At 59.9% G+C, this 57,671-nt stretch carries 48 protein-coding genes and 3 pseudogenes (2 of these 51 only partly in view); 25 read left to right on the top strand and 26 right to left on the bottom strand.

Going from position 1 to position 57,671, the window contains the following annotated elements; translation table 11 throughout:
- Together ACYZTX_RS18500 and ACYZTX_RS18495 are read right to left on the bottom strand one after the other, a co-directional pair.
- Window positions 1-375: the beginning of an IS110 family RNA-guided transposase gene (locus ACYZTX_RS18500; protein WP_462033164.1), read on the bottom strand. It extends 621 nt beyond the left edge of the window; 375 of the gene's 996 nt are visible here — the first part of the coding sequence; it begins with the start codon at window positions 373-375; its stop codon lies off the left edge, out of view.
- Between the two features lie 297 nt (window positions 376-672).
- Window positions 673-1,536, bottom strand: coding sequence for an MBL fold metallo-hydrolase (locus ACYZTX_RS18495; RefSeq protein WP_462035291.1), 864 nt, complete (start codon window positions 1,534-1,536; stop codon window positions 673-675).
- A gap of 162 nt (window positions 1,537-1,698) precedes the next feature.
- Here ACYZTX_RS18495 and ACYZTX_RS18490 point away from each other — a divergent pair, with 162 nt between their 5' ends.
- From ACYZTX_RS18490 to nahK, 4 genes are all read left to right on the top strand, one after another.
- Complete coding sequence (locus ACYZTX_RS18490; RefSeq protein ID WP_462035290.1) at window positions 1,699-2,505, top strand: sulfite exporter TauE/SafE family protein; 807 nt, start codon at window positions 1,699-1,701, stop codon at window positions 2,503-2,505.
- Window positions 2,506-2,713: 208 nt separating this feature from the next.
- A complete protein-coding gene (locus tag ACYZTX_RS18485; protein WP_462035289.1) occupies window positions 2,714-3,898 on the top strand; it encodes a porin in 1,185 nt (394 codons plus the stop codon).
- A gap of 353 nt (window positions 3,899-4,251) precedes the next feature.
- Window positions 4,252-5,415 carry a nitric oxide-sensing protein NosP gene (gene nosP / locus ACYZTX_RS18480; protein ID WP_462035288.1) on the top strand — a complete coding sequence of 388 codons (1,164 nt, stop codon included), beginning with the start codon at window positions 4,252-4,254 and terminating at the stop codon, window positions 5,413-5,415.
- Complete coding sequence (gene nahK, locus ACYZTX_RS18475) at window positions 5,384-7,978, top strand: hybrid sensor histidine kinase/response regulator NahK/ErcS' (protein ID WP_462037069.1); 2,595 nt, start codon at window positions 5,384-5,386, stop codon at window positions 7,976-7,978. Before nosP ends, nahK begins: the two co-directional genes overlap by 32 nt.
- A 113-nt stretch (window positions 7,979-8,091) precedes the next feature.
- Here the strand turns inward: nahK and ACYZTX_RS18470 are convergent, their stop codons facing one another.
- The 6 genes from ACYZTX_RS18470 to ACYZTX_RS18445 form a co-directional block, all read right to left on the bottom strand.
- Window positions 8,092-8,754, bottom strand: a complete 663-nt coding sequence (locus ACYZTX_RS18470; RefSeq protein WP_140894404.1) for a response regulator transcription factor — start codon at window positions 8,752-8,754, stop codon at window positions 8,092-8,094.
- 56 nt (window positions 8,755-8,810) lie between these two features.
- Window positions 8,811-9,368, bottom strand: a complete 558-nt coding sequence (locus tag ACYZTX_RS18465; RefSeq protein ID WP_462035287.1) for a PQQ-dependent catabolism-associated CXXCW motif protein — start codon at window positions 9,366-9,368, stop codon at window positions 8,811-8,813.
- Between the two features lie 223 nt (window positions 9,369-9,591).
- The gene (locus tag ACYZTX_RS18460) at window positions 9,592-10,383 is read right to left on the bottom strand and encodes an ABC transporter permease (protein WP_462035285.1); all 792 of its coding nucleotides are present in this window, start codon (window positions 10,381-10,383) and stop codon (window positions 9,592-9,594) included.
- Complete coding sequence (locus tag ACYZTX_RS18455; RefSeq protein WP_462035284.1) at window positions 10,380-11,111, bottom strand: ABC transporter ATP-binding protein; 732 nt, start codon at window positions 11,109-11,111, stop codon at window positions 10,380-10,382. Before ACYZTX_RS18455 ends, ACYZTX_RS18460 begins: the two co-directional genes overlap by 4 nt.
- Entirely contained in the window at window positions 11,108-12,082 is a 975-nt protein-coding gene (locus ACYZTX_RS18450; protein ID WP_462035283.1) for a YVTN family beta-propeller repeat protein, read from the bottom strand. The genes ACYZTX_RS18455 and ACYZTX_RS18450 overlap by 4 nt, the downstream gene beginning before the upstream one ends.
- Before the next feature lie 38 nt (window positions 12,083-12,120).
- Complete coding sequence (locus ACYZTX_RS18445; protein WP_462035282.1) at window positions 12,121-13,305, bottom strand: ABC transporter substrate-binding protein; 1,185 nt, start codon at window positions 13,303-13,305, stop codon at window positions 12,121-12,123.
- 276 nt (window positions 13,306-13,581) lie between these two features.
- On the opposite strand from ACYZTX_RS18445, the gene pedF reads away from it, so the two are divergent.
- The 12 genes from pedF (at window position 13,582) to ACYZTX_RS18385 (ending at window position 26,802) form a co-directional block, all read left to right on the top strand.
- Window positions 13,582-14,043: a cytochrome c-550 PedF gene (gene pedF / locus ACYZTX_RS18440; RefSeq protein ID WP_462035281.1), complete on the top strand. Its 462-nt coding sequence runs from the start codon at window positions 13,582-13,584 to the stop codon at window positions 14,041-14,043.
- Between the two features lie 3 nt (window positions 14,044-14,046).
- The gene (locus ACYZTX_RS18435) at window positions 14,047-14,922 is read left to right on the top strand and encodes a substrate-binding periplasmic protein (protein ID WP_462035280.1); all 876 of its coding nucleotides are present in this window, start codon (window positions 14,047-14,049) and stop codon (window positions 14,920-14,922) included.
- Window positions 14,922-15,683 (top strand): quinoprotein dehydrogenase-associated SoxYZ-like carrier, encoded by a 762-nt coding sequence (locus ACYZTX_RS18430; RefSeq protein ID WP_462035279.1) that lies wholly within the window; start codon window positions 14,922-14,924, stop codon window positions 15,681-15,683. Before ACYZTX_RS18435 ends, ACYZTX_RS18430 begins: the two co-directional genes overlap by 1 nt.
- 16 nt (window positions 15,684-15,699) lie before the next feature.
- Window positions 15,700-16,638 (top strand): quinoprotein relay system zinc metallohydrolase 1, encoded by a 939-nt coding sequence (locus ACYZTX_RS18425; RefSeq protein ID WP_462035278.1) that lies wholly within the window; start codon window positions 15,700-15,702, stop codon window positions 16,636-16,638.
- A gap of 273 nt (window positions 16,639-16,911) precedes the next feature.
- Complete coding sequence (locus ACYZTX_RS18420) at window positions 16,912-18,690, top strand: PQQ-dependent methanol/ethanol family dehydrogenase (RefSeq protein ID WP_462035277.1); 1,779 nt, start codon at window positions 16,912-16,914, stop codon at window positions 18,688-18,690.
- A 160-nt stretch (window positions 18,691-18,850) separates the two neighbouring features.
- Entirely contained in the window at window positions 18,851-20,371 is a 1,521-nt protein-coding gene (gene exaC / locus ACYZTX_RS18415; protein ID WP_462035276.1) for an acetaldehyde dehydrogenase ExaC, read from the top strand.
- Window positions 20,372-20,634: 263 nt separating this feature from the next.
- Entirely contained in the window at window positions 20,635-20,706 is a 72-nt protein-coding gene (pqqA, locus tag ACYZTX_RS18410) for a pyrroloquinoline quinone precursor peptide PqqA (RefSeq protein ID WP_003253598.1), read from the top strand.
- Window positions 20,707-20,761: 55 nt separating this feature from the next.
- Entirely contained in the window at window positions 20,762-21,676 is a 915-nt protein-coding gene (gene pqqB, locus ACYZTX_RS18405) for a pyrroloquinoline quinone biosynthesis protein PqqB (protein ID WP_462035275.1), read from the top strand.
- A gap of 126 nt (window positions 21,677-21,802) precedes the next feature.
- Window positions 21,803-22,555, top strand: coding sequence for a pyrroloquinoline-quinone synthase PqqC (pqqC, locus tag ACYZTX_RS18400; RefSeq protein ID WP_462035274.1), 753 nt, complete (start codon window positions 21,803-21,805; stop codon window positions 22,553-22,555).
- Window positions 22,552-23,685, top strand: coding sequence for a pyrroloquinoline quinone biosynthesis protein PqqE (gene pqqE, locus ACYZTX_RS18395; RefSeq protein WP_462035273.1), 1,134 nt, complete (start codon window positions 22,552-22,554; stop codon window positions 23,683-23,685). Before pqqC ends, pqqE begins: the two co-directional genes overlap by 4 nt.
- Window positions 23,686-23,927: 242 nt before the next feature.
- Complete coding sequence (gene ercA / locus ACYZTX_RS18390; RefSeq protein WP_008149766.1) at window positions 23,928-25,091, top strand: alcohol dehydrogenase-like regulatory protein ErcA; 1,164 nt, start codon at window positions 23,928-23,930, stop codon at window positions 25,089-25,091.
- Window positions 25,075-26,802: a PAS domain-containing hybrid sensor histidine kinase/response regulator gene (locus tag ACYZTX_RS18385; RefSeq protein WP_462035272.1), complete on the top strand. Its 1,728-nt coding sequence runs from the start codon at window positions 25,075-25,077 to the stop codon at window positions 26,800-26,802. Before ercA ends, ACYZTX_RS18385 begins: the two co-directional genes overlap by 17 nt.
- Here the strand turns inward: ACYZTX_RS18385 and ACYZTX_RS18380 are convergent.
- The 7 genes from ACYZTX_RS18380 to ACYZTX_RS18350 form a co-directional block, all read right to left on the bottom strand.
- Complete coding sequence (locus ACYZTX_RS18380; RefSeq protein WP_462035271.1) at window positions 26,787-27,662, bottom strand: aldose 1-epimerase; 876 nt, start codon at window positions 27,660-27,662, stop codon at window positions 26,787-26,789. The genes ACYZTX_RS18385 and ACYZTX_RS18380 overlap by 16 nt on opposite strands.
- 196 nt (window positions 27,663-27,858) lie before the next feature.
- Complete coding sequence (locus tag ACYZTX_RS18375; RefSeq protein ID WP_462035270.1) at window positions 27,859-29,139, bottom strand: TRAP transporter large permease; 1,281 nt, start codon at window positions 29,137-29,139, stop codon at window positions 27,859-27,861.
- The gene (locus ACYZTX_RS18370) at window positions 29,140-29,667 is read right to left on the bottom strand and encodes a TRAP transporter small permease (RefSeq protein ID WP_462035269.1); all 528 of its coding nucleotides are present in this window, start codon (window positions 29,665-29,667) and stop codon (window positions 29,140-29,142) included.
- Between the two features lie 78 nt (window positions 29,668-29,745).
- On the bottom strand, window positions 29,746-30,717 hold the full coding sequence (locus ACYZTX_RS18365; RefSeq protein WP_462035268.1) for a TRAP transporter substrate-binding protein: 972 nt from the start codon (window positions 30,715-30,717) through the stop codon (window positions 29,746-29,748).
- Between the two features lie 75 nt (window positions 30,718-30,792).
- Window positions 30,793-31,683 (bottom strand): SMP-30/gluconolactonase/LRE family protein, encoded by an 891-nt coding sequence (locus ACYZTX_RS18360; RefSeq protein ID WP_462035267.1) that lies wholly within the window; start codon window positions 31,681-31,683, stop codon window positions 30,793-30,795.
- 53 nt (window positions 31,684-31,736) lie between these two features.
- Complete coding sequence (locus ACYZTX_RS18355) at window positions 31,737-32,561, bottom strand: NAD-dependent epimerase/dehydratase family protein (protein ID WP_462035266.1); 825 nt, start codon at window positions 32,559-32,561, stop codon at window positions 31,737-31,739.
- A 200-nt stretch (window positions 32,562-32,761) separates the two neighbouring features.
- On the bottom strand, window positions 32,762-34,057 hold the full coding sequence (locus tag ACYZTX_RS18350) for an OprD family porin (RefSeq protein WP_462035265.1): 1,296 nt from the start codon (window positions 34,055-34,057) through the stop codon (window positions 32,762-32,764).
- A 251-nt stretch (window positions 34,058-34,308) separates the two neighbouring features.
- On the opposite strand from ACYZTX_RS18350, the gene ACYZTX_RS18345 reads away from it, so the two are divergent.
- The gene (locus ACYZTX_RS18345) at window positions 34,309-34,929 is read left to right on the top strand and encodes a TetR/AcrR family transcriptional regulator (protein ID WP_461972317.1); all 621 of its coding nucleotides are present in this window, start codon (window positions 34,309-34,311) and stop codon (window positions 34,927-34,929) included.
- Between the two features lie 107 nt (window positions 34,930-35,036).
- Here ACYZTX_RS18345 and preA read toward each other — a convergent pair whose 3' ends face one another.
- The 3 genes from preA to hydA all read right to left on the bottom strand — a co-directional run bounded on the left by preA (window position 35,037) and on the right by hydA (window position 39,273).
- Window positions 35,037-36,311, bottom strand: coding sequence for an NAD-dependent dihydropyrimidine dehydrogenase subunit PreA (gene preA, locus ACYZTX_RS18340; RefSeq protein ID WP_462035264.1), 1,275 nt, complete (start codon window positions 36,309-36,311; stop codon window positions 35,037-35,039).
- On the bottom strand, window positions 36,312-37,679 hold the full coding sequence (locus tag ACYZTX_RS18335) for an NAD(P)-dependent oxidoreductase (RefSeq protein WP_462035263.1): 1,368 nt from the start codon (window positions 37,677-37,679) through the stop codon (window positions 36,312-36,314).
- 154 nt (window positions 37,680-37,833) lie between these two features.
- Window positions 37,834-39,273 carry a dihydropyrimidinase gene (hydA, locus tag ACYZTX_RS18330; protein WP_462035262.1) on the bottom strand — a complete coding sequence of 480 codons (1,440 nt, stop codon included), beginning with the start codon at window positions 39,271-39,273 and terminating at the stop codon, window positions 37,834-37,836.
- A 551-nt stretch (window positions 39,274-39,824) separates the two neighbouring features.
- On the opposite strand from hydA, the gene ACYZTX_RS18325 reads away from it, so the two are divergent.
- The 4 genes and pseudogenes from ACYZTX_RS18325 to ACYZTX_RS18310 form a co-directional block, all read left to right on the top strand.
- The gene (locus ACYZTX_RS18325; protein ID WP_462035261.1) at window positions 39,825-41,309 is read left to right on the top strand and encodes an NCS1 family nucleobase:cation symporter-1; all 1,485 of its coding nucleotides are present in this window, start codon (window positions 39,825-39,827) and stop codon (window positions 41,307-41,309) included.
- A gap of 156 nt (window positions 41,310-41,465) precedes the next feature.
- The gene (locus ACYZTX_RS18320; protein ID WP_462035260.1) at window positions 41,466-42,749 is read left to right on the top strand and encodes a Zn-dependent hydrolase; all 1,284 of its coding nucleotides are present in this window, start codon (window positions 41,466-41,468) and stop codon (window positions 42,747-42,749) included.
- A gap of 108 nt (window positions 42,750-42,857) precedes the next feature.
- A pseudogene (locus ACYZTX_RS18315) lies at window positions 42,858-43,187 on the top strand (carboxymuconolactone decarboxylase family protein); the annotation flags it as partial.
- An 81-nt stretch (window positions 43,188-43,268) separates the two neighbouring features.
- A pseudogene (locus ACYZTX_RS18310) lies at window positions 43,269-43,897 on the top strand (sigma factor-like helix-turn-helix DNA-binding protein); the annotation flags it as partial.
- 117 nt (window positions 43,898-44,014) lie between these two features.
- Here the strand turns inward: ACYZTX_RS18310 and ACYZTX_RS18305 are convergent.
- Window positions 44,015-44,473: an REP-associated tyrosine transposase gene (locus ACYZTX_RS18305; RefSeq protein ID WP_462035259.1), complete on the bottom strand. Its 459-nt coding sequence runs from the start codon at window positions 44,471-44,473 to the stop codon at window positions 44,015-44,017.
- A 222-nt stretch (window positions 44,474-44,695) separates the two neighbouring features.
- Here ACYZTX_RS18305 and ACYZTX_RS18300 point away from each other — a divergent pair, with 222 nt between their 5' ends.
- Both ACYZTX_RS18300 and ACYZTX_RS18295 read left to right on the top strand, forming a co-directional pair.
- Window positions 44,696-46,192, top strand: a complete 1,497-nt coding sequence (locus ACYZTX_RS18300) for a helix-turn-helix transcriptional regulator (RefSeq protein WP_462035258.1) — start codon at window positions 44,696-44,698, stop codon at window positions 46,190-46,192.
- A 130-nt stretch (window positions 46,193-46,322) separates the two neighbouring features.
- Window positions 46,323-46,571 (top strand): DUF1652 domain-containing protein, encoded by a 249-nt coding sequence (locus tag ACYZTX_RS18295; RefSeq protein WP_462035257.1) that lies wholly within the window; start codon window positions 46,323-46,325, stop codon window positions 46,569-46,571.
- 416 nt (window positions 46,572-46,987) lie between these two features.
- Here the strand turns inward: ACYZTX_RS18295 and ACYZTX_RS18290 are convergent, their stop codons facing one another.
- The 6 genes and pseudogenes from ACYZTX_RS18290 to ACYZTX_RS18265 form a co-directional block, all read right to left on the bottom strand.
- Window positions 46,988-48,103, bottom strand: a complete 1,116-nt coding sequence (locus tag ACYZTX_RS18290) for a Gfo/Idh/MocA family protein (protein ID WP_462035256.1) — start codon at window positions 48,101-48,103, stop codon at window positions 46,988-46,990.
- Between the two features lie 148 nt (window positions 48,104-48,251).
- The gene (locus ACYZTX_RS18285; RefSeq protein WP_109630332.1) at window positions 48,252-49,019 is read right to left on the bottom strand and encodes an SDR family oxidoreductase; all 768 of its coding nucleotides are present in this window, start codon (window positions 49,017-49,019) and stop codon (window positions 48,252-48,254) included.
- Window positions 49,020-49,067: 48 nt separating this feature from the next.
- The gene (locus ACYZTX_RS18280; RefSeq protein WP_462035255.1) at window positions 49,068-50,135 is read right to left on the bottom strand and encodes a phosphotransferase family protein; all 1,068 of its coding nucleotides are present in this window, start codon (window positions 50,133-50,135) and stop codon (window positions 49,068-49,070) included.
- Between the two features lie 142 nt (window positions 50,136-50,277).
- Window positions 50,278-51,237 (bottom strand): 2-hydroxyacid dehydrogenase, encoded by a 960-nt coding sequence (locus ACYZTX_RS18275; RefSeq protein ID WP_462035254.1) that lies wholly within the window; start codon window positions 51,235-51,237, stop codon window positions 50,278-50,280.
- 170 nt (window positions 51,238-51,407) lie between these two features.
- Window positions 51,408-52,001, bottom strand: a complete 594-nt coding sequence (locus ACYZTX_RS18270; protein WP_462035253.1) for a TetR/AcrR family transcriptional regulator — start codon at window positions 51,999-52,001, stop codon at window positions 51,408-51,410.
- A gap of 42 nt (window positions 52,002-52,043) precedes the next feature.
- A pseudogene (locus tag ACYZTX_RS18265) lies at window positions 52,044-52,202 on the bottom strand (tautomerase family protein); the annotation flags it as partial.
- A 290-nt stretch (window positions 52,203-52,492) separates the two neighbouring features.
- Between ACYZTX_RS18265 and ACYZTX_RS18260 the strand changes: the two are divergent.
- Together ACYZTX_RS18260 and ACYZTX_RS18255 are read left to right on the top strand one after the other, a co-directional pair.
- A complete protein-coding gene (locus tag ACYZTX_RS18260) occupies window positions 52,493-53,773 on the top strand; it encodes an HAAAP family serine/threonine permease (RefSeq protein WP_462035252.1) in 1,281 nt (426 codons plus the stop codon).
- Between the two features lie 193 nt (window positions 53,774-53,966).
- The gene (locus ACYZTX_RS18255; protein WP_462035251.1) at window positions 53,967-55,628 is read left to right on the top strand and encodes a SulP family inorganic anion transporter; all 1,662 of its coding nucleotides are present in this window, start codon (window positions 53,967-53,969) and stop codon (window positions 55,626-55,628) included.
- A 171-nt stretch (window positions 55,629-55,799) separates the two neighbouring features.
- Here the strand turns inward: ACYZTX_RS18255 and acnB are convergent, their stop codons facing one another.
- Window positions 55,800-57,671, bottom strand: the 3' portion of a protein-coding gene (gene acnB, locus ACYZTX_RS18250) for a bifunctional aconitate hydratase 2/2-methylisocitrate dehydratase (RefSeq protein WP_462037068.1). It continues 738 nt past the right edge of the window; 1,872 of the gene's 2,610 nt are visible here — the last part of the coding sequence; its start codon lies beyond the right edge, outside the window; the stop codon is at window positions 55,800-55,802.

Below are 57,671 nucleotides of genomic sequence, written 5' to 3'. Positions count from 1 at the left end.
CATCAGTTGATCTGCAGTAGGTGGCACCCAAAGTCTAGGCGCCATGCGTTCACCATATTCGGCCAGCAGTTGAGCATCAATCTGGTCAGTTTTGCTGTTTTGCAGCATCAGCTTGGCAAAATTATGGAAGCTTTTGGGGTTGATCACCGAGACCGGTAGGCCGGCGGCGTGCAACTCCAGCGCAAGGTCCAGGTAGTAAATGCCGGTGGCCTCCATGACCACGCTCAGCGGTTTGAGGCCCAACATCTTGGTCACGGCAGCCTTACGCCCCTTGGGTGTGTGCTGAATGTCCCACTGGCCTGATGTTTTACCGTTCTGCCGCCATCCCATGGCAGACGTTTTGGCACCAATGTCTATGCCGACATGAGTATTCATGCTTTTCACTTCCCTGACTTTCGGTAAGATTGCTTCTGGTTCCCCCGACCTCGAACTTCATGCCACTGCAACCTTGTAATGCGAAGTCCGACTTGTCGGCTTCTCGATACTCTTCGTGGTGGGCAATGAGGCGGGGGGGCCTCTCTACAGACAAGGTCAGGAGCGAATCCTGCCTTCAGGAGCGATCGGCCTCCCCCAGAAACGTACTTGCTGCTGTATGAATCCTTGAGCGTAACCTCTCTCGTTGGAATCAGGGTCAACATACAAGGAGCTGGCGAAGCCTGCGATCTTTTGATCTTAAAGTTTATTGATCGGAATCTTCAGGTACACAACGCCATTGTCCTCGGCCGGCGGCAAATTCCCCGCCCGCACATTCACCTGAATCGCCGGCAGCAACAGCGTCGGCATACCCAACCCCGCGTCACGCTGGGTGCGCATGGCGACGAACGCGGCTTCGTCGACTCCGTCATGGATGTGAATGTTGCTTTTACGCTGCTCGCCAACTGTGCTCATGCACTGAGGTTCGCGGCCCTCGGGCGGGTAATCGTGGCAGACATAAAGTCGCACGCTGGCAGGAAAGGCCAGCAGTTTGCGGATCGAGGCGAACATCTGGTTGGCGTTGCCGCCGGGAAAATCACAACGAGCGGTACCCACGTCCGGCATGAACAATGTATCGCCCACCAGAATCACATCGCTGTCGATCAGATAGGCCATGTCCGCTGGCGTGTGCCCGGGAACGTGCAGGGCCGTGGCCTTGAGGTTGCCGATGCGAAATGACTCATCCGGGGCAAACAGATGGTCGAATTGCGAACCGTCACTGCGAAATTCCGGCTCAAGGTTGAACAGGGATTTGAACACGCCCTGAACCTTGCTGATCGACTGACCAATCGCAATCTCGCCCCCCAGTTCCCGACGCAGATACGGCGCAGCGGACAGGTGATCGGCATGAGCGTGGGTTTCCAGCAACCATTGCACTTGCAAGTGGTGTTCGCGCACGAAGGTGATCACCCGGTCAGCCTGGGTGGTCGCGGTCCGCCCGGCGGCGGCGTCGTAATCCAGCACCGGGTCGACGATCGCGCACTGACTCCCGTCGTGCTCGTAAATCACGTAACTGTAGGTCGACGAGGCAGGGTCAAGGAAGGCTTCAATCAAGGCAGGCATGGTGACCGTTTCATTCTGAACAAGTGTTGAGGGTAGATTCATTTTCCCTGCGCTGACCAGCCCCCAATCAATTCAAAGAAGGAAAAAAGCTGTGCGGGCTCTATCCTGTCTGTCATCGATACCGGGCGTTCCCGGCTTTTTTTCGCAGATCACGAGTGGTTTATGTTGCTGGCAAGTTTTTTTGGGGTGGTGATGGGGCTGGTCCTGGGATTGACCGGTGCTGGCGGCGGCATTCTTGCGGTGCCGGCCCTGGTGCTGGGGTTAGGTTTGACCATGACCCAGGCCGCGCCGGTCGCGCTTTTTGCGGTGGGCAGCGCCGCGGCGGTGGGGGCCATCGACGGTTTTCGCCATGGTCTGGTGCGCTATCGTGCCGCGATGCTGATCGCATTGCTGGGTGCGATTTTTTCGCCGGTCGGCATCTACTTCGCTCATCAGTTGCCGGAAAAAATCCTGATGATTCTGTTCAGTCTGCTGATGGTCATGGTGGCCTGGCGGATGCTGCGTCGTGAGCGCCCGGAAGAAGGTCCAAACGACCACGGCCACGCCAACTGGGGCCAGAAGAACTGCATGCTCGATCAGCAGACCGGGCGCTTTTCCTGGACCGCCAAGTGCACCGCGACCCTCGCAGCACTGGGCGCGGTGACCGGGGTCGTCTCCGGGCTGCTCGGGGTGGGCGGTGGCTTCCTGATCGTCCCGGCGTTCAAGCAGTTGACCGATGTGCAGATGCGCGGAATCGTCGCCACCTCCTTGATGGTGATCAGCCTTATTTCCGCCATCGGCGTGATCGGCGCGTTTCAGGCCGGGGTGCGAATCGACGGTATGGGCGTGGCGTTTATCGTCGCCAGCATCGTTGGCATGATCATTGGCCGCAGGCTTTGCGCACGAGTACCGGCCCGGGGATTGCAGATCGGCTTCGCCAGCATCTGTGTCGTGGTCGCCGCTTACATGCTGTTTAGAGCGGGCGTCTAGCCAGTACCGGTGCTTGTGGACGCCAGTCCGTTCCACAGGCGTACACCCTAAGTTTCGGGCCTGCCGACGCGCGGTCTTACACCGAACTTGCCGCGCAACACCGGCCACTCCAAAGCACTTCAAAACCGCCTCCAAGGCAGCGTATGACGCCGCCGGTCAGCTTTCGATAATCGCCTCCGACATCCAGTCCCCCGCTGCGGAGCGCGTCATGCACAACAATAAGAACATCCAGCATCGTTTCTTGCCTGCCTTCATCGCCAGCCTGTCGACCCTCGGTTTGAGCTCGATGGCCGAAGCCGAGATCATGCTGTACGACAAGGACCAGACCACGTTTTCCACCGACGGCTACATCAACGCCTTCTATGTGAACAGCGATGTGGACCGTGCCGGCGACCAGTTCGACCGCAAACAGGCGCGTGTGAAGATGGGCTTTTTGCCCAACTACTTGGGCTTCAACATGAGCAAGCAGATCGATGACCTCAAGCTCGGTGCCCGGACTTCGTTCTGGGTGACCATCAACGACAGCGAAACCAACGGCACCGACACCGCCATCGACGTGCGGCAGTTCTACGGCACCGTGGCCAATCCTGAGTGGGGTGAGGTGTTGATCGGCAAGGACTTTGGCCTGTTCGCCCGCTCCAACATCCTGCTGGATGAAATGCTCGCCGGTTACGGCCAGGTCAGTGATTCCCTGGGGCTGGTGGACGGTGGCGGGGTGTCGTTCGGCAACATCGGCACGGGTTATCCGTACCCGTTCCCGACGTCGCAGATTACCTATCGCACGCCAGTGATGGAGGGCTTGCGGGTGGCGGTGGGGATCATGGACCCGGTGGACACCAACGACAGCAGTCCATTGGGCAAGGCCTATCAGGAGAACCCGCGCGCCGAGAGCGAGATCACCTATCAGTTCGACGTGGCCGGGGCGAAGATCTACAGCTGGGTCAACGGCAGCTACCAGACTTCGGACAATACCGATTCCACTGTCCAGTCCGTCACCTCCAAAGGCGTCGGCTACGGTGTGCAAGCGAAGATGGGTGGGCTGTCGCTTACCGGCTCCGGCTTCCAGGCCAAGGGCATCAACCCGTTCTTCACCAACAACGCCGGCGAACCGACCCTGCGCAACGTCGACAGTGACGGTTATCTGCTGCAGGGCTCCTACAAACTGGGCAAGAACCGACTGGCCTTGTCTTATGGCAAGACCAACGACGACGGCAATGGCGTGGTCGGCAGCGGCGCGGACTACGAGACGCGCGGCGTTGCGCTGTTCCATGACGTCAACGACAACCTCAAGCTGGTGGCCGAGTACAACCAGTTCGCAATCAACGGCCACGACACCAGCGACCAGAACGAAGACACCGACACCTTTGCGGTGGGGGCGGTGCTGACCTGGTAATCCCTTGGCGAAGGAGATGGCCCTGATGCCTTTCGACTAGCCATTACCCGATCTGTAGCAGCTGTCGAGCACCGCGAGGCAGCGTTCGGCTCGGGCCGCGATCGGACGAAGCAGTCGTGAAATCAGACAATGCGATGTTTCAGGAAAACCTCGCACTCAGGTTTTGCGACTGCTGCGCAGCCGAACGCAGCCTCGCAAGCTCGACAGCTGCTACAGAGTTTGAGTCGTCCTTGAAACGGTCGCACAGACTCTCATCCCATCGAAGCGGCTACCCGCTACCCAAGTAGCATACGTCGCGACCCTCAGGCTTCGTACACTCGTGCCTCATACATGCGCACCTGCGGGAGGCGACGATGCAGCAGGTCCAGAACGAAGGCGTGGTCAGTGCAATGTCCCAGGCCACCGATGCCCAGGAGGTTGCCCAGGAATTGTCGCGGCAGCTGTTGCACCCGCATCTGGGGTTTGTGCTGTTCTTCTGTTCCGCCGAGTACGACTTGCAGGCGCTGGGTCAGGCCTTGCAACAAAGCTTCGGTGGCATTCGCCTGGTGGGTTGCACCAGCGCCGGGGAAATCACGCCGTTGGGCTACGGTCGCAACTGTGTGACCGCGGTCGGCTTCGACCATCGGCATTTTTCCATCGACGCCGAACTGATCTCCGAGATGGAGCGCTTCAGCCTGATCGACGCCCAGCAAATGGTCGAGCGACTGGTCAGTGGCTGTCGCAGCAACACCCAGGCACCGATCAAGGGCAACAGCTTTGCGCTGACCCTGCTCGATGGTTTGTCCAGCCGTGAAGAAATGGTCCTCGCGGCCCTGAGTGCGGCGTTGGGCGACATCCCGCATTTTGGCGGTTCGGCCGGCGACGACAATTACCTGACCCACACCCACGTCTATTTCAATGGCGAGTTCCACAGCGGCGCGGCGGTGGTGGTGCTGGTCAACACTTGGCTGGACTTCGAGGTGTTCACCACTCACCACATCTTGCCGAGGGCGGAAAAACTGGTCGTCACCGGCGCCGACAGCGCCTCGCGCCGGGTCTTTGAACTCAATGCCGAGCCGGCCGCCGAGGAGTACGCCCGGCACATCGGTGTGCCGGTAGCGGAGCTCGATCATCGGATCTTCGCTGCGCACCCATTGGCCGTACGGATCAACGATCAGTATTACGTGCGGGCGATCCAGCAGGTTCATCCGGACCTGAGCCTGAGTTTCTACTGCGCGGTGGAAAACGGCATCGTCCTCACGGTCATGACGCCAGGCCCGATGCTGCCGAATCTGCAAACGCTGTTCGAAGGGTTGCAGGAGCGCCTCGGCGATCTGCTGCTGACCATCGGCTGCGACTGCTTTCTCAGGCGCCTGGAACTTGAAGACGGTGGGAGTCTGGAGCAGATCGGGGCTTTTTTGCGTGACCAACGGGTGATGGGTTTCAACACCTACGGAGAACAGTTCAATGGCATGCATATCAACCAGACCTTCACCGGGGTTGCCATTGCCCGGGGCCGGTCCCCTGGACACCGCTGAGCTTCAGGCACAGATCGCCGGCCTGCAGCGCGACAACCACAAACTGCAACGCATCAATGGCGCGCTGATCGAGCGGATCGAGTCCGGCATCACCCGCGGCAACGACCCCTACGCGGCGTTCCAGCATTCGGTGGTGCTGGCCGAACAGGTGCGTGAGCGCACCGACGCCTTGAACCAGGCCATGGCTGAACTCAAGTCAGGCAACCACTTGCTCAGCGAAGCGCGCCTGCGCGCGGAAACCGCGCATCAGCATTTGATCGATGCCATCGAGAGCATTTCCGATGCGTTTGTGCTGTTCGATGCGGACCAGCGGATCGTGCTGTTCAACAGCCGCTTCAAGGCGTTCTGGGGCAACAGCCGGGTGCGGATCAACGCCGGCATGCGCCTGGCCGAGGTCAAGCGGCTGATGTCCGCCACGGGCCTGTTCACCGAAGAACCGCGCGGGCATGCCGACGAAAATCTGCTGTATCGCTTGCAGGACGGTCGCTGGTTGCAAGTCAGCGAACGACCGACCCAAGAGGGCGGACGGGTGATCCTGTTCACCGACATTACCGACGTCAAACTCAGCGAAACCGTGCGCCGTGAGCAAGCGGTGGCGCAGAAATCGCATCTGTTGCAACGGGCGGTCGACAACCTTTCCCAAGGGGTAGCCATGGTCAACGCCGAGGGTATTCTGGAACTGTGGAACCGACGTTTCCTCGAACTGAGCGGCCTGGCGCCGGTGGCGGCCCATCGTCAGTTCGCCGAGGTGATCGCCGACAGCGAATTGAACTTGCTGACGCCGGCCACTCGTGATCTGAACGGGCGGCACGTGCAGGAATGCGAGCAGCGCCTCTACGATGGCCGGGTGCTGGAAATCCGTACCCATCCATTGCCCACCGGCGGTTTCGTCAACACCTTCACCGACATCACCGAACGCTACCAACACGCCGAAGCGCTGAGCGAAAGCGAGCGCTGGATTCGCTTGATCACTGACCATGTGCCGGCGCTGATTGCCTACCTGAATGCCGACCTGGTCTACGAGTTCACCAACAAGGTGTATGAAGAATGGTACTGCTGGCCTCGGGGCGTGATGCTTGGGCAGAGCCTGCGCGAAGTCCACAGCGAACAGCATTACCAGCGTCTGGAAGCCTATGTGGCTCGGGCCCTGGCCGGTGAGAGCGTGACGTTCGAGTTCGCCGAAACCAACATCAACAACCAGGAGCGCTACATGCTGCGCTCATACGTACCCAATCGTCTGGCCACCGGGGAAGTGGTGGGGATTTTCGTGTTGATCCGCGACATCACCGAGCGCCGCCGCACCGCCGAAGCGCTGCACCAGGCTTATCAGAATCTTGAGTTGCGGGTGCGCGAGCGGACGGCGGAACTGACCACGCTCAACGACCAATTACTGCGCGAGATCGACGAGCGTCGGCGCGTGGAGTCTCGCCTGCGCGAAGCGAAACTCGAGGCCGAGCAGGCCAACCTGTCAAAGACCAAGTTTCTCGCCGCCGTCAGTCATGACCTGCTGCAACCGCTCAATGCCGCGCGGCTGTTTACCAGCGCTTTGCTGGAACGGCGCGAACCGGTGGCCAATGCAATTTTGGTGCGTAACGTCAGCAACTCGCTGGAAGACGTGGAGAACCTGCTGGGCACTTTGGTGGACATCTCCAAACTGGATGCCGGGGTGATCAAGGCCGACATTGCGCCGTTTGCCCTGAGCGAATTGCTGGAAAACCTCGCGGCCGAGTACACCCAGGTGGCCCGCAGTGAAGGACTTGAGCTGCATTTCATCCCCTGTTCGGCACTGGTGCGCAGCGACATTCAATTGTTGGCGCGGATCCTTCGAAATCTGTTGAGCAACGCCATTCGCTACACCTACAGCGGTCGCGTGGTGCTCGGTTGCCGGCGTCATCACCAGCGCCTGTCGATCGAGGTCTGGGACAGCGGCATGGGCATTGCCGAAAACCGTCTGGAAGAGATTTTTCAGGAGTTCAAGCGCGGTGACGTGCAGCGTCCGGATCAGGATCGCGGGTTAGGTCTGGGGCTGGCGATCGTGGAAAAGATTGCCGGGATTCTCGGTCACCGCATTCACGTGCGTTCGTGGCCGGGCAAGGGCTCGATGTTCTCGGTCGAAGTGCCTTTGAGTGCAACGGCCCCCAAGACGCTGCCGAGCCTGCTGATGAGTGAACCGATGCTCGAACGTCTGCGTGGGGCACGGGTGTGGGTGCTGGATAACGACGCAGCCATTTGCGCCGGCATGCGCACATTGCTCGAAGGGTGGGGGTGTCTGGTGGTCACGGCGCTGTCCGAGGAGGACCTGGCGCGGCAAGTGGACAACTATCACGAAGAAGCCGACTTGCTGATCGCCGACTACCACCTGGACGACGATCAGAACGGCGTCGATGCCGTGGCCCGGATCAACGCCCGTCGCGGCTCGGCCATTCCGGCGATGATGATCACCGCCAATTACAGCAATGAACTCAAATTGCAGATCCGTGAGTTGGGGCACACCTTGATGCATAAGCCGGTGCGGCCGATGAAGCTGAAGACCGCAATGAGTCACTTGCTCGGCAGGCCTTGATTCCTCCGGTGCTTTTGCTGGCCTCTTCGCGAGCAAGCCCGCTCCCACAATTGACCGAGTCGACTCGGATCTAGTGTGGGAGCGGGCTTGCTCGCGAAAGGGGCGACTCGGTCTCAACGCCGTAAGTAAGACCCGAAATCAATATCCCCGGCACTCAAAATCGCCTGCACCCGATTGTGCACGTTGAGTTTGCGCAGGATGGCCGAGACGTGGGCCTTGACCGTGGTTTCGGCGATTTCCAGGGTGTAGGCGATCTGTTTGTTCGACTCGCCCTTGGTCATGCGTTCGAGCACCAGCAATTGCTTGCGGGTCAAGGCCTGGAGCAGTTCCGGCGGGAAGCTCGGGGCATCGTTCATGCGCCTTGAGCCGCATTTTTGCGTGCGGATAATGTCCGGCGGCAAGTAGACATTGCCGTTGAGGATTTGCTGGATGGCTTCGGTCATCTGCACCCGTGGCGAGGATTTGGTGATGAAACCCACCGCGCCATAGGTAATGGCTTGCAGCACGACTTGTTTGTCCTGTTCGGCCGAGACGATCACCACCGGAATGGTCGGCGCCTCGTTGCGCAGGTTGATCAGGCCATTGAGGCCGTGCATGCCGGGCATGTTCAGGTCGAGCAGGATCAGGTCCAGGTCGTCGTGTTCCTGAGTCAGCGCCAGGGCGCTGTCCAGGTCAGCGGTTTCCATCACCTCGCTGCCTGGAAAACCATCGCTGATGACGTTGTGAATGGCTTCGCGAAACAGCGGGTGATCGTCGGCAATCAGAATTTTGTACATAGCCTTTCACCTCATTATTTTGATTAGGGTGTGGCAACAACACGCACACGTAAAGGTCAGGGAAAGGGCTCGGGCTGGGCCGGCGTCACGGGCAGGTTGGCGGCCTGCCAGGCGTCCAGGCCGTCGCGATACCAGTACAGCGTCTTATAGCCCAAGGCGGCGGCGCGTTTCACGGCGTTCCAGCTCAGCCAGCAATCGGAGCGGCAATAGAAGGCCAGCGGTTGCGCGAGATCGCCATCGGTCAATGTGATCAGCTTACGCGCAAAGTAGTCTTGCCAGTCGGGCGTCAGGTCACCGTCGCCGGTATTGGCCAGCCAATGGCTGCCGGGCAGGTTTTCGTGGGGCTGGTCCTCGATGAAGCGTCCTTGCAGCCATTGCCGGCGGTAGACGTCGATCAGCACCGGACGGGGCGTCTGGGTCAGCAGGGTTTGCAGGGCCGCGGTATCGATGATGCCGGCGCCCTGTACGTGATTCGGGGTCGGGCTGCGGTAGAGGCCGATGCGATAGCCGTCGGCGGAGAACAGCGGTGTTTCGGCCTGCGCGGCACCCAGCAACAGGCTCATCGATAGCGCAGCGAGGGAAGGGCGCAGAAGACGACGTCGGGCACGCGGCATGGGGTTCAATCCTTATAGTTATGAACCCATTACATGCCAGTCTCGGTGCGTTGGGAATGCGACGATAGGCAGGTAAAGCAGTACTAAAGTAGTAATTTCACCCTGTTCAACACAAATCCCCTGTGGGAGCGAGCCTGCTCGCGAAGAGGCCATCACATCCAGCATTGATGTCGACTGACACTCCGCTTCGCGAGCAGGCTCGCTCCCACAGTGAACTGTGTTGTTAGCTGGTTTTGCGCAGGGCGGCGTGTTGCGGGTTAAAGGTGAACACGGCGAGCAGCGCGAATACCAGCGTCAGCCCGATGCACACCGCCAGCGCCAACGGATTGAAGCGTTCATACAGGGCAAACCGCACCAGTTCCACCGCATGGGTGAACGGGTTCAGCGCGCACAACCAGTACAGCCACTCGCTGGACTCGCGCATCTTCCACAGCGGATACAGCGCCGAGGACAGGAAAAACAGCGGGAAGATCACGAAATTCATCACCCCGGCGAAGTTCTCCAGCTGACGGATGGCGTTGGACAGTAACAAACCCAGTGCGCTGAGCATCAATGCCACCAGCAACAATGCCGGCAAGGCGATCAACAGCCCCATGGCCGGTGGTTGCACACCGTACACCCAGGCAATCGCCAGGAAGGCATACACCTGCAGCAGCGAGATCAGCGAGGTGGCCAACAACTTGCTGCACAACAGGAAAGTGCGGGGCAGGGGGCTGGTCAGCAGCACGCGCATGCTGCCCATTTCCCGGTCGTAGACCATCGACAGCGAACCTTGCATGCCGTTGAACAGCAGGATCATGCAGGCCAGCCCGGGGATGATGTAGACCTCATAGGGAATGTAGGTGTCGTAGGGCTCGATGATCGCGATCCCGAGTGCCGCGCGAAAACCGGCGGCGAACACCAACAACCACAGCAACGGCCGCACCAGCGCGCTAAGAAACCGCGTGCGCTGCAACACAAAGCGCAGCCATTCGCGCAGCACGATACCGCTGAAACATTGCCAGTAGGCATTCATTGGGCCGCTCCCGATGTCGTCAGGCGGGTGAAGGCTGACCCGAGGTCGCCGCCATGTTCCTGGCTCAAAGTATCCGCCTGCCCGCTGGCCACCAGGCGTCCTTGATGAAGAATCAGCAAGTCATCGCTCGGCTGCACTTCATCCAGCAAATGGGTGGTCCAGAGCACGCTGAGGTGCTGCTCGCGGCACAAACTGCGAATGTGCTGATTGAGCGCCAGCCGACTGGCCGGGTCGAGGCCGACGCTGGCCTCGTCGAGCAGCAGCAGGCGCGGTTCATGCAGCAACGCGCGAGCGATTTCCACCCGGCGACGGTGGCCGCCATTGAGTTCGCGGACCCGCTCGCGACGGCGTTCAGTCAGGGACTGGCGGGCCAGTTCGGCGTCGACCCGGATTCCGGTCTGACGCCGGGACATCCCATGCAGCGCGGCGTGATAACGCAGGTTTTGTTCAACGCTGAGGTCCAGGTCCAGCGTGCTTTGCTGAAACACCACACCCAGTTGCTTGAGCGCCGGACGCGCCGCGTCACGCAGCGAACAACCGCCGACGCGGATGTCACCGCGCTGCACATCGTAGAGCCGAGTGAGCAGGGCGATCAGCGTCGATTTACCCGCGCCGTTCGGCCCAAGCAGCGCCGCGAAACGCCCGGGTGCCAGGCTGAAACTCACCTGACGCAACGCCTCGCGCGCGCCATAGGCGAAGCTCAGCTTACTGACTTCCAGTGCGTTCATGGCGTGACCACCACGCCCCACGGATAGCGCCCGACCTTCACCGATTTGGTGACCTTGAAGCTGTCGACATCAATCACCGACACGTCGCCGCTGACACCGTTGGTGGCCAGTAACTGCTTCTGATCCGGGGTAAATGACATCTGCCAGACGCGCCGGCCGACCAGCAGGTAATCAAGCACTTCAAAGGTTTTGGCATCGACCACTGCGACATGATTGGCCGGGCCGAGGGCGACGAAACCGTACTTGCCGTCGGCGCTGAGTTTGATGCCCACCGGTTGAACCTTGTCCGGGTGCACGCCCTTGATCTGGAAGGTCAGGGTCTTGAGGATCTTGCGGGTGGCGACGTCGAGAATCGTCACCGTGCCGCCGATTTCCGCCGAAGCCCAGAGCTTCGAGCCATCGGGCGTGAATTCGACGAAGCGCGGCCGCTGATCCACCAGGGTGCTGTCGGCCAGCGTCTGGGTGCTAGTGTCGATCCAGTGCAGCATGTTGCTGGTTTCGCTGGTGTTCACCGCCCACTTGCCGTCGGGGCTGACGGCCATGCCTTCAGGTTCGACGCCGACGTTGATCTGGCTCAGCACCTTGGAGGTTTCGGTGTCGATCACCGTCACCAGCGCATCGTCTTCGTTGGAAACGTACAGCCAGCGATTGTTGGGGTGCAGGGCGAACTGCTCAGGATCTTTGCCCGAGGGCAGCTCCTTGATGATCTTGCGCGTGGCGACGTCCATCACCTGGACCCGGTCCGAGTCACTGGCGCAGATGTACAGCAGCTTATTGTCGTGGGACAGCAGCAGACCGCGTGGGCGCTGGCCGACGGGCAGGGTATCGGTGACTTGCAAGGTCTGCAGGTCGATCAGGCTCAGGCTGTTGTCCTTTTCATTGGAAACCCAGGCGGTGCTGGCCGCGGCGTGCCCGGCGGCAAGCAGCAGGGCCCAGAAAAGCAGGGAGCGGCAGAGCAGGGTGCGGCGCATGGCGGATTCCTTTTATTGTCATTGTTGTGGAGGTGGGATCAGGGAAAGCTGCAGCTGACCTCGGGCTTGTCGTAGCCCAGGCTGTCCATCTCGTTAAAGGGATGCAGAAAACCGTCCTGCGGCGAAGTGCTGACCAGAGCCCGGGGCTGGACGATGGGAATGGGTTGGCGCAACTGGCCGTTCCACGGCCGATAACTGAGCTTGCGACCCTTGAAACCGTCCAGCGGCAATTGATCACTGGTTTCAAGCGTACGGATCGCCATCGGATCGGTCTGACGCAACTTGCTCACCGCACTGGCGATGCTGCGCACGGCGATCCACGCGGCGAAATCCCGGTCGTTTATCCAGCGCCCGGCGAGGGCTTCGAAGCGTTTCTGCAACTGGGCGGCGCCGTAGGTTTCCACGGTTTTGTGCCAGCCCACCGGGGTCAGGCCCTGAGTGCCGGCGACCGGCCGTGGGTACCAGGTCTGGTAGGGCACGTATTCGCCGAAATCACCGCGTTCATCCGCCACCAGCACCACGTCGTACTCGGCAGTCTGGGTGAACAGCGGCATGTCGGCCTGGGCGCTGCGACGCTGATCGTTGTCAAAGCTCCAGGCTTTTTCCGCCACCAGTTTCAAGCCGAAACGTTTGGCGGCGCGGCGCAGGGCGGCGGCATAGGCTTGATCGTCCGGAGTCGGGCCGACGATCAGCAGCGCCCGTTGCCATTTGCGCACCACCAGAAACTGCGCCAGCGCATCGGCGAGCATCGCCCGACTCGGCAGGCTGTGCAGCACATTCGGCAGGCAATCGGTGTTGCGCAGGCTGTCATCGGGACTGCCGGCATTGAACAGCAAGCTGTCGGGCAGCACGGCGCTGAGCCGGCGCAGGCTCTGCGCCGGTGCATTCACCACAAACAGGCGCAGACCTTGTTCATGCTGGGCCTTGGCCGCTTCGACCAGGGCATCTGGATTGTCGACGTTGGCGCTGACCAGGCTGTAGCTCTGGTTGAGGAAACGCCCGGTGCTGTTGCTGTCAGTGATCGCCAATTCGGCGCCACGCAGCCCGGCATCAACCGGTTCGGGAATGACATTCGACAGCAACGGGCCCGGGTCGGGGCGATAGCCCAGGTAGCCGATTTTCACCTGCAACGGCGCGTCGGCAGCCTGGCTCTGGGTCGCCAGCCCGGCGGCGCAGGCAATCGCCAACAGGTAGATCAGGGCGTAAGGGGCAAGCTGGCGCATAGGGCACTCCATTACAGGTAGCGCCAGCATAGGAAGCCTGCGAGGCAGAAGGAAATATGCAGAAAGTACCAGTGAGCCAGTACCAAGGTAGTAACTCGCCCGGGGCGGCGCGGTTTTTGCGATCCGCGGCTGTATTTGCGTGTGCGCCACAAGCCCTACTACCAAGGAACTAGACGGCGGACACCAAAGCAGCATGGGGCTTGCGCGAAGCCCTTCCTAAGATGGGTGCCATAGCCTCTTCAAAGAGGTTTTGCGTGCAATCAAGAGGGCATAACAATGACAACAAAACGCAACGCCTTACTCGTTGCCGGACTGCTGGCCGGTTTTATCAGCGCAGGTTCCGTCTGGGCTCACGGCGACGTGGTACCTCAGGCTGTCGCCACCCCGGGCCTGACCCCGATCAAGGACGCCGGCGTACAGGTTGATGGCGATGGGTGGGCGGCGGTGAACCCGTATCGCACCTCCCCGGAGCACGACAAGGCCGTGGAAATCGGCTCTTCGGCCTACAACCAGAACTGCGCAGCCTGTCATGGCCTGGAAGCCAAATCCGGCGGCATCGCCCCCGATCTGCGCATGCTGGATGTCGCCGAAGCGGGTGATGAATGGTTCGTCGAACGTGTGCGCAACGGTGCCGTGCGTGACGGTCGGGTCTACATGCCGAAGATGGCCGACTACCTGAGCCAGGAAGCGTTGTGGGCGGTGCGCACTTACCTGGACAGCGTTCACGTCGAGGAGTAATCCATGCGCCTGCTCGCTGTGTTGATCAGCGCTGTGTTGCTGTACTGCCAGGCAGTGCAGGCGCAGGTCCGAACCTATGACGAAATGATTGCCGCCGGGGAGCTGAAAGTGGCGGTCTACAAGGACTTCGCCCCCTACAGTTTTGAAGACGCCGGCCAGGCCCGTGGCGTTGATGTCGAACTCGCCGAGGCGTTGGCCACGGCCCTTGGCGTGCGCCTGACGTTGATGTGGGCGCCCGCCGGCGAGAAGCTCGATGACGACCTGCGCGATTACATCTGGCGTGCCAGTCAGTTGCACGATCTGCAACTGGCCGACCTGATGATGCGCGTGCCGTATGATCGCGATTACGCGCAGAAACGCAATGAACTGGGTGAGTTGGAAAATGGCCATGTGGTGATGTTCGGGCCGTACCAGAACGAACAATGGCAGGTCGCCTACGACCGTCGGCGGCTGGACAAGGTGGGCAGCGTCGCCGTGTTCGAACACCACCCGATCGGCGTCGAAGTCGACAGTGTGCCGTCGTTCTACCTGACCTCGGTATTCAGCGGCATGCTCGCCGGCAAAACCCATCACTACCCCGGCGTGGCACAGGCTTTCGCGGCCATGAAGGCCGGTGAAGTCGACGCGGTGATGGCCATGCGCGGCGAGATCGACTGGCAAGTGCATGAAGCGGCGGACCCGCAAGTGGCGCTGGCGGAAAACGCCTACCCGAACATGGGCAAGCAGCTCTGGGAGATCGGTATGGCGGTGCATGAAAGCAACCGTCAGTTGGCCTATGCAGTGGAAGAGGCGCTGGAAACCTTGATCCGCGAGGGCGCCGTCAAAACCATTTATGGCCACTACGGCCTGCGCTATGACGTGCCCGAGATGTATCAATAGTGAACTGGCGAGCGAGTTGTCTGTTGGCCTGCTGGTTACCCATCGCCGCGCACGCCGTGGACATCGACCCGGGCAAAGACCCGGTGCCCTCGGTGATGTGGGACTTCTATCACAAGCAGATGCTCGGCGATGCGCCGTTCGTGTTCGACGACCGGGTCAAGCTGTTGGCGCCGCCGTTCGCCGAAGACGCCCGGCAAGTGCCGCTGGAGATCGACGCCCGGGCGTTCAAGGGCGAGGTGGTGAAAATCCTCGCCTGGGCCGAACTCAACCCCTTACCGAAAATCGTCGATTTCCAGCCGCTCGATCGCGTACTGCCCTGGCTGTCGATCCGTATCCGCATTGAGCAAGCCACGCCGTTGCGTGCGGCGGTGCTGACCCGCGACGGCCTCTGGCATGTCGGCTCGACCCTGATCGATGCGGCGGGCGGCGGTTGCACGGCGCCGAGTGTGGTGCGCACCCAGCCAGGTTGGGAGGACCACATCGGCGAAGTGCTGGGCGGTCGTTATCCCCGTGGCGAGTTCAGTCGCGTGCGGCTGCAGGTGGCGCATCCGATGGACAACGGCATGGTCAGCGGCATCCCGGAATTCTTCATCAACCATGCGGAGTTGCGGGACCAAAACGATCATCTGTTGGCCCGTCTTGAGCTGTTTCCCGCCGTCAGCGAAAACCCCAACCTGGCCTTTGACATCGAAGGAGCAGGGCAGACGCGCCTGTTATTGCGCGACAACAGCGGCAATCAATTCGATGCGGCCATACCCTGACCCAAAGGAGCGCGTGATGCGCTGGATGCTGCTGTTGTTTGTAAGCCTGAGCCTGCCGGCCCTCGCCGATCTCGAGTACTCACTCAAGCCCCGGCAAATCGCCGAAGACACCTGGCTGCTGGAAGGCAGCACTGACAATTTCGCCAAGGCCAACGGCGGCAACATCGTCAATACCGCGTTCGTCGTCACCGAGCGCGGCGTGGTGGTGATCGATACCGGGCCGTCGAAACGCTACGGCGAAGCGATGCGCAAGGCGATTGCCGCGACCACCGATAAACCGGTGATAGAGGTGCTGCTGACCCATCATCATCCTGATCATGTGCTCGGCAACCAGGCCTTTAGTGACGTGCCGATCGGCGCGCTGGCCGGCACCGCCGAGCTGTTGCATCAGCAGGGCGATGCCATGGCCGAGAATATGTATCGACTGGTGGGTGACTGGATGCGCGGCACCGAAGTGGTGTTGCCGACCGAAACGCTGACGCCCGGCGTGCGAAGTTTTGGGGATCACGATTTTCGTCTGCTGGGCCTGGGTGGGCACACTGGCGCTGATCTGGCTATTCTCGACCAGAAAACCGGCGTGTTGTTTGCCGGGGATCTGGTGTTTTATAAACGGGCGCTGACCACACCCAACAGTCCGGGGCTGTCGGTGTGGCTGGCGGACATTGCCACCCTTCAAGGCCTGCCGTGGACGCTGATAGTGCCCGGCCATGGACCGGTGGCCAGCGATCCACAACCGTTCGAGCAAATGCGTGACTACCTGAGCTGGCTCGATCAGCTCATGCGCGATGGCGCCGCCAATGGCCGCGACATGGCCGAGATGATCCGCAGCCCCATTCCCGAGCGTTTCGCGGGCATCAGCCTCAGTCGTTACGAGCTGATCCGCAGCGTCAGCCATTTGTATCCGCGTTACGAACGCGCACAGATGACCCGTGTCGATTCCACCGCAAACAAGTGAACAACACAGGTCCTTGTGGGAGCGAGCCTGCTCGCGAAGAGGCCCTCACATCCACTATTGATGTCGCCTGGCACATCGCCTTCGCGAGCAGGCTCGCTCCCACAGGGGACCTAAGGCGATCAGGAAATCCGGTGTTCATCTTTTCCGACCCGGTACTAAGGAACTAGCAATCTCAGCACTGCGGGCAATTGTTCCAGGGGCGGCGGCGCCCAAGAATCTGCACCAGACCGGGAAAATTTCCCGGGTATAACAAAAACCGCAGAGGTAGCCGTCATGACCCAACCCGCACGTCGCCAACCCTTCGTCTTGAGTGTGCTGCTCAGTGCCATGCTGTTGTCTGGCTCGGCATTGGCCGGCGTCACTGATCAAGACATCCTCCAGGACCCCAAGAACCCGGAGCAGATCGTCACCAACGGTCTGGGCGTCCAGGGTCAACGCTACAGCCCGCTGGACACCCTCAACGTCAACAACGTGAAAGACTTGCGGCCGGTCTGGGCGTTCTCCTTCGGCGGTGAAAAACAACGCGGTCAGCAAGCACAGCCGATGATCAAGGACGGCGTCATGTACATGACCGGTTCCTACTCGCGGGTGTTTGCGGTGGATGCGCGCACCGGCAAAAAACTCTGGCAATACGATGCGCGCCTGCCCGATGACATCCGTCCCTGCTGCGACGTGATCAACCGTGGTGTCGCGCTGTACGGCGACCTGGTGTTCTTCGGCACCCTCGACGCCAAGCTCGTGGCCCTGAACAAGGACACCGGCAAAGTCGTCTGGAGCAAGAAAGTCGCCGACCACAAGGAAGGCTATTCGATCAGTGCCGCGCCATTGGTGATCAACGGCAAACTGATTACCGGCGTGGCCGGTGGCGAGTTCGGCGTGGTCGGCAAGATCGAAGCCTACGACCCGAAAAACGGCAACCTGCTGTGGAGCCGGCCCACTGTCGAAGGCCACATGGGCTACACCTACAAGGATGGCAAAGCGGTAGAGAACGGCATCTCCGGCGGCGAAGCCGGCAAGACCTGGCCCGGCGATCTGTGGAAAACCGGCGGCGCGGCCCCTTGGCTTGGCGGTTACTACGACCCGGAAACCAATCTGCTGCTGTTCGGCACCGGCAACCCGGCGCCGTGGAACTCGCACCTGCGCCCGGGCGACAACCTCTATTCGTCGTCGCGCCTGGCGCTCAACCCGGACGACGGCACCATCAAATGGCACTTCCAGAGCACGCCTCACGACGGCTGGGATTATGACGGCGTGAACGAGCTGGTCTCGTTCAACTACACCGAAGGCGGCAAAGAGATCAAAGCCGCCGCGACCGCTGACCGTAATGGCTTCTTCTACGTGCTGGACCGCACCAATGGCAAGTTCATTCGCGGCTTCCCGTTCGTGGACAAAATCACCTGGGCCACCGGCCTGGATAAAGAGGGCCGGCCGATTTACAACGAGGCCAGCCGTCCTGGCGCACCGGGCATCGAAGCCAAAGGCAGTTCTGTGTTCGTAGCCCCGGCATTCCTCGGCGCGAAAAACTGGATGCCGATGGCTTACAACAAGGACACCGGGCTGTTCTACGTGCCGTCCAACGAGTGGGGCATGGACATCTGGAACGAAGGCATCGCCTACAAAAAAGGCGCGGCGTTCCTCGGTGCCGGTTTCACCATCAAACCGTTGAATGAAGACTACATCGGCGTCCTGCGCGCCATCGACCCAAAGACCGGCAAGGAAGTCTGGCGCCACAAGAACTTCGCACCGCTGTGGGGCGGAGTGCTGACCACCAAAGGCAACCTGGTGTTCACCGGTACGCCGGAAGGTTTCCTGCAGGCATTCAACGCCAAGACCGGCGAGAAAGTCTGGGAATTCCAGACTGGCTCCGGCGTACTCGGCTCGCCTGTGACCTGGGAAATGGACGGCGAGCAGTACGTCTCGGTCCTCTCCGGCTGGGGTGGTGCTGTTCCGCTGTGGGGCGGCGAAGTGGCCAAGCGCGTCAAGGACTTCAACCAGGGCGGCATGCTCTGGACCTTCAAGCTGCCTAAAGACCTGGTGGTGGCCAAGCACTAACCCTGAGTCCACCGCATAACCCTGTGGGATTTGTGCAAAACCTACGACCAAATAACGAGAGTCCCCCTGCCAACGGCGCATTCGTCTGACGCGCGGGGCTCTCTACTATCGGTTCATCGCCTGTTTGCCCGACAGGTATCGACCCAGACAGAGGCCCACCATGATCTACGCACAACCTGGAACACCCGGCGCCATCGTTACGTTCAAAGCGCGCTACGGCAACTTCATTGGCGGCGAGTTCGTCGCCCCGGTCAATGGCGAATATTTCACCAACACCTCGCCGGTCACCGGTGAAGTGATCGCCGAGTTCCCTCGGTCCAGCGCCGCCGACATCGAAAAAGCCCTCGATGCCGCCCATGCCGCCGCCGATGCCTGGGGCAAAACCTCGGCGCAAGACCGCTCCCTGGTGCTGCTGAAAATTGCCGACCGCATCGAGCAGAATCTGGAAATCCTCGCCGTCACCGAAACCTGGGACAACGGCAAAGCCGTGCGCGAGACCCTGAACGCCGACGTGCCGCTGGCCGCCGACCATTTCCGTTACTTCGCCGGGTGCATCCGCGCTCAAGAGGGCGGGGCCGCCGAGATCAACGAGTTGACGACGGCCTATCACTTCCACGAGCCATTGGGCGTGGTCGGGCAGATCATTCCGTGGAACTTCCCGCTGCTGATGGCCGCGTGGAAACTCGCCCCGGCCCTGGCTGCCGGCAACTGCGTGGTACTCAAGCCCGCCGAGCAGACGCCGCTGTCGATCATGGTCTTCGCCGAACTGATCGCCGATTTGCTGCCAGCCGGTGTGCTAAACATCGTCCAGGGTTTCGGTCGCGAAGCGGGTGAGGCGCTGGCCACCAGCAAGCGCATCGCCAAGATCGCCTTCACCGGTTCGACTCCGATTGGCGCGCACATCATGAAATGCGCGGCCGAAAACATCATTCCGAGTACAGTCGAATTGGGCGGCAAGTCGCCGAACATTTTCTTCGAAGACATCATGCAAGCCGAACCGCAGTTCATCGAGAAGGCCGCCGAAGGTTTGGTGCTGGCGTTCTTCAACCAGGGCGAAGTCTGCACCTGTCCGTCCCGGGCCCTGGTTCAGGAATCGATCTACGACGACTTCATGAAAGTGGTGATGAAGAAAATCGTCAAGATCAAGCGCGGCGACCCGCTGGACACCGAAACCATGGTCGGCGCCCAGGCGTCCGAGCAGCAATACGACAAGATCCTCTCGTACCTGAAAATTGCCCAGGAGGAGGGCGCCGAGCTGCTCACCGGCGGCGCGGCCGAGCGCCTCGAAGGCGACCTGTCCAGCGGCTATTACATCCAGCCGACGCTGCTCAAGGGCCACAACAAGATGCGCGTATTCCAGGAAGAAATCTTCGGCCCGGTGGTGGGTATCACCACCTTCAAGGACGAAGCCGAAGCCCTGGCGATTGCCAACGACAGCGAGTTCGGCCTCGGTGCCGGCCTGTGGACCCGCGACATCAACCGCGCCTACCGCATGGGCCGGGCGATCAAGGCCGGGCGTGTCTGGACCAACTGCTACCACCTGTACCCGGCCCACGCCGCGTTCGGTGGCTACAAGAAATCCGGTGTCGGCCGTGAAAACCACAAGATGATGCTCGACCATTATCAGCAGACCAAAAACCTGCTGGTGAGCTACGACATCAATCCGATGGGGTTCTTCTGATTTAGCAAGCACAACACAACCCCCTGTGGGAGCGAGCCTGCTCGCGAAGGCGGCCTGACAATCAACATCAATGTTGAATGTGCTGGCCTCTTCGCGAGCAGGCTCGCTCCCACATTGGTTTCTGGATGGTCTTGAACATCGCGCAAACACCCCCTACCAATGCACGCCGCCACCTCGTTCGAAAGTAGCATTCGGGCACCTGGCACCCCGTGCATTAATGGCTTTACCGGAATCGTCCGGCACAACAAGAAGAGGATTGACCCATGTGGACTAAACCCGCGTTTACCGATCTGCGCATTGGCTTCGAAGTGACGATGTATTTCGCCAACCGCTGACTGTTCACCCGGCCAGCTGTTGCGTTGGCCGGGCCTGCCTTCTGGAGCATTGCTCATGCACATTCGCGTTCTCGGATCCGCCGCTGGCGGCGGTTTTCCGCAATGGAATTGCAACTGCCGCCAGTGCGCCGCGATGCGCAATGGCAGCCTGCGGGCGCAACGGCGCACACAGTCCTCGATTGCCCTGAGCGACAACGGTGTGGATTGGGTGCTGTGCAATGCTTCACCGGACATTCGCGCGCAACTCGAGAGTTTCGCGCCGCTGCAACCGGCGCGCCGGGTGCGTGATACCGCGATCGTCGGCGTCGTCCTGCTGGACAGCCAGATCGACCATTGCACCGGCCTGTTGAGCCTGCGCGAAGGCTGCCCGCATTCGGTCTGGTGCACCGAACGCGTTCATGAAGACCTGAGCAGCGGCTTCCCCTTGTTCACCATGCTCAAGCATTGGAATGGCGGGTTGCAGTGGCAACCGGTCGGGCTGGACTGCGAGCTGTTCGGCATCGCGGCCTGCGAACACCTGCAATTTCGTGCGATCCCCCTGGTGAGCAACGCACCGCCGTACTCGCCCAATCGCGGCAATCCGCAGCCGGGCGACACCATCGGGTTGTTTATCGAAGACCGACGCACCGGCGCCTCACTGTTCTATGCGCCAGGCCTGGGTCAAATCGACGACGAAGTCATGAGCTGGATGCAACGCGCCGATTGCCTGTTGCTGGACGGCACCTTGTGGCGCGACGACGAGATGCGAGTCTGCGAGGTCGGCCAGAACCTGGGCAGTGAAATGGGTCACCTGTCGCAAAGCGGCCCTGGTGGCATGCTCGAAATCCTTGAAGGCTTCACCCGCCAGCGCAAGGTGCTGATCCATATCAACAACACCAACCCGATCCTCGACGAAGACTCGGCCGAGCGGGCGCTGCTGGAGCGGCGCGGGATCGAAGTGGCCTATGACGGCATGAGTATTGTGCTGTAGCGGATGGCCCCTTCGCGAGCAGGCTCGCTCCCACAAGGGATCTGCTGTGTACACAAAACCCTGTGGGAGCGAGCCTGCTCGCGAAGGCGCCGGACCAGACACCGCAGAGCTAACAGGAGAACCGCAATGACTGACAACGCAATGTCCCTCAGCGAATTCGAAGCAGCCCTGCGCGCCAAAGGCGCCTATTACCACATCCACCATCCATTCCACCAAGCCATGTATGCCGGCCGATCAACCCGCGAGCAGATACAAGGCTGGGTCGCCAATCGCTTCTATTACCAGGTAAACATCCCCCTGAAGGACGCAGCGATTCTCGCCAACTGTCCAGACCGCGACGTGCGCCGGGAATGGCTGCAACGGATCCTCGATCACGACGGCGCACCTGGCAGCGAGGGCGGCATCGAAGCCTGGCTGCGGCTGGGCGAAGCGGTGGGGCTGGATCGCGAGCAAATCCTCTCACAGGAATTGGTGTTGCCCGGTGTACGTTTCGCCGTGGATGCCTACGTCAATTTCGCCCGCCGCGCCTGTTGGCAAGAAGCCGCCAGCAGTTCGCTGACCGAGCTGTTTGCGCCACAGATTCACCAATCCCGGCTCGATGCCTGGCCGACCCATTACCCGTGGATCGACGTCGGCGGCTACGACTATTTCCGTACTCGCCTGAGTCAGGCGCGACGCGACGTAGAGCATGGTTTGCGCATTACCTTGGCGCACTACGTCACGGTCGAAGGCCAGCAACGCATGCTGGAAATCCTGCAGTTCAAGCTTGACGTGCTGTGGAGCATGCTCGACGCCATGAGCATGGCCTACGAGCTGGAGCGCCCGCCGTATCACACCGTCACCACCGAGCCTGTCTGGCACCGGGGGATCGCCCTGTGAACCTGATTGAACAGCCACCGGGTCCGCCATTGTGGTTACTGGCAGAGTTGACTTATCGCTGCCCGCTGCAATGCCCGTATTGCTCCAACCCGCTGGACTTCGCTCAGCAGGGTGAGGAATTGAGCACCGAGGAATGGATTCGGGTGTTCCGTGAAGCCCGGGAGATGGGCGCCGCGCAACTGGGCTTTTCCGGCGGCGAGCCGTTGGTTCGCCAGGACTTGGCCGAGCTGATCAAAGCCGCCCGGGACATGGGTTACTACACCAACCTGATCACCTCGGGCATCGGCCTGACCGAGCAGAAAGTCCGCGATTTCAAGGTCGCGGGGCTGGACCACATTCAGATCAGCTTCCAGGCCGCCGACGAAGCGGTGAACAACATGCTCGCCGGTTCGCGCAAGGCCTTCGCCCAGAAACTCGCCATGGCCCGCGCGGTGAAGGCCCAGGGCTACCCGATGGTGCTGAACTTCGTCACCCATCGGCACAACATCGACCAGATCGCGCAGATCATCGACTTGTGCCTGGAACTGGAAGCGGATTTCGTCGAATTGGCGACGTGCCAGTTCTACGGCTGGGCCGAGCTCAACCGCGTTGGCCTGTTACCCACGCGCGAACAATTGCAGCGTGCCGAGCGCATCACTAATGAATACCGCGAGCGTCTTGAAGCGCAGGGCCACCCGTGCAAGCTGATCTTCGTCACCCCGGATTACTACGAAGAGCGCCCCAAGACTTGTATGAACGGCTGGGCCAATCTGTTCCTCGACATCACCCCGGACGGCACGGCGTTGCCTTGCCACAGCGCCCGACAGTTGCCGGTGCAGTTTCCCAACGTGCGCGAGCACAGTATCGAGCACATCTGGACTGATTCTTTCGGTTTCAATCGCTTTCGTGGCGATGACTGGATGAAAGAGCCGTGCCGCTCCTGCGATGAAAAGCACAAGGATCTGGGCGGCTGCCGCTGCCAGGCATTCATGCTGACCGGGGATGCCGAAAATGCTGACCCGGTGTGCAGCAAGTCGCCGCACCACGGCATGATTCTCAAGGCTCGCGAGGAAGCCGAGGCACCGGGGCTGGGCATGGAACACCTGACGTTGCGTAACGAGAAGGCTTCGCGACTGATCTACCGCGGATGAATCGAAAAGGTGCGACCGACACAGATCCCTGTGGGAGCGGGCTTGCTCGCGAAGGCGTCATTACATTCAATATTGATGTCGACTGACCCACCGCTTTCGCGAGCAAGCCCGCTCCCACAGGGGATTTTCGGTGGATGCGAGATTGGGTACACCGCGGCCTGCTACCCTTTGGTCTGATTGCATTCGCGACGGGATGGGTTAGTGTGGTTCTACCTTCCAAAACAATAAAAACAGGCTTTCCAATGAGCCAGAGTCTCAGCCAGCTGCGTAAATTCGTTTCGCCTGAAATCATCTTTGGTGCGGGCTGTCGGCACAACGTCGGCAATTGCGCGAAAACCTTTGGTGCCCGCAAGGTGCTGCTGGTCAGCGATCCCGGTGTGATTGCCGCCGGTTGGGTCGCCGATGTCGAGGCCAGTCTGCAAGCCCAGGGCATCGAGTATGTCCTGTACAGCGCGGTCTCGCCCAACCCACGGGTCGAAGAAGTGATGCTCGGCGCCGATCTGTATCGGGAAAATCATTGCGATGTGATCGTGGCCGTCGGTGGCGGCAGCCCGATGGATTGCGGCAAGGGCATTGGCATTGTCGTCGCCCATGGACGCAGCATCCTCGAATTCGAAGGCGTGGACACCATCCGCGTGCCCAGCCCTCCACTGATCCTGATTCCGACCACCGCCGGGACGTCGGCCGATGTCTCGCAATTCGTGATCATCTCCAATCAGCAAGAGCGCATGAAGTTCTCCATCGTCAGTAAGGCGGTGGTCCCGGACGTGTCGCTGATCGACCCGGAAACCACCCTGAGCATGGACCCGTTCCTGTCGGCCTGTACCGGCATCGATGCATTGGTGCATGCCATCGAAGCGTTTGTGTCCACCGGTCACGGGCCGTTGACCGATCCCCATGCGCTGGAGGCGATGCGCCTGATCAACGGCAACCTGGTGCAGATGATCGCCAACCCCAACGACATCGCCCTGCGCGAGAAGATCATGCTCGGCAGCATGCAGGCCGGGCTGGCGTTCTCTAACGCGATACTCGGCGCGGTACACGCCATGTCCCACAGCCTGGGCGGGTTTCTCGATCTGCCGCACGGTTTGTGCAACGCCGTGCTGGTAGAACACGTGGTGGCGTTCAACTACAGCTCGGCACCGGAGCGTTTCAAGGTGATCGCCGAGACCTTCGGCATTGATTGCCGTGGCTTGAATCACCGGCAGATCTGCGGGCGTCTGGTTGAACATCTGATCGCTCTGAAACATGCGATCGGCTTCCACGAAACCCTCGGACTGCACGGCGTCAGCACCGCGGACATTCCGTTCCTGTCGCAACACGCCATGCACGACCCGTGCATCCTGACCAACCCGCGCGAGTCCAGTCAGCGTGATGTCGAGGTCGTCTATGGCGAAGCCCTCTGACGAACAGCAACGGGCGCTGGCGGGGTTACTGGGATTAGGCAGGCACTCGGCGCGCAAGAGTCATTACCCGGAACTGGCCGCGCGCCTGGACGAGCTGGAAACCGAGCGCAATCGCTACAAATGGCTGTTCGAAAACGCCGTCCACGGGATCTTCCAGGCCAGCCTCTTGGAAGGCATGCGTGCCGCCAATCCGGCACTGGCACGGATGCTCGGCTATCAGGACCCGCAAGAAGTGCTGTTTTCACTGGCCGACCTGGCGAGCAACCTGTTTGTCGGCGGTGCTCAAGAGCTGGAAAACATCGGCGAAATGCTCAAGCGCGAGCGCAGTCTGCTCGGTTACGAAACCCAATTGCGGCGCAAGGATGGCAGCAGTCTCGACGTGCTGATGAACCTGTTGCTCAAGCCTGATCAGGAAGGGCTGGTGGAGGGTTTTGTCGCCGACATCACCGAACGCAAACTCGCCCAGCAGCGCCTGCAGCAACTCAATGACGAACTGGAGCAGCGAGTCACCGCGCGCACCGACGAGCTGCTGGAAGCCAACCGCAACCTGCAACAGCAGATCACCCAGCGTAAACAGATTGCCCAGGCATTGCGCGATGCCCGGGACGCCGCCGAGGCCGCCAATCGCAGCAAGGACAAATACCTCGCCGCCGCCAGCCATGACCTGCTGCAACCGCTCAACGCCGCACGTTTGCTGATCTCCACCCTGCGCGAGCGCAAGCTGCCCGACGTCGAACAAGTGCTGGTGGAGCGTACGCACCAGGCGCTGGAAGGGGCGGAAGATTTGCTCACCGATTTGCTGGATATTTCCCGGCTCGATCAGGCCGCCGTCAAACCGGACATTGCGCTGTATCGCCTCGATGAATTGCTCGGGCCGCTGGTTTCGGAATTCCGCTCAGTGGCCGAAGCAGCAGGTTTGAACCTGCGGGCGCACGTGGGCGATTACGCCATTAGCACTGACCTGCGCCTGATGACGCGGATCCTGCGCAACTTTCTCAGCAATGCCTGCCGCTACACCGACGAGGGCTGCATCCTGCTGGGTGCCAGACGCCGGGGTGAAATGCTGCGCCTGGAAGTCTGGGACACCGGGCGCGGGATCGCGGCGGACCGGCTGGATTCAATCTTCCTCGAGTTCAACCAACTGGACGTCGGACGCGCCGCCGACCGCAAGGGTGTGGGCCTGGGGCTGGCGATCGTTGAACGCATCGCCAAGATTCTAGGTTACAAAATCCAGGTTCATTCGTTGCCGGGGCGCGGGTCGATGTTCAGCATCGAGGTGCCGATTTCCCATGAGGTCCCGCTGCCGATCAGCCTGGCGGCGCCTCAACCGGGCACTGGCAATCCATTGCCGGGCCGACGTTTGCTGGTACTGGACAACGAAGTGAGCATTCTCGAAAGCATGAGCGCGCTGCTCGGGCAGTGGGGTTGCGAGGTGGTCACGGCCACTGATGAATTCTCCGCACTGGCGGCCTTGCAGGGGCGACCACCGGAACTGATTCTGGCGGACTACCACCTCGATCACGGGGTGGTGGGCTGTGATGTGGTCAGGCATTTGCGCGAGCATTACCACCAGGTTATTCCGGCGGTCATCATCACCGCCGACCGCACGGATCAATGTCGACGCTCATTGCAGAGACTCGAGGCACCGCTGCTGAACAAGCCAGTGAAACCCGGCAAGTTGCGCGCGGTGCTGAGTCAGTTGCTGGGGTAGCGATAGTGCAGGCTAAAACCGAGTTCGGCTGACTCGCCTTGCTCCAGCAAACGCAGCCCCGGTCGACCGGGCAGGTGATGAGCGTTGACCGGGTGGCTCACTGGTTCGATGCAGAAAAACCCCAGGCCCACCGGGCAGTAGAGCAGGTAGTAATCGCTGCCGGTGACCCGGCATTCCAGCTCATAACCCAAGTCGGGTTGCTGGATCAGGCAGTGGCCGTCCCATTCGCAGAAGCCGTTGTCGACCAAGGTGTCGGGCAGTGCTTTAGTTTGATGAAAGTCCCACTCGGCGGGCAGGTCCATCAGCTCGGTCGGCAGTTTTTCTCCATCGCATAACCACACTTTTTCAGCCTTGGCCTGTAGCCGGGTGTTCGCTGTGCGTGGAAAGTATGGATGCAAACCGAGCCCATGCCAGGCAGCGCGTTCGGCCAGATGGGTGACCTGCAGATCAATGCTCAGCTTGCCTTCGCTCAGATGGAATCGTTGCCGGGCGCGATAGGCGAACGGCGTTGAGCTGTCGAGTTGCAGAACGATTTCATCTCGCGTCTGCGAAACCACCTGCCACGCCTGTTGCCAGGCGCTGCCGTGAATTGGCAGGGGATCGGTGCGGCTGTTGGGGGTCAAGGCGAGCCAGCCATCAGGGCAGTCGAAACCACCTTCGGCGATGCGGTTCGACCATGGGGCCAAGGGATAGCAGCCGAGTTTGCCCGGCAGGCCGGTGTTCAGCGCATGGGCATCGTTGTGGCGCAACAGCGGCTGGCCGGTGCTGCGCACCGTCCAGTTGACGAGGCTGCCGCCGAGTTCCGGGGCGAGGGTGAGGTGGGTGAGTTCGTCTTCGAGTTCGAGAATTTTTGGAGTCATGCGTATTGAGCTCGGATAGGAGTACACCGATGTTCTCTGTAGCAGCTGGCGAAGCCTGCGTTCGGCTGCGAAGCAGTCGTCAATCCGGTATATACGGTTTTACTGATACACCGCGTATTACGGGTTTACGACTGCTTCGCAGCCGAACGCAGGCTTCGCCAGCTGCTACAGAGATTGCGTGATAGCTAAAGGCAGATCACAACACCAAATGCGGCAACCACAGCGACAATGCCGGAATGTAGGTCACGGCCAGCAGCACCAGGAACAGCACGCCATAGAACGGCAGCAGGGCTTTTACGGTGCTTTCGATACTGACCTTGCCCACTGCCGACCCCACGAACAGCACCGCACCCACCGGCGGCGTTATCAGACCAATCCCCAGGTTCACCAGCATGATCATGCCGAACTGCACCGGGTCCACGCCAATGCCCAGAATCACCGGCATCAGAATCGGCGTGAGGATCAGGATCAGCGGCGCCATGTCCATCACAGTGCCGAGCATCAACAGCATGACGTTGATGCACATCAGGATCACATAACGGTTGTCCGACAGGGTCAGGAACATCGTGGTGATCTTCGCCGGGATCTGCATCAGGGTCATGATGTAGCCGAAGCTGGCAGCGAAGCCGATCAGGATCATGACGATCGAAATGGTCCGCACCGTGCGGTGCATCAGTTTCGGCAACTCGCTCCACTTGTAGTCACGGTAGATAAACATGGTCACAAAGAACGACCACAGCACCGCGATCGCCGCCGATTCGGTGGCGGTGAAAATGCCCGAGAGAATACCGCCGAGGATGATGACCATGGCCATCAGGCCCCACATCGCTTCCCCACAAATTTTCAGCGCCTGGCGCATGGGGATGACTTCACCCTTGGGGTAGTTGCGCTTTCTCGCGAAAATCAGGCAGAGCACCATCAGGCACGCGCTCATCAACAGACCCGGTACTATGCCGGCCATGAACAGCGATGCGATCGACACCGTGCCACCAGCGGCCAATGAGTAAAGCACCGAGTTGTGGCTCGGCGGGGTCAGCAGCGCTTGAACCGAGCCGCTGACGGTGACCGCCGTGGCGAAGTCGCGCGGGTAGCCGCGGCGTTCCATTTCCGGGATCAGTACCGAACCGACCGATGCGGTGTCCGCGACTGAAGACCCGGAGATCGCGCCAAAGAAAGTCGAGGCCATGATATTGACCAGCGACAACCCGCCACGGACGAACCCGACCAGCACGCCGGCAAACGCCACCAGCCGCCGGGACATGCCACCCTCCGCCATGATCGCGCCGGCGAGGACGAAGAACGGAATGGCCAGCAATGAAAATTTATTCACGCCGCCAGCGACCTGAATCATCAGCGCCTGGAACGGAATATCAATCCACCACGCGCCGATCAGGGCAGAAAGGCCCAGCGCATAGGCGACCGGCATGCCGATCAGGATCAAAGCGATAAAACTGCCGAGCAGTATCAGAGCGTCCATTTAGGCGGTACCTTCGCTTTCTTCAACCAGGTCGAAACGCACGACCCGACGGTTGCTCTGGTCACCGAGCAAGAGTTTTTCCAACACAAAAATGAGCGTCAGCACGCCGCCAATCGGGATTGGCATGTACGTGATGCCGACGCGCAAAGTCGGCAGGGCGCTCATGAACTGGTTCCAGGTCGACAGGCAGAGCTTGGTGCCCCAGATCGTCATGAACAGGCAGATCGTTGCCATCAACAGTTGCGACACGATACTCATGGTCTGGCGCAGTTGGGGCGCCATGCGGTCGGTGAGCATCGCCACCGCCATGTGCGCACCGGCGCGGTAACTCGCCGCGGCACCGATGAAGGTGAAGACCACCATCAGCAAAATCGCGGTGGGCTCCGGCCAGCTGGAGCCGGTGCCGAGGACGTAACGGGCGAAGACACCCCAGGGAATGATCAGCGATATGGTCAGGACCGACAGACCGGCAATCCAGATGCAGGTCATGTAGATCTTGTCGTTGATGCGCAGCAGCAGATTCTTCATCGGGTTTCACCGTAACCGGGCGCGCGCTGACATACACCACCGTCAGCGGCGCCGGGCCTTTCATGAGTGCAGGTAGGTTTACTGAACGGCTTCGATACGCTTGATCAAGTCGGCGTAAGGTGCGCCGTATTTTTCGCGGACCGCGGCGGTGGCTTCATAGAAAGGTTTCTTGTCGACGGTGATGAACTCGACGCCGGCCGCCTTGAGTTTTTCTTCACTGCTGGCCGATTTTGCGTCCCAGAGGGTACGTTCTTGCGCCTGTGCGGCTTTGGCGGTTTTCTTCACCAGGACTTGCTGCTCGGGGGTGAGTTTTTCCCAGGTGATTTTCGACATCACGATCGGCTCGGGCAGGATCAAGTGGCCGGTCAGGCTGTAGAACTTGGCGTTCTGGTAGTGGTTGTGTTCGAGCAGGGTCGGCGGGTTGTTTTCCGCGCCGTCGATCACACCTGTCTGCAAGGCGCTGAAGATCTCGCCCGTATCCATCGCAATGCCGTTGCCGCCCATGGCGTTGATGGTTTCGATGAACATCGGGTTGCCTTGCACGCGGATTTTCATGCCCTTGAGGTCTTCAAGTTTGCGCACCGGTTTTTTGGTGTAGATGTTGCGTGTGCCACCGTCCATCCAGGCCAGAGCCACCAGGCCGAATTCGGAGTGGGTGATTTTGTCGAGGATCGCGTCGCCGACGTCGCCGTCGATGACTTTGCGCATGTGCGCCTGATCACGGAATACGAACGGCATGTTGAACACATTCACGTCTGGTACCACGGGGCCAACGATGCCGAGACTGACGCGAGCCATCTGGATGGCGCCAACCTGCATCTGTTCGATCACTTCTTTTTCCGAGCCGAGCACGCCACCGGCAAACATTTTGAAGGTCAGTGCGCCGTTACTGTCGGCCACCAGGGTCTTGCCCAGTTGTTCTTCTGCCACCACGGTCGGATAACCGGCCGGATGGATATCGGCGTATTTCACTTCCAGCGCTTGAGCGGCACTGCTGAGGGTGAAGACCAAGGGGAGTGCAGCGGCGAGCAAGGTGCGTTTGAAGTCCATGGGGTTGTCTCCAGTGTTGTTATTTTTTTTATTCAAGGCACAGCGGTGCAGCAGAAGCGTTTGAGGCGGGGGTGATCAAAAATCTTTGAACTGCGGTTCCGGCAACCCTTTCACCCCGGGATTGAGGGCGAACACTCCGCCGGCCAGTGACTGTTCATCCTGGTCGTCGCCGGGGCGGATCGAGGTCACGAACAGCGTGTCCAGTCGGCTGCCACCGAAGGCGCACATGGTCGGTTTTTTCACCGGTACGGCGAGGGAACGGTCCAGTCGGCCATCGGGGGTGAAGCGGTGAATCAGCCCGGCGTCATTGGCGCAAATCCAGTAGCCGCCTTCGGCATCGACCGCTGCGCCATCGGGACGACCTGGGAACTGATTCATGTCGACAAATAGTCGGCGATTGGACGGCGTGCCGCTGTCGATGTCGTAATCAAAGGCCCAGATTTGCTGGACCAGCGGATGGGAGTCAGACAGGTACATCGTCCGCCCGTCCGGGCTGAAACCCAGACCGTTGGGCACGATGAATCCGCTGAGTTGCGCATCGATCAGCCCGCGTTGACCGGCGCTGTAGCGGTAAAGCGTACCGTCGGCAGCATTGGCGCCCATGTTCAGCACCATGCTGCCGGACCAGAAGCGTCCCTGACGATCACAGCGCCCATCGTTCAGGCGCATATCTGTGCGGGCGTGTTTGACCGACGCCAGAAGGTTGCTGTCGAGGCTGCCGTCGTTATGCGGGTGCAAATGGAAGAACCCGCTTTCCATCCCGGCAACCCAACTGCCGTCGCTTTGGCGGGCAATGCAGGCGAGCATCTGCGGAGCGGTCCAAGAATGGACATGGCCGGTTTCGGCGCTCCAGCGCTGAAGTCCACCGGCAGGAATATCAACCCAGTACAGGGCGTTTTCCTCGGGGACCCAGACCGGGCTTTCACCGACCGCGTTACGGGCATCAACAATTAATTCAGCGTTCATGGCAACTCATTCCCTGGGGTTTTTGTTGTCGGGATCAAGTGGAGTAAGGGGCTTCAGTCGCCGAACGGGCCTGCCGCGACAAACGCGCCACCCTGGTAAACCATGGCCGGGTCATCAGCGGCCGGCATCGGTTGGGCTTCGACTTTTTCGCGGAACACTTCGGAGCTGTCCTGTGGTGCGTAACCCAAGCTTGTGGCGAAGCGGTTGTCCCACCAGACGTTCTTGTTGTCGGACGCGCCGTAGACCACGGTGTGGCCGACGTTCGGGGTGTACAACGCGCACTCGATCAATTGCGTCAGGTCACCAAAGCTCAACCAGGTACTCATCATTCGGCGGTTTTGCGGTTCCGGGAAAGAAGAGCCGATGCGGATACTGACGGTCTCGATACCGTAGCGATCGAAGTAGAAACTGGCCGTGTCTTCGCCGTAGCACTTGGACAAACCGTAATAGCTGTCCGGGCGGCGAGGGGAGTGGGCGTCGATGACTTCGTCCTGTTTGTAGAAGCCGATCACGTGGTTGGAGCTGGCGAAAATCACTCGCTTCACGCCCTGACGGCGAGCGGCTTCGTAAATGTGGAACACGCCGCAGATGTTGGCGCCGAGGATGTCTTCGAACGAGTGCTCCGTCGACACGCCGCCGAAGTGCAGGATCGCGTCCACGCCTTCGACCAGTTGATGAACGGCGTGTTTGTCGGCAAGATCGCAGGGCACGACTTCTTCGCGATCATCAAGTGCGGGGGTGATGTCGGCGATGTCCGACAGGCGAATCACATTGGCGTAAGGCCGCAGGCTTTCGCGCAAGACTTTGCCAAGGCCACCGGCGGCGCCGGTCAGGAGCAGGCGATTGAACGGGGCGCGGGCTGTAGGAGTGATTGTCATGGAAGTCCCTGCACAAGCAGTCATTGTTATTGAATTTGTTGTAAGTTGTCGTACGACTTGATCGAAGTATCGTTAGGCTTTCCCATTCTTGTCAACGCGTCATCGTTTGAAATTGACGGAGGGTCGTCCCGAGTTCAATTCGACCAACCGCTGAAATAGATCGCCGTGATAACGACCTATCAGCAGGGTGGATAAATGCCTTACAACAACGAGATCGGGTAGTTGATGATGATTCGATTTTCGTCGAATTCGTTAGTGCTGAAATCCTTGCGGATGCTCGCGTTGCGCCATTTGACGTTGAGGTTCTTCAGCACGCCGCTCTGCACGGTGTAAGCCAGTTCCGATTCGCGGCCCCATTCCTTACCGTCGGTGATGGTGCCCGTGTGCACGTTATCGCCGCTGATGTAGCGGTTCATCATCGTCAGGCCGGGAATGCCGAGCGCTACAAAGTTGTAGTCGTGGCGCAGTTGCCAGGATCTTTCCTTGGCGTTGTCATAGCTGGAGTTGTAGCTGTCGTTGGCCAAGGTGCCGCCGCTAGTGCCGTTGACCCGCATCCAGACATCGTCGCCGCTGAGTTTTTGCAGACCGACAAAGAAGGTGTTGCCGCCGTATTTGGCCGAGAGCATGGCGAACGCGGTTTTGTTGTCGAGGTCGCCGGCCAGGGCGCTGCCGTCTTCCTTGCCGATGAAATAGCCCAGGTTGGCGCCGAGGGTCCAGTCGCCGATAGGTTGGCTGTGGCTCAGGTTGAAATACTGCTGCTGATAAATGTCGCTGAGTTCCGAGTACCAGACCCCGACCTGGGTGCGCTTTTCATTGAACGCATACTCGCCGCCGCCGAAGTTGAAACGGTCGGAGGTGAAGGCGGTTTTGCCGTTCATGAACATGTCTTCCATGCTCCCATCGTTGCGCGGGCTGTTGCCCTGGAACTGACCGCCGTAGAGTGTCAGGCCGCTGATCTCGCTGGACGTTACCTGGCCACCGCGAAAGGTTTGCGGCAGGGAGCGGCCGTCGTCGGAGCGCAGGATCGGCAGCACCGGCATCCATTCACCGACCTTCAATTCGGTTTTCGAAATTTTGCCTTTCAGCGCCACACCCAGACGCCCGAAATTGTCAGCAGGGCGGCCGTCGTCGTGAATCGGCAGCAACGAAGTGCCAGCCGTGCCTTTGCCACCGTCGAGCTTTTGCGAGTACAGGCCCAGCACATCCACGCCGAAACCGACGAAGCCTTGGGTGAACCCGGATTTGGCGTCGAGAATGAAGCTTTGGGTCCACTCTTCAGCCTTGCCCTGCGGGTAGGCCGGGTTGGTGTAGTTGCGGTTGATGTAGAAGTTGCGCAGGTTCAGCGTGGCCTTGGCGTCATCGACAAAACCTTCGGCATTGCTGCTCATGGGCAGGGCGAAGGCCAGGCTGCTGCAACCGATCAGGCTCAGGGTGCGACGGCGTGCGAAGGTTGGGCGAGGGGTGCAGATGAGGGAATTACGGACGAGCTTGCTCACAGTGACGCTCCCTTGTTTCTTTTTGTTTTTATTTTTGTCATACGTCGTCGTACAACATTGGGGCGATTATTTACGGGGATTTCAGGGCTTGTCAATCAGAAGTTGTACGATGACCTGAATGCCACTGAGGCAAGTTCGAAAAGGCGCCAGTTTACCTGCGAGAAACTGGGTGTATGAAGTTTCGTTTTCGCTTGTCGCCGCGATGTAGAGCGGATGCTAGTCTTGGCCAACGCTGTAGTCAGGGAGCCCTTATGGGCAATCACAAGATCGAGATTCGTCGCAGTAACGTCGAGAAAATTCTGCTGGGGGCCGAAAAGGTTTTCGCCGAAAAAGGTTTCGGCGGCACCGCCATGGCCGACATCGCCGCCGAAGTGCAACTGCCGCGCTCCAACCTGCATTACTACTTCAGCACCAAGAGTGAGCTATACAGCGCCGTGCTGTTCGATTTGCTGGAAGTGTGGAAACAGGACGCTCTGTGCTTCGAGATGTTCGACGACCCGCGCGTGGTGCTCAGCAGCTACATCCGCGCCAAAATGAACCACTCCCGCAGCCGGCCTTACGGCTCCAAAGTCTGGGCCAACGAAATCATCCATGGTGCACCGACGCTGGGGGAGAAACTGGACGTCAGCCTGTACGACTGGGCGAAGATGAAAGAGGCGAAAATTCGGCAGTGGGTGGACGACAAACGCATCCTGCCGGTGGAGCCTTCAAGCCTGCTGTACATGATCTGGGCCTCGACCCAGCATTACGCCGACTTCGATCATCAGGTGAATATTCTTAATGATCATCAGCCGCTGTCGGACATGCAGTTTGAGCGGGCGGTGCAGACGGTGACGAGTGTGATTTTGCGGGGGATTGGGTTGGAGCCGTAAATCAAAAGATCGCAGCCTCGTTTCACTCGACAGCTCCTACAGGGGAACGCATTTCTCTGTAGGAGCTGTCGAGTGAAACGAGGCTGCGATCTCTTGAACTTCAACGATCAAACAGCGACGTGATAGGGATTACGCGGATCATGATTCCAATCCAGAAACGGCTTGCCCGTATCCATCGGCACCATCTCAATACAATCCTGCACCGGACACGTGATCTGACACAGATTGCACCCCACGCACTCATCATCAATCACTTCATATTTATGCGTCCCGTCCGCCTGCTTAAGGCTCGCAATCGCCTGGTGCGAAGTGTCTTCGCAAGCAATGTGGCAACGACCACAACCAATGCATGCTTCCTGGTCAATCTTGGCGATCACTTGATAGTTGATGTCCAGGTACTTCCAGTCCGTGGTGTTGCCCACCGCACGCCCGGTAAACTCCGACACGCTGGCATAGCCCTGACTGTCCATCCAGCGCGATAAACCATCCTTCATTTCCTCGACAATCCGGAAGCCATGCAGCATCGCCGCCGTGCACACCTGCACCGAGCCGCTGCCCAGCGCAATGAACTCCGCCGCGTCGCGCCAGCTGCCGATGCCGCCAATGCCGGAAATCGGCAGGCTTTGCGTCTGTGGGTCGCGGGCGATTTCGGCGACCATGTTCAGCGCAATCGGCTTGACCGCAGAGCCGCAATAACCGCCGTGGGTGCTTTGGCTGCCCACGGCGGGATTGGCGACCATGCGCTCAAGATTGACGCTGGTAATCGAATTGATCGTATTGATCAGCGACACCGCATCGGCACCGCCGCGATGGGCCGCGCGGGCAGCGACGCGAATGTCGGTGATGTTCGGTGTGAGCTTGACGATCACCGGCAGCGAGCAGTACGTCTTGCACCAACGGGTGACCTGCTCGACATATTCCGGCACTTGGCCGACTGCCGCGCCCATGCCGCGTTCCGGCATGCCGTGGGGGCAACCGAAGTTCAGTTCGATGCCGTCGGCGCCGGTGGCTTCCACCAGTGGCAGGATGAATTTCCATGATTCTTCCACGCAGGGCACCATCAGCGACACGATCAGCGCGCGGTCCGGCCAGTCCTTTTTGACCTGAGTGATTTCCCGCAGGTTGATTTCCAGCGAGCGATCGGTGATCAGCTCGATGTTGTTGAAACCCACCACTTCACGGTTGGCACCGAAGTGCGCTGAGTAACGCGACGACACGTTGACCGCCGCCGGGTCTTCACCCAGGGTTTTCCAGACCACGCCACCCCAGCCGGCTTCGAAGGCGCGGACCACGTTGTAGGCTTTGTCGGTGGGTGGCGCGGAGGCCAGCCAGAACGGATTGGGGGCTTTGATGCCGGCGAAGACAATCGAGAGATCGGCCATTTACGCAGCCTCCACGTTGAGCATGAGTTGGGCGTTGATCGCCTCGGCGGCCCGTTTGCCGTGCTGCACGGCCTGCACGGTGAGGTCCTGATCGAGACTGGTGCAGTCGCCGCCGGCGTACACGCCGGGGATGCTGGTGCGCAGGTTGTCGTCCACTTGAATCCGCTCGCCCTGACGCTTGAGTTCACAGGCCAGCGGGTCGGTGAGGGCGCTGGCGTCGAAGGCTTGACCGATGGCTTTGAAGATTGCATCGGCGGCCAGTTCGAAAGTTACACCGGTGGTTTGCAGGCGACCGTCTACCAGCTGCGTGCGGGCGAAGCGCATGCCGCGCACGTGGCCCTGGTCATCGAGCAGCACTTCTTCCGGTTGTGCCCAGGTCAACAGCCGCACCTGATTGGCCTTGGCGATGTCCTGTTCGTGACCGGTGGCGCCCATTTCCTCGACGCCACGGCGATACACCAGATTCACGTCACGCGCCCCGAGGCGAGCCATTTGCACGGCCATGTCGATGGCGGTGTTGCCGGCACCGAGGACGATGCAGTGGTCGGCCAGCGGCAGTTGCGTCAGGTCATCGGCCTGGCGCAATTCGCGGATGTAATCGGTGGCGGCGATCAGGCCGGGCGCCTCTTCGTGGGCCAGACCCAGTTGTTTACTGGCGTTCAAGCCGAGGCCGAGGAACACCGCGTCGAACTGCTGATGCAGTTCGCTGAGGGTGAGGTTTTCACCGAGTTTCTGGCCGTGACGGATCTCGATCCCACCGATTTCCAAGAGGAAATCCACTTCCTTCTGGGCGTAATCGTCCACCAGTTTGTACTTGGCGATCCCGTATTCGTTGAGGCCGCCAGCCTTTTCCCGTGCCTCGAAAATCACCACGTCATGACCGTGCATGGCACTGCGGTGAGCGCAGGACAAACCGGCCGGTCCAGCACCGACCACGGCGATGCGTTTGCCAGTCGATGCAGCACGTGGGAAGGGGTGTTCGCTGAAGTGTGCGTTGTCTACGGCGTAACGCTGCAACAGGCCGATCAACACCGGTGCACACTCATGGTCGTTGTTGCGCACGCAGGCTTGCTGGCAAAGAACTTCCGTCGGGCACACCCGGGCGCAACTGCCGCCGAGGATGTTCGCCGAGAGAATTTTCTGCGCGGCGCCCTGAACGTTTTCCTGATGGATATTGCGAATGAACGACGGAATATCGATCTCGCTCGGACAGGCATTCACGCACGGCGCGTCATAGCAGTACAGGCAACGCGAGGCTTCCAGATGGGCCTGACGGTCGTTGAGCGGTGGCGCCAGATCGGTGAAATGGCCGGCGAGGGCGGCCGCATTCTCATAGGGATGCGGGAGGTGGTTCAGGGTCTTGATCACGGTGTTGGCCTCACGGTTATTGAGGTACTGCCTCTGATGGGCATTGGTTTTTGTGTTGTCCGGGCCGGCCTCTTCGCGAGCAGGCTCGCTCCCACACTTGGAATGAATTCCCCTGTGGGAGCGAGCCTGCTCGCGAAGGCCGCAGGCCTCGATTTCAGCGTTTCACAGCTGTCGGCCTGTTCAACTCAGCCCGCTTACTCAACAAATCAAACACCGCCGGATACGCCGGCCGTTCGACATACCGTCCGGCGCCACGCTCGGCCCGCAAATCACCATCGGCCCACACCACCCGGCCCTGGCTCACGGTGTGGCTCGGTACACCACGCACGGTCTTGCCTTCGAAGATGTTGAAGTCGACCTGCTGGTGATGGGTCTTCGCTGAAATCGTCCGCGTACCTTCCGGATCCCACAGCACCAGGTCCGCATCTGCACCGACGCGAATCGCCCCTTTGCGCGGGTAGAGGTTGAAGATCTTCGCAGTGTTGGTGGAGGTCAGCGCCACGAAGTGCTGCATCGACAAACGCCCGGTGTTCACCCCTTCATCCCAAAGCACTGCCATGCGGTCTTCGATACCGGCCGTGCCATTCGGGATCTTGCTGAAATCGTCACGGCCGGCGGCTTTTTGTTCGGCGCAGAAGCAGCAGTGGTCGGTGGCGGTGGTGTGCAGGTTGCCCGATTGCAGGCCGTGCCAAAGCGCTTCTTGATGGCCGCGAGGACGGAAGGGCGGGCTCATCACGTAACCGGCGGCGGTCTGCCAGTCCGGGTGTTGATAGACGCTGTCATCCAGCAGCAAATGCCCGGCCAGGACTTCTCCGTAGACTTGTTGACCCTTGCTGCGGGCGTAGGTGATTTCGTCGAGGGCTTCCTTGGTCGAGACATGCACCAGGTACAGCGGCGTGCCGAGCGTTTCGGCGATGCGGATCGCCCGGCTGGCCGCTTCACCTTCAACCTGAGAAGGGCGGGACAACGGATGCGCTTCAGGGCCGGTCATGCCCTGGGCCATCAACTTGCGTTGCAGGTGATAGACCAGCTCACCGTTTTCCGCATGCACAGTCGGCACCGCGCCAAGTTCCAGACAACGTTCGAAACTCGCCACCAGAGTGTCGTCGGCGGCCATGATCGCGTTCTTGTAGGCCATGAAGTGCTTGAAGCTGTTGACCCCGTGATGATTGACCAGCTCGGCCATGTCCTCACGCACCTGTTCGCTCCACCAGGTGATCGCGACATGGAAACCGTAATCCGACGCTGACTTCTCGGCCCAGCCGCGCCACTGATGAAAAGCTTCCATCAAGGATTGCTGCGGATTGGGAATCACAAAGTCGATGATCGACGTGGTACCCCCAGCCAGACCTGCCGCCGTGCCACTGAAAAAGTCTTCACTGGCCACCGTGCCCATGAAGGGCAGCTGCATGTGTGTGTGCGGGTCGATGCCGCCGGGCATCAGGTATTGGCCGCTGCCGTCGAGCACTTCGGCACCCGCCGGAACATCGAGATTTTCGCCGATGGCTTTGATCACGCCGTCGGCGCAATAGACGTCGGCGCGATAACTTTCATCGTGGGTAACAACGGTGGCGCCACGGATCAACAGAGACATTCCGAGTTCCTCGCAGGCAATGACCGACTTGTGCCGGTTCTAAATGTTTTATATGAAGCCGACGCAAACAGGTGTATTCCTGTCAGCGCTGTCAGGAATAAAAGCTAGTCTGAGTTTACGGATAGAGCAAGAATATTTTTTATAAGCTTATATCTGTTTTAAAGTATTGATATTTAAGGTTTAAATCTACAAATCACCAAAATGGTGAGGCCTCTCACCATTTTGACGCACTTGACAGGTTCTAAAAATAGACGAGATTTCTTATGTGAAATCAGCCGGTTGAGGATGGTCTATGGTTGATGCGCGAGTTTGAAAAAAAATGGTATGCACCAGATTGAGTCCTGACTGTTCGGACAACTTGCCTGGCATTCGACCTGAGTGAACAAGCAAGTCACCGCTGACTCATCGGGTATATAAATTAAACTGATAAACATCCGTTGGTTACAAAGTTTTTATGGAACTGCCCGATGCGCAAACGGGGTAGCCGGCACGATTATTGATGCCACCAGCCCCTGATGAGCAAAAATAATCAAAAGAACAGTGGAGCGGCCATGCAACAGATCAGATCGCAAGTGACCGAGCGCGACGGCTTGTATGAACTCGACGCCGGCAGTGACGTCCTCGACAGTCCCCGTTACAACCACGACATGGCACCGACCAAGGTGCACGAACGAACCTGGAACAAATGGCACATCACCGCGTTATGGGTCGGCATGGCAATCTGCGTGCCGACCTACACACTCGGAGGCGTGCTCACCGCCTATTTCGGCCTGTCCGTCGGCGAAGCGCTGCTGGCGATACTGTTCGCCAACATCATCGTATTGATCCCTCTGACCCTGAACGCCTTTCCCGGTACCAAGTACGGCATTCCGTTTCCGGTGCTGCTGCGTTCGTCCTTCGGGATTCTCGGCTCCAACATTCCGTGTTTGATCCGTGCGCTGGTGGCGTGTGGCTGGTTCGGCGTTCAGACGATGTTCGGCGGGCTGGCCATTCACCTGTTTCTCGGCTCGGTGTTCGAGGGTTGGAAAGCCCTCGGCGGTACCGGTGAGGTGATCGGCTTCATGGTGTTCTGGGCCTTGAACCTGTGGGTGGTGATTCGCGGTGCGGACTCGATCAAATGGCTCGAAACCCTCTCGGCGCCGTTGTTGGTGCTGGTGGGCGTGGGGTTGCTGGTGTGGGCCATGCCGAACGTGTCGATGACCGAATTGATGGCGATCCCGCCCAAACGTCCGGAAGGCGCCAGCGTGGTCAGTTACTTTGCCGCCGGGCTGACCGCCATGGTCGGGTTCTGGGCCACCTTGTCCCTGAACATTCCGGATTTCAGCCGCTATGCGAAAAGCCAGAAGGATCAGATTGTCGGGCAGATTATCGGCTTGCCCCTGACCATGTTTCTGTTCGCCTCCCTTGGCGTAGTGATGACGGCCGCCTCGGTAAAACTGGTGGGTGTCACCGTCTCCGATCCGGTCACCCTGATCGGCCATATCCAAAGCCCGGTCTGGGTCGCGTTGGCCATGGCGCTGATCATCATCGCCACGCTGTCGACCAACACCGCGGCCAACATTGTGTCGCCGACCAACGATTTCCAGAACGTCGCACCCAAGTTCATCAACCGCACCAAAGCGGTGTTGCTCACCGGCCTGGTCGGCTTGGTGCTGATGGCCCATGAGCTGTTGAAGAAGCTCGGATTGATCGTCTCGGATTTGAGCCTGGAGACGGTGTATTCCAACTGGTTGTTGGGCTACTCCAGCCTGTTGGGCCCGATCGCCGGGATCATGGTGGTGGACTATTTCCTGATCAAGAAACAGCAACTGGACCTGGCCGGGCTCTATCGCGATGACGTTTACCCGGCGTGGAACTGGTTCGGGTTTATCGCCTTCGGAGTTCCGGTGGCGCTGACGTTGCTGTCGCTTGGCAGTGACGCATTCAGCTGGTTCTACAGCTATGGCTGGTTCACCGGCTCGGCGCTGGGTGGGCTGATTTATTACGGGTTGTGCTCGATGCGACCCAACCCGTCTGTCGCGAAATCTCCGGTGTGAGGGATGGCCTCTTCGCGAGCAGGCTCGCTCCCACATTTGGAATGCATTACCCCTGTGGGAGCGAGCCGGCTCCGGGCGGCGTTCCGACGAAGACGGCCGCCAAGACACCAAAGAAATGCCTGAAGAAACCCATAAGAATTGCCTGAGGAGATCATCATGAACGCTGCCGTAGACGTTCTGCAATCCACCCATCAGCACATCAACCGCGACCGCTTGTGGCAGTCGCTCATGGACCTGGCCAAGCTCGGCGCCACGGTCAAGGGTGGCGTCTGTCGCCTGGCCCTGACCGACCTCGACCGCCAGGCCCGGGACATTTTCGTCAATTGGTGTGAGGAGGCCGGTTGCACCGTCAGCATCGACGCCGTCGGCAACATCTTCGCCCGTCGTCCGGGCCGCAACCCGAACCTGCCACCGGTGATGACCGGCAGCCACATCGACACCCAACCCACCGGCGGCAAGTTCGACGGCTGCTTCGGTGTGCTGGCCGGCGTCGAAGTGCTGCGCACCCTCAATGACCTGGGCGTGGAAACCGAAGCGCCGCTGGAAGTGGTGGTCTGGACCAACGAGGAAGGTTCACGCTTCGCCCCCTGCATGATGGGCTCCGGTGTGTTCGCGGAAAAATTCACCCTCGAAGAAACCCTGGCCAAGGTCGATGCCGAGGGCGTCACCGTCGGTGAAGCCTTGAACGCCATTGGCTATGCCGGCGAACGCAACGTCAGTGGCCATGCCGTCGGTGCCTATTTCGAGGCGCATATCGAACAAGGCCCGATCCTCGAAGACGAACACAAAACCATCGGCGTGGTGATGGGCGCCCTCGGCCAGAAATGGTTCGACCTGAAACTGCGCGGCGTTGAAGCCCACGCCGGCCCGACGCCGATGCACCTGCGCAAGGACGCCCTGGTCGGCGCCTCGGTGATCGTCGGTGCGGTCAACCGCGCGGCCCTCGGTCATCAACCGCACGCCTGCGGCACCGTCGGCTGCCTGCAAGCCTATCCCGGCTCACGCAACGTCATCCCCGGCGAAGTGCGCATGACCCTGGACTTCCGTCATCTGGAACCGGCGCGCCTGGACTCGATGATTGCCGAAGTCCGCGAAGTCATCGAAACCACCTGCGAGGAACACGGCCTGACCTTCGAACTCACACCCACCGCCGACTTTCCGCCGCTGTACTTCGACAAAGGCTGTGTCGAAGCGGTACGCGGCGCCGCCCAAGGACTGGGCCTGTCGCACATGGACATCGTCAGCGGAGCAGGGCACGACGCAATCTTCCTCGCCGAACTCGGCCCGGCCGGGATGATCTTCGTGCCGTGCGAAGGCGGCATCAGCCACAACGAAATCGAAAACGCCGCGCCGGATGATCTGGCGGCCGGGTGCGCGGTGTTGTTGCGGGCAATGCTGGCGGCGTCGGCGGCGATTGCCAGCGGTCAATTGGCGGCATGAAGATCAAAGGATCGCAGGCTGCGTCAGCTCCTACATGGGAATGCGTGCCTCTGTAGGAGCTGGCGCAGCCTGCGATCTTTTGATGTTGCTCTTCATGTGTCACAAACCATGGTGCTGGATCGTCATTCTGTTGAATCCCCCAAACAGTGGAGCAACACGATGTCGTCCAACACCCAACCGGTCAACCTGCTGCAATCGATTCCTCAGGTGTTCGAAAGCCTGACCCAGGTCCACGTCACCCTCGACAGCCACGACCTGGCCCCGACCCTCAAACACTTGCTGCACCTGCGTGCCTCGCAGATCAACCAATGCGGCTTCTGCGTGAAGATGCACACCCGCGAGGCCCTTGACGCCAATGAGACCAACGAACGCCTGGACCGCTTGATCGTCTGGCGTCACGTCAGTGATTTCAGCGCCTCCGAACGCGCCGCCCTGGCCTGGACCGAAGCCCTCACCGTTCTTGATGAAAAGACCGATTACGCCAGCCTGCGCGGTGACTTGCGCGAGCACTTCAACGACGAGCGAATCGGTGCCTTGACGGCCGAGATAGGCATGATCAACCTGTGGAACCGTTTGCAGGTGTCGAGGCTGCGCTCGGCCCACAAGTCGCGGGTTGATTACGTCGGCACCTGGCTGCCGGAACCGATTCACACCACTCATCAGGATTCACCCGAACACAGGCATGAGCTGGCCTCGTCGCTGTCCACCGCGTTCCTGTTGTTGCTGGAGCGGCTGACACCCAAGGAGCGCGCCGCGTATCTGCTCTATGAAATTTTCGACATGGAATACGCGCAAGTCGCGGACGCGGTCGGGGTTCAAGAGTCTGCGTGCCGCAAACTGGTGTCCCGGGCGAAGACGAGCCTGGGCAACGGACAAACTCGCTTTCAGCCGGAACCGGCGCGTCAGGATCAATTGCTCAGTGCTTTCCATAGCGCCATTGCCAGCGGCTCGACCTCGTCTATTGGCAGACTTGCGAATGGCTGCCCTGCGAAATCAATGGCGCCCAAGGCGTAATCATCAAGGCGGACGGGATCATCACTGCATCAATGACCTTTGGGTTCGACAAAGCGGGGCGGGTGAGCAGGATTTTTATCATGCGTAACCCCGAGAAGTTGGCGGGGTTGGATGCATCGTTGCAAGTGCAATAGTCAAAGATCGCAGCCTGCGGCAGCTCCTACATTGATCGCCTACATCCGTTGGAATTTGCAGGTGTACGCAACCTCTGTAGGAGCTGCCGCAGGCTGCGATCTTTTGATCTTGACTTTTCAAAGCCAAATGGCATCCCACAACGGATAATCCCCCACCCGTTTCACCAACCCCGCACGCAACGGATTCATGACGATGTAACGTGCGGCATCCTTCAAGTCTTCATCACGACGTAATGCCCGGTCGAAATACCCCCGTTGCCATAATCGGCCCTGCTTCTGCCGCGCAATATTGATCGAACGGCTGCTTCTGGATTTGATACGGCACATCAGCTCGGCCAAAGTACCGTTGTGCAGTTCCAGCAACCAATGCAGATGGTCTGGCATCACCACCCAGGCCAATGACGTGACGGCCGAGGTTTCATCGGCACAACGCAACTTATCAACCACCAGCCTCCCCAATCGCCAATCTGCGAACACTGGCTCTCGCTGATGAGCGACAGCAGTCAGCAGATAGATACGACCAGATTCCGAAAAGCGGGCTTTGCGAAGACGACATCCATTTGCTGCGACAGGCATTCCTTGCCCTCCTTGAAACTTGTTGGCTAACGAACGTTAGCTGATGGTGTTTCTATTGTTGGCCAAAGCATTTTCGTAATATTTCGAGTACGCCGAAAAGATCGCAGCCTTCGGCAGCTCCTACACCCGTGTTCCCTGGCATATCTGCACGATCATGAATGCACGCGGTCGTAATCTTCACAGGGCGGCGCATGAGTGCGCCGCCGCACGCGTGGAGATCCAATGAGCCAGGACGTCCTGATTACTGAAACCAATCGTCGTCAGTTGCAGCAGATTATCGCCGGCCTGTCCGATGGGGTGATGCTGGTGGAGCTCGACCAGACCCTCCTCTGGGCCAATGACGCCGCGCTGGCCATGCACGGCGTCGGGCAGCTCAGCGAGCTGGGGGCGAATGCCAAGGAGTACGCCAAGCGTTTCGCCTTGCGTTATCGCAACAATCATCCGGTTCAGATCGACAACTATCCAATCAGTCGCGTCGCCCGAGGCGAGACCTTCAGTGATGTGTTGGTTGAGGTGACGCCCGCGGACGACGAAGAGCGCACCTGGGTCCATAGCGTGCGCAGCATGGTACTGGCCGACAGCGCTGGCGAACCGGAGTCGCTGGTGCTGATCATGAACGATGTCACGGAGTGGGCCAGCGCCGAGCAGCGTTTCGAAAAAACCTTCAATGCCAACCCAGCGCCGGCGGTGATCTGTCGCCTCAGCGATTTGCGCTACATCAAAGTCAACCCGGGCTTCCTGGAGATGACCGGCTATGCCCGTGATCAGGTGATCGGCAGTTCGACCTATGAACTGGACATACTGGAAGGGGCCGAAAATAAAGACCTGGCCAAGCAGCGTTTGCGCGAAGGGGCGACTATTCCGCAAATGCAGGCCCAGTTGCAATTGCCAGGAGGTGGCAGCAAACAGGTGATCGTCGCCGGTCAGCCCCTTGAGCTGAATGACGAAGCCTGCATGCTGTTTTCCTTTGTGGACATCGAGCCCCGGCATAAGGCCGAAGTCGCCCTGCGCCAGAGCGAGGAACGGTTCGCCAAGGCTTTTCGTCTGACCCCGGTGCCGATCCTGGTGTGTAACGCCAGCGATCAGGTGGTGATGGACGTCAATGAAGCCTTCCTCGATACGCTCGCGTATCCCTGTGAAGAAGTGCTCGGCAAGCCTGTGGCGCAGATCGATTTTATCGAAGACACAGGCGCGTGCACGCGACTTTTTGCGGCCCTGGAAAAAAAAGGAAGTGTGGATCGTGTCGATGTTCGGGTACGCAAGAAAGGCGCCCAGATGATTGATTGCGCGGTCTCGGCCGACACCGTGAACATTCAGGACAACCCCTGCTACTTGCTGGTGTTTATGGACATCACCGAGCGTAAGCGTACGGAGCTGGAGCTGGTGTCGGCGATCGAAGAGGTGATGAAAGACGCCTCCTGGTTCAGCCGCACGCTCATCGAGAAGCTCGCTAACGTGAAGAACGTCAACTCGCCGCAGTTGCCTAGCGTGTCTTTCACCGACCTGACTGCCCGTGAACGCGATGTGCTGGGGCTGATCTGCGAAGGCCTGGCCGACAAGGAAATCGCCGCGAGGTTGAAGCTCGCACCCAACACGGTGCGCAACCATGTGTCGACGGTGTATTCCAAGCTCGATGTTCACAGTCGTAGCGAGGCGATTGTCTGGGCTCGCGAGCGTGGTTTGTTCTCCAGCGAGTGGCGGCCCAAGGCCCAACGATAGGTGCAAATGCACTATTCGATGGGGTGCAAATTGATGTTCTGGACGAGGGCGTCAGTTCTTAGGCTGTAAGGGTGCGATATAGGTCTTCGGGTATCGCGTCCCTATCGACAACAGCTACAGGAACCGCAGGATGATTTACGTGGCGCAATTGCGTATGCAACTGGAGCGGAGTTTTTCGCCGTTAGCCTGTGACTGCAGTGTTACGGGTGATAATTCGCTGACAGTGAAGCTCTATCATCCGGTGTCGGGGCAGGTGGACCTGGTAGTCAGTGGGTTGAGCGTTGGCAACCTTAGAACGCCGGAAGCGGTGGCGGCATTGATCGAAGAGCTGCGGTATGAGCTTGAGAGCAATACGATGTGTAGTCCCGAGATTTCCTAGGAACTGTCGGGTTTTGCTGGCGGTCGTACAAGGAATACGAAAGTATTTTTTCTGTGGCCGGTCCGCGTGTTCGCGGTGAGGGTGTTGGGTCGCGGAAATATGTCGATCACTTACCGCGGGTCAACCTATGAACAGTCTTGGGAAACGCGTTTTTGCTCCACTGTCGTTTGCACTCTGCGTCGCGATTCTGGGGGGGTGTGCCAGTCCTCCGCCGCCACCTTCCGCCGCGCCGCCGCCACCTCCTGTACGCACGTGTCAGACCACTGAAAACACCGATGTGCAAGGCGATATGAGGGCTGAGGGGCAGGTGACCCGGGAAACGACGCTCACTCGTTGCGTCACTCAGTAAGCCTCCATCTGCTCATGTTTTACCGCCAGCGGCGCTGTGCTGCTGGCGGGTTTCACCCGCGTTTCGATCAGACTTCCTCGATCCTGACCCATCGCGACTCCCGCGCTGCCAACCGGATCGCCGTCGCCAGGCGTTCGACTTCCCACGCCTGCTCGAAGTCCGTTCCGCCTTGGCCGACTCCGGCCAACGCCATCACCAGATCATGGACTTCCAGTGTCTTGAGTTCGTTGTAGCCGAGTTGATGCCCTGCCGCCGGGCTGAACGCTGCATAACCCGGCAGATTCGGCCCTGCCAGCAAGCGTTGGAAGCCGCCCTGACCCGCACGAAACAGACGCAGTTCATTCAAGCGTTCTTGATCGAACGTCAACGTCCCCCGGGTGCCGCTGATTTCAAAGCTCAGGTGATTCTTGTAGCCGTGCTTGAGCCAACTGCTGCTGAACGTCCCCCGGACGCCGTTAGCAAACCGCAGCAAGGCGTGAACCTGATCGTCGACAGCAATACTGCGTTGTTCCGGACTGCCAGCCGTGACGGGACGTTGCCGGTGCACGGTCTGGGTGTCAGCGCTCACTGCCTCGACATCGCCCACCAGATAACGGGCCATGGCCAACAAATGACTGCCCAGATCGGCCAGCGCGCCGCCGGCATGATCGGCATCGCAACGCCAGGACCAGGGTGATGCAGGATCGGCCATGAAGTCTTCGCTGAATTCACCCTGGAAACTGATGATCTGGCCCAAGTCGCCGTTTTCAATCAGCTCCCGGGCAAGCCCGATCATCGGGTTGTGCTGATAGTTGTAACCCACCCGCGTCACTACACCCGCCGCTTTGGCCGCCAGGCGCATGGCATCGGCCTGTTCCAGATTCACCGCCAACGGCTTTTCGCAATACACCGGTTTTCCGGCGGCGAGGGCGGCCATGGCCATGGGGTAGTGCAGGTGATTGGGTGTGGTGATAGCGATCAGATTGACCTTGGGGTCGTCAATCAGTTGCTGCCAGTCGCTATGAGCAGCGTCGAAACCCCAGGCATCGGCGCAGTGGCGGGCACGCTGTGGATCGGCGTCGGCCAGGGCGGCCAGTCTAAGCTTGAGGGGCAGTTCGAAAACCGCGCTGACGTTGCGAAACGCCAAGGCATGGGCGCGGCCCATAAAACCTGTGCCGATGAGTCCGATACCGAGTTCGCGCATAGCCGGGGTCCTTTTGGGATTTTGCTTTCAGGATGGCTATTTATGGAATAAATATTCACTTATTGCAAATAACAGAAAATAAGTTCTCGTGCGATAACAAACAAAAAGGCAGCCCCAAGGCTGCCTTTTGTTCATCCGGCAAATCGGATCAGGACAGGAACCCCCCATCCACATTCAATGAAACGCCAGTGGTGTAGCTCGATGCATCACTTGCCAGGTACAACACCGCTCCCGCCATCTCACTCGGATCCGCCACGCGCTTGAGCGGAATCTGCTGCAATGCGGTGTTCAAAATGGCCTCGTTCTTCACCAGTGCAGAAGCAAACTTGGTGTCGGTCAGACCCGGTAGCAAAGCGTTGCAGCGAATGCCGAACTGCGCGCATTCCTTGGCGAACACCTTGGTCATGTTAATCACGGCAGCCTTGGTCACCGAGTAGATGCCCTGGAAAATCCCCGGCGAGATGCCGTTGATCGAAGCCACGTTAATGATGCTGCCGCCGCCGTTTTCGCGCATCAGCTTGCCGGCTTCGACCGACATGAAGAAGTAGCCGCGGATGTTCACGTCGACGGTTTTCTGGAAAGCGCTGAGGTCAGTGTCCAGCACGTTGCAGAACTGCGGGTTGGTCGCGGCGTTATTGACCAGGATGTCCAGGCGTCCGAACTGTTCTTTGATGCCGGCGAAGACCTGGCTGATCTGTTCCATTTCACCGATGTGGCAGGCGACGGCAGTGGCTTTGCCGCCGGCGGCGATGATCGCGTCGGCCACGTGCTGGCAGCCATCGAGTTTGCGGCTCGAGACGATGACGTGAGCGCCTTGCTGGGCCAACAGTTTGGCGATGGCTTCACCGATGCCGCGGCTGGCGCCGGAGACGAAAGCGATCTTGCCGTCGAGGTCGAACAACTGAGTCTTGGACATGGGTTTTCCTTGTTGTTAGGGCCAGGGAATCTAATCAGTGCCGTGCGATCAGAGGCTGGATTTCGAGATGACCTGCAAGCTCATCTGCTCCAGCAGTTTGTTCATGTGAATGAACTGCGCGAAGCGTTTGTCCTGGGTCTGACCATGGAAGAAGCGGTAGTAGATCTGCTGCACGATGCCGGCCAGGCGGAACAGGCCGTAGGTGTAGTAGAAGTCGAAGTTGTCGATCTGGATGCCTGAGCGCTCGGCGTAGTAATCGACGAATTCACGGCGAGTCAGCATCCCTGGCGCGTGGCTCGGCTGGCGACGCATCAGTTGCACCGGCGCCGGGTCATCGGCTTCGATCCAGTAGGCGAGGGTGTTTCCCAGGTCCATCAGCGGGTCGCCGAGGGTGGTCAGTTCCCAGTCGAGCACGCCGATGATCTGCATCGGGTTGTTCGGGTCGAGGATCACGTTGTCGAAGCGGTAGTCGTTGTGAACGATGCTCGACGTCGGGTGATCGGCCGGCATCTTGTCGTTGAGCCAGGCTTTGACCGCCTCCCACTTCGGCGCGTCCGGGGTCAGGGCTTTCTCGTAGCGATCGCTCCAGCCTTTAATCTGCCGCGCGACATAACCTTCGGGTTTGCCGAGGTCGCCCAGGCCATAAGCCTTGTAGTCGACCCGGTGCAGTTCAACGAACTTGTCGATGAAACTTTTGCACAGCGTTTCGGTTTGCGCCGAATCAAGACCCAGTTCCGGTGGCAGTTCGGAGCGCAGGATGATCCCGTTGACCCGTTCCATCACATAGAACTCGGCGCCGATCACCGATTCGTCGGTGCAGTGCACGTAGGCTTTGGGGCAGTACGGAAAACCGTCGCGGAGCTGATTGAGGATGCGAAATTCGCGGCCCATGTCATGCGCGGACTTGGCCTTGTGCCCGAACGGCGGCCGACGCAGGACGAACTCCTGTTCGGGGTATTCCAGCAAGTAGGTGAGGTTCGACGCACCGCCGGGGAACTGGCTGATTTGCGGCAAACCACTCAGGCCCGGAATGTGGGCCTTGAGGTACGGATCGATCAGGCTGGCATCGAGTTCTTCGCCGGTGCGGATACGGGTGGACTGGTCAGTAAGCGCCATGCTTATCCCTTCTGCTTATTCTGGAGGCCTGAAACTATTGGCTAATCTAATGCGCACACCTGACACCCACAACCATGAACAGCCCTTATAGGTGAGCGTGTTGCCGGGCAATCATTGTTTTTGATACACCCGTTTGAATGGATCAGGTCGCGCTCATCGCCGCTGGCAGGGCAATCGGGGTCAATACCGGACTCCCGGAGAAGAACGCCACCAGGTTGCGGCCTACCAGTTCCACAGTGCCTTGAGTGGCTTCCGGGGATAGACCGGCGACATGCGGGGTGAGGATCACATTGGCCAACGCCTTGAGGGCATTCGGAACTTGAGGTTCTGCGTCGAAGACATCCAGCGCAGCGCCGGCAATTCTGCGCTGCTCAAGCGCGCTGATCAGGTCTGTGGTGACGATCACGCTGGCTCTGGCGATGTTGACGATGAACCCGTTGGGCCCCAGGGCGTCGAGTACCTGTCGGTTGATCAGGTGTTTGGTGCCCAGGCCACCGGGAGTGGCGACGATCAAAAAGTCCGAGACCCGTGCCAGTTCGGTGGGCGTCGAGCAGAAGCTGTACGGCACGTCGCTGCGATGCTGGCGGTTGTGGTAACTGACCGTCATGTCGAAGCCGTGACCGGCGCGTTTGGCGATGGCCATGCCGACCGCCCCGAGCCCCAGGATGCCCAGGCGCTTGCCGGTCAGGGAAGGGCGTATGATTTTTGGCCACTCATCTCGGCGCACGGCGGCGTCGCAACGTGGAATGTCACGCACCAGCGACAACAGCATTGCCATGGCATGGTCGGCAACCGAAGAGGCATTGACTCCGGCGCCATTGGTGACAGTAATTCCCCGGTCGGCGGCGGCTTGCAGGTCGACGTGTTCGTAGCCGGCGCCGATCACGCAGATGATCTTCAGATTCGGCAGGGCGGCGATTTCATCGCCATACAAGCCCAACGGGCCGCGGGTCAGCACTGCATCGATCTGGGCGCCATGCCGTGTGATGGCCTCGGCGCGCTCGGCAGGCGTGGGCGCCAGAATCAGGTGAAAGCCCTGATGTTCGAGAATCGGCAGGTAATCATTAATGGTTTCAACCAGTACCAGAACGGTTGCAGGCATGCTGGACTCCTGTGGGCATGGGAAAGTCGGGACTCGAACGTCGCTTCAGATTGCTGATTGCACAACGGTTTGGCAATCATCAAAGGTCACAGACTCTTGGCCTGCGACCTCAGTGTAGGAGCGTTCGGCAACTCTTACCTCTCCACGTTCAACACCTTTGCGATTGACTTTCAAGCGGGCGTGTCCGAGGTGAGAAAGGTCCGAGCCGCGTCAAGAATTTCATCGGACAAGGCGTCACCACGGGTAGCGCGGGCCAGGGTCAGGGCGCCGACCATCAGCGAATAGTCCACCAACGCTCTTTGCCGATTGACGTCGGGCTGACCCGCGCCCATCAGCGGAGCCAGCATCTGCAACAATGCCTCCAGACCTTGGGTATAGGTCTGGTGCAAACCGCTTTCAGCGGTTTCATGACACATGTCGCCGGCAAACGCGGTCACCGGGCAGCTTTCGCCCGGATTGTCGCGATTGGCCGCGGACAGGTAGGGCGCGATGATGCGCTCCCGGGCCGAGAGGCGGTCGTCGTTAGCCTCTACTTTCTGCTTCCAGCGCTCCATGGATTGAGTGAACGCCCGGCTGCACGCCTCTTGCGCCAGCGCTTCCTTGGATTCGAAGTGACCATAGAACCCGCCATGGGTGAGGCCGGCCGCGCCCATCACATCGACGACACTGATCCCGTGCAGGCCGCGTTCGCGAAACAGACGCGTGGCGGCCTCGACGATGATCTCGCGGTTGAGTTCGGCTTGTTTGCGGGAGACTCGGGGCATTGGCGGCTCTCAGGTTTTGCAACGTTGCGAAGTTCAGACTGCTCAAACGGCGTATTGAGCGATGCCGTTGCCAAACGACCAGTTCTCTTTCTTCACTTCCACCAGATTAATGAACACATCTTCCACCCGCACCGCCAGTTCCGCGTTAAGGCTCTCGGCGATGGTTTTGTAGAGGCGTTTTTTCTGCGCGATGGTCCGGCCATGTCGACGCGAACGAGTGGCATGAGTGTCTCCGCAAGTGAGGGTTGCCGATCAGCAGACAGAATTGAAAATACATGACGGTAATCCTTTATCAAATAGATTTTTTAAAACATCTATTTGATAACAGGTCAGTGGGTCTGATCCGCATAACCACTCCTCAGCTAAGTCTTTGCTTCTGCTCGTTAATCCCGGACAATCGCGCCCCTGTTTCGGTCTGGGCGCTGCCTGTCGGATTTTTCCGACTCGTCCTGACCGGGTAGCAACTGACCGGAATGCGGAGATCCCACCGGATGAATGATCAGGCCAATAGCGTCGACGAACGCTATGTATCGGCGGCACCAGCGACGCTTGAGAGCTGGAATCGCCATGACACCACCTGGATGCTGGGCCTGTTTGGCACGGCCATCGGGGCAGGCACGCTGTTTTTGCCGATCAACGCGGGTCTGGGCGGCTTCTGGCCGTTGCTGGTCCTGGCGGTGTTGGCGTTCCCCATGACTTATTACGCCCACCGTGGCCTGACACGCTTTGTGTTGTCCGGACGCGAAGGCGCGGACATCACTGAAGTGGTGGAAGAGCACTTCGGGATCAAGGCCGGCGCGCTGATCACCTTGCTGTACTTTTTCGCGATCTTCCCGATCCTGCTGATCTACAGCGTGGCCTTGACCAACACCGTGGGCAGTTTCCTCGAGCATCAACTGCACATCATGCCGCCACCGCGCGCCGTGCTGTCGTTCGTGCTGATCCTCGGCCTGTTGGCGGTGGTACGTTGCGGCGAGCAAGCGATCGTCAAGGCCATGAGCCTGATGGTGTATCCGTTCATTGTTGCGCTGCTGTTCCTCGCGGTGTTCCTGATTCCTCACTGGAACGGCGGCATCCTCGCCACCGCTTCGACGCTGCCAGAACCCTCGGCACTGCTGCACACGCTGTGGCTGGCGATTCCGGTAATGGTGTTCTCGTTCAACCATTCGCCGATCATCTCGGCGTTCGCGGTGGACCAGAAGCGCCGTTACGGCGATCACGCCGAAGAACGCAGCTCGCAGATTTTGTCCCGCGCCCACGCCTTGATGGTGGTGATGGTGCTGTTCTTCGTCTTCAGCTGCGTGCTGACCCTGTCGCCGGCGCAATTGGCGCAAGCCAAGGCGCAGAACCTGTCGATCCTGTCGTACCTGGCCAACCACTTCAGCAACCCGACCATCGCTTTCGCGGCGCCGTTGATTGCGTTCGTGGCCATTTCCAAGTCGTTCCTGGGTCACTACATCGGAGCCAGCGAAGGTCTTAAAGGTCTGATCGTGAAGACAGGCAAGCGCCCGGCGCCGAAGACCCTGGACCGCATGACTGCCGCTTTCATGCTCGTGGTCTGCTGGATCGTCGCCACGCTGAACCCGAGCATTCTCGGGATGATCGAAACCCTCGGTGGCCCGATCATCGCTGCGATCCTGTTCCTGATGCCGATGTACGCGATCCGCAAGGTGCCGGCCATGGCGCGTTATCGCGGTCAGGCTTCCAACGTCTTCGTGACGGCGGTGGGCCTGGTGGCGATCTCGGCGTTGATCTATTCGCTGACTGCCTGATTGGGCAAAACAACGGCCGCACTGTGCATACCGCACAGTGCGGCCGTTTTTTTTGCCTGGCGTAAAGCTCACCACCTGACCCAGAACACATATCCCGTGGGGATTAGCGACTAAGCTTGAGGCTGCATTAGCGCGTCGTAGAGCGTTTGCCGGGGAATTCCCCGGCCTGTCAATCTTTCTCTGGAGACGCTTCATGGCTCGTGCCCACGGCGCATCGGCGCAACCCCTTGCCGATAGGCCAAACCGCTGGCCGGATGTGTTGGCCGGGCTGTCGATTGCCGGTTTGTTGTTACCTGAGGCGGTTGCCTATTCAAGCATTGCTGCGTTGCCGCCCCAAGCGGGTGTGATTGCGTTATTTGCCGGTCTACTGTGCTACGGGCTGTTCGGCACCAGTCGTTTTGCCATCGTTTCTGCGACGTCGTCTTCGGCGGCGGTGCTGGCTGCCGCCACAGCAACGTTGGCCAATGGTGACTCGGGCCTGCGCATGACTCTGGCGATCGGCCTGGTGCTGGTGACGGGTGGGTTTTTCCTGCTGGCCGGCTTGTTCAAACTCGGCAGCGTGACGTCGTTTATTGCCAAACCGGTGCTGCGAGGCTTTGCCTTCGGCCTGGCAGTGACGATCATCCTCAAGCAAGTAGCGAGCATCGTTGATGTGCACGTAAGCAACGGCAACCTGATCCGTTTCGTGCCGCAACTGCTCGAGCAGTTACCGCAGTGGAACCGCGTCGGCGCGCTGGTGGCGGCCGTGTCCTTGCTGGTGCTGTGGCTGTGCGCGCGGGTCAGGCGTTTGCCGGGTGGCTTGCTGGTGGTGGCGCTCGGCATCGCGGCCGGCCAATGGCTGAACCTGCCAGCCTATGGGGTGAAACTGATCGGCGTGATCGACCTGAGCCTGGAAGTGCCTCGTCTTCCCGTGTTGCCGTTTACCGACTGGCTGCGCCTGGGCGAGTTGGCGTTTGCCATGGTGATGATTCTGTACGCCGAGTCTTACGGATCGATCACCTCGTTTGCGCTCAAGCACGGCGACCGTGTGTCCTCAAACCGCGATCTGCTGGCGCTCGGTGCGGCCAATGTGCTGTCGGGCCTGTTCCATGGCATGCCGGCGGGCGCCGGTTACTCTGCGACGTCGGCCAATGAGGCCGCGGGTGCAGGATCGCGTCTGGCCGGTGCGGTAGCGGCGGGGGTGGTGTTGCTCATCGTCTTGACGGTGCTGCCCTGGATTGCCCTGACCCCCGAGCCGGTGCTGGCGGCCATCGTCATACACGCATTGGCACGCGGCTTGAGCCTGCAACCCTTGGGCCGGTATTTCATCTGGCGCCGCGACCGTCTGCTGGTGATCTGTGCGGTGGCGGCGGTGCTGGTACTGGGTGTGTTGGACGGCTTGTTGGTGGCGGTGGTGATCAGCGTGGTGCTGATGTTGAAACAGATGTCGTCGGCGGATATTCAGGTGCTGGGGCAAATGGGCGGTGGCCATGATTTTGTCGACGTGCAACGCCATCCCCAGGCCATCGAGATTCCCGGTGTGCTGATCGTCAGACCGAGCGAGGCGCTGTTTTTTGCCAACGTGGAGCGCATTCTGGGCGGTGCACTGCGTCTGGCCCGACAGGCAGAGCCACCGATTCATACAATAATTCTCAGTCTGGAGGAGTCTCCCAACCTGGATGGCACCAGCATTGAGGCGCTGGAGGGCTTCTTTATGCACGTGCGAGCCGAGGACAAACTGCTGATTCTGGCGCGGCTCAAGCACGAAGCAAAAGCCGTTCTCGCGCTGTTACCGACGCAGGAACTGGAGCAGGTCATTCTCAGTGGCCTAAGTGTCGACGGTGCAGTGCAACAAGCCCTCAAGCCATCCACATAACCTGTGGGAGCGGGCTTGCTCGCGAATGCGGAGTGTCAGTCACTATAACCGCCGAATGACACACCGCATTCGCGAGCAAGCCCGCTCCCACAATGGTTTGTGCAGACCTTGCAGGCATAAAAAAACGCCGCTCATCTCACGATGGGCGGCGTTTTTCATGGCGTTGTAACGTTAGGCTTGAACGACCGGGATGTTGGCGTTCGCAGCAGCTTCACGGAACTCGGCGATCTGGTCGAAGGACAGGTAGCGGTAAACATCGGCCGCCATGCTGTCGATCTTGCCAGCGTATTCCATGTACTCCTCGACGGTCGGCAGGCGACCCAGGATAGAAGCCACCGACGCCAACTCGGCCGAAGCCAGGTAGACGTTCGCGCCGTCACCCAGACGGTTCGGGAAGTTACGGGTCGAAGTCGACACAACAGTCGAGTTCGGCTCTACACGTGCCTGGTTACCCATGCACAGCGAGCAGCCCGGCATTTCCATGCGCGCGCCGGCCTTGCCGTAGATGCCGTAGTAGCCTTCTTCGGTCAGCTGGTGAGCGTCCATCTTGGTCGGCGGCGACAGCCACAGACGGGTTGGAAGCTGACCTTTGACCTGTTCCAGCAACTTGCCGGCAGCGCGGAAGTGACCGATGTTGGTCATGCACGAACCGATGAACACTTCGTCGATCTTCTCGCCAGCAACGCTGGACAGCAGACGGGCGTCGTCCGGGTCGTTTGGCGCGCAGAGCACAGGCTCTTTGATGTCGGCCAGGTCGATTTCGATGACTTCAGCGTATTCGGCGTCAGCATCGGCAACCATCAACTCAGGGTTGGCAACCCAGGCTTCCATCGCTTGAGCACGACGTTCCAGAGTGCGCGCATCGCCGTAGCCTTCGCCGATCATCCAGCGCAGCAGGGTGATGTTGGAGTTCAGGTATTCGGTGATCGACTCTTTCGACAGCTTGATGGTGCAACCGGCAGCCGAACGTTCGGCCGAAGCGTCGGACAGCTCGAAAGCTTGCTCGATGCTCAGGTCGTCCAGGCCTTCGATTTCCAGGATGCGGCCGGAGAAGGCGTTCTTCTTGCCTTTCTTCTCGACGGTCAGCAGGCCAGCCTGAATCGCGAAGTAAGGAATGGCGTGAACCAGGTCACGCAGGGTGACGCCCGGTTGCATTTTGCCTTTGAAGCGCACCAGGATCGATTCCGGCATGTCCAGCGGCATAACGCCGGTGGCTGCGGCGAACGCTACCAGACCGGAACCGGCCGGGAACGAAATGCCCATCGGGAAACGGGTGTGCGAGTCACCACCGGTACCGACGGTGTCCGGCAGCAGCATACGGTTCAGCCAGCTGTGGATGATGCCGTCGCCCGGACGCAGGGAAACGCCGCCGCGGGTCATGATGAAGTCTGGCAGGGTGTGGTGGGTGGTCACGTCGATCGGCTTAGGGTAAGCCGCGGTGTGGCAGAAGGACTGCATCACCAGATCGGTCGAGAAGCCCAGGCACGCCAGGTCTTTCAGTTCGTCACGGGTCATCGGACCGGTGGTGTCCTGGGAGCCGACGGTGGTCATTTTCGGTTCGCAGTACGTGCCTGGACGAACGCCTTTGCCTTCTGGCAGACCGCAAGCCTTGCCGACCATTTTCTGTGCCAGGGTGAAACCCTTGCCGGTGTCGACAGGTGCTTCAGGCAGCTTGAACAGATCGGTAGGGCCCAGGCCCAGTTCGGCACGGGCCTTGTCGGTCAGGCCACGGCCGATGATCAGCGGAATACGACCGCCGGCACGGACTTCGTCCAACAGCACCGGAGTCTTCATTTCGAAGGTGGTCAGGACTTCGTCGGTACCGTGTTTGCAGACTTTGCCAGCATGCGGATACAGGTCGATCACGTCGCCCATGTTCATGTTGGTGACGTCGAATTCGATCGGCAGTGCGCCAGCATCTTCCATGGTGTTGTAGAAGATCGGAGCGATTTTGCTGCCGAAGCAGAAACCGCCGGCACGCTTGTTCGGCACGTAAGGAACGTCGTCGCCGAAGAACCACAGCACCGAGTTGGTCGCCGATTT

The sequence above is a fragment of the Pseudomonas sp. MDT1-17 genome (assembly GCF_054898105.1).
Note: the sequence above shows the minus strand (reverse complement) of the source record. Positions and strands in the feature narration are given on the sequence as shown.

Excerpts from the sequence above, each read along its gene's own strand:
- hydA (WP_462035262.1), bottom strand. The coding sequence starts at position 39,273 with ATGTCTCTGTTGATCCGTGGCGCCACCGTTGTTACCCACGATGAAAGT.
- ACYZTX_RS18380 (WP_462035271.1), bottom strand. The coding sequence starts at position 27,662 with ATGACTCCAAAAATTCTCGAACTCGAAGACGAACTCACCCACCTCACC.
- ACYZTX_RS18270 (WP_462035253.1), bottom strand. The coding sequence starts at position 52,001 with ATGCCCCGAGTCTCCCGCAAACAAGCCGAACTCAACCGCGAGATCATC.
- ACYZTX_RS18325 (WP_462035261.1), top strand. The coding sequence starts at position 39,825 with ATGCAACAGATCAGATCGCAAGTGACCGAGCGCGACGGCTTGTATGAA.
- ACYZTX_RS18320 (WP_462035260.1), top strand. The coding sequence starts at position 41,466 with ATGAACGCTGCCGTAGACGTTCTGCAATCCACCCATCAGCACATCAAC.
- nosP (WP_462035288.1), top strand. The coding sequence starts at position 4,252 with ATGCAGCAGGTCCAGAACGAAGGCGTGGTCAGTGCAATGTCCCAGGCC.
- ACYZTX_RS18460 (WP_462035285.1), bottom strand. The coding sequence starts at position 10,383 with ATGAATGCCTACTGGCAATGTTTCAGCGGTATCGTGCTGCGCGAATGG.
- ACYZTX_RS18305 (WP_462035259.1), bottom strand. The coding sequence starts at position 44,473 with ATGCCTGTCGCAGCAAATGGATGTCGTCTTCGCAAAGCCCGCTTTTCG.
- ACYZTX_RS18290 (WP_462035256.1), bottom strand. The coding sequence starts at position 48,103 with ATGCGCGAACTCGGTATCGGACTCATCGGCACAGGTTTTATGGGCCGC.
- ACYZTX_RS18345 (WP_461972317.1), top strand. The coding sequence starts at position 34,309 with ATGGGCAATCACAAGATCGAGATTCGTCGCAGTAACGTCGAGAAAATT.
- exaC (WP_462035276.1), top strand. The coding sequence starts at position 18,851 with ATGATCTACGCACAACCTGGAACACCCGGCGCCATCGTTACGTTCAAA.
- ACYZTX_RS18360 (WP_462035267.1), bottom strand. The coding sequence starts at position 31,683 with ATGAACGCTGAATTAATTGTTGATGCCCGTAACGCGGTCGGTGAAAGC.
- ACYZTX_RS18370 (WP_462035269.1), bottom strand. The coding sequence starts at position 29,667 with ATGAAGAATCTGCTGCTGCGCATCAACGACAAGATCTACATGACCTGC.
- ACYZTX_RS18485 (WP_462035289.1), top strand. The coding sequence starts at position 2,714 with ATGCACAACAATAAGAACATCCAGCATCGTTTCTTGCCTGCCTTCATC.
- ACYZTX_RS18385 (WP_462035272.1), top strand. The coding sequence starts at position 25,075 with ATGGCGAAGCCCTCTGACGAACAGCAACGGGCGCTGGCGGGGTTACTG.
- ACYZTX_RS18445 (WP_462035282.1), bottom strand. The coding sequence starts at position 13,305 with ATGCGCCAGCTTGCCCCTTACGCCCTGATCTACCTGTTGGCGATTGCC.
- ACYZTX_RS18365 (WP_462035268.1), bottom strand. The coding sequence starts at position 30,717 with ATGGACTTCAAACGCACCTTGCTCGCCGCTGCACTCCCCTTGGTCTTC.
- ACYZTX_RS18495 (WP_462035291.1), bottom strand. The coding sequence starts at position 1,536 with ATGCCTGCCTTGATTGAAGCCTTCCTTGACCCTGCCTCGTCGACCTAC.
- ACYZTX_RS18255 (WP_462035251.1), top strand. The coding sequence starts at position 53,967 with ATGGCTCGTGCCCACGGCGCATCGGCGCAACCCCTTGCCGATAGGCCA.
- ACYZTX_RS18260 (WP_462035252.1), top strand. The coding sequence starts at position 52,493 with ATGAATGATCAGGCCAATAGCGTCGACGAACGCTATGTATCGGCGGCA.
- ACYZTX_RS18275 (WP_462035254.1), bottom strand. The coding sequence starts at position 51,237 with ATGCCTGCAACCGTTCTGGTACTGGTTGAAACCATTAATGATTACCTG.
- preA (WP_462035264.1), bottom strand. The coding sequence starts at position 36,311 with ATGGCCGATCTCTCGATTGTCTTCGCCGGCATCAAAGCCCCCAATCCG.
- ACYZTX_RS18470 (WP_140894404.1), bottom strand. The coding sequence starts at position 8,754 with ATGTACAAAATTCTGATTGCCGACGATCACCCGCTGTTTCGCGAAGCC.
- ACYZTX_RS18465 (WP_462035287.1), bottom strand. The coding sequence starts at position 9,368 with ATGCCGCGTGCCCGACGTCGTCTTCTGCGCCCTTCCCTCGCTGCGCTA.
- ACYZTX_RS18490 (WP_462035290.1), top strand. The coding sequence starts at position 1,699 with ATGTTGCTGGCAAGTTTTTTTGGGGTGGTGATGGGGCTGGTCCTGGGA.
- ACYZTX_RS18295 (WP_462035257.1), top strand. The coding sequence starts at position 46,323 with ATGATTTACGTGGCGCAATTGCGTATGCAACTGGAGCGGAGTTTTTCG.
- ACYZTX_RS18455 (WP_462035284.1), bottom strand. The coding sequence starts at position 11,111 with ATGAACGCACTGGAAGTCAGTAAGCTGAGCTTCGCCTATGGCGCGCGC.
- ACYZTX_RS18450 (WP_462035283.1), bottom strand. The coding sequence starts at position 12,082 with ATGCGCCGCACCCTGCTCTGCCGCTCCCTGCTTTTCTGGGCCCTGCTG.
- pqqB (WP_462035275.1), top strand. The coding sequence starts at position 20,762 with ATGCACATTCGCGTTCTCGGATCCGCCGCTGGCGGCGGTTTTCCGCAA.
- ACYZTX_RS18375 (WP_462035270.1), bottom strand. The coding sequence starts at position 29,139 with ATGGACGCTCTGATACTGCTCGGCAGTTTTATCGCTTTGATCCTGATC.
- ercA (WP_008149766.1), top strand. The coding sequence starts at position 23,928 with ATGAGCCAGAGTCTCAGCCAGCTGCGTAAATTCGTTTCGCCTGAAATC.
- ACYZTX_RS18425 (WP_462035278.1), top strand. The coding sequence starts at position 15,700 with ATGCGCTGGATGCTGCTGTTGTTTGTAAGCCTGAGCCTGCCGGCCCTC.
- ACYZTX_RS18280 (WP_462035255.1), bottom strand. The coding sequence starts at position 50,135 with ATGGCGCTTACTGACCAGTCCACCCGTATCCGCACCGGCGAAGAACTC.
- ACYZTX_RS18285 (WP_109630332.1), bottom strand. The coding sequence starts at position 49,019 with ATGTCCAAGACTCAGTTGTTCGACCTCGACGGCAAGATCGCTTTCGTC.
- pedF (WP_462035281.1), top strand. The coding sequence starts at position 13,582 with ATGACAACAAAACGCAACGCCTTACTCGTTGCCGGACTGCTGGCCGGT.
- ACYZTX_RS18355 (WP_462035266.1), bottom strand. The coding sequence starts at position 32,561 with ATGACAATCACTCCTACAGCCCGCGCCCCGTTCAATCGCCTGCTCCTG.
- ACYZTX_RS18435 (WP_462035280.1), top strand. The coding sequence starts at position 14,047 with ATGCGCCTGCTCGCTGTGTTGATCAGCGCTGTGTTGCTGTACTGCCAG.
- pqqC (WP_462035274.1), top strand. The coding sequence starts at position 21,803 with ATGACTGACAACGCAATGTCCCTCAGCGAATTCGAAGCAGCCCTGCGC.
- ACYZTX_RS18420 (WP_462035277.1), top strand. The coding sequence starts at position 16,912 with ATGACCCAACCCGCACGTCGCCAACCCTTCGTCTTGAGTGTGCTGCTC.
- ACYZTX_RS18300 (WP_462035258.1), top strand. The coding sequence starts at position 44,696 with ATGAGCCAGGACGTCCTGATTACTGAAACCAATCGTCGTCAGTTGCAG.